This window comes from Streptomyces afghaniensis (assembly GCF_044327915.1).
In the GTDB taxonomy this organism is placed as follows: Bacteria; Actinomycetota; Actinomycetes; order Streptomycetales; family Streptomycetaceae; genus Streptomyces; species Streptomyces afghaniensis.
Genome location: NZ_JBIRGJ010000011.1, coordinates 1 through 54,264, shown reverse-complemented (window position 1 = coordinate 54,264; position 54,264 = coordinate 1). Strand labels below are relative to the sequence as shown.

Genomic DNA, 54,264 nt, shown 5'->3' with positions numbered 1-54,264 from the left:
CGGCGGGTGACAGACTCTGCTGTGTGCCGCTCACCTTCGACGACCTCGTCCGCCGCGCCCGAACCCTGCCCCAGGGCGGCCGGCGCGCGCTCCTCGGTATCGCCGGCAGCCCCGGTGCGGGCAAGTCGACGCTCGCCGAGCGGCTGGTGCGGGAACTGAACGGATCCGGGGACCCGTGGGTGGCGCACGTCCCCATGGACGGTTTCCATCTCGCCGACGCCGAACTGGAGCGGCTCGGCCGCCGCGACCGCAAGGGCGCGCCCGACACGTTCGACGCGGCCGGGTACGCGGCGCTGCTGCGACGGCTGCGGGAGGAGACGCAGGAGATCGTGTACGCGCCCGGCTTCGAACGTGTCCTGGAGCAGCCGGTCGCGGGGGCGATCCCGGTACCGCCGGCGGCCCGGCTCGTGGTGACCGAGGGGAACTACCTGCTGCTGGAGACCGGCGCCTGGGCCCGGGTCCGCCCCGAGCTCGACGAGGTGTGGTTCTGCGAACTCCCCGAGCCGGAGCGGTTGCGGCGACTGGTCGCCCGGCACGAGGAGTTCGGCAAGGGCCACCGGGAGGCCGTGGCCTGGGTTCTGCGCTCGGACCAGCGCAACGCCGAACTGGTCGCCACGACGCGGGAGCGGGCCGACCTGGTGGTGCCGGAGTCGGCACTGCCGCACGTGCGGGCGTGAACACCGCGCACGGCCTCCCCTGGCCGTCCGAGAGGCGGGCAGCGTCCCGGAGTTGCCTGTGCCTGGAAACCGATTCCCGGCCGCGTCGCGATGAGGCATGATCGGTCGCATGATCAGGTCCGCCACTGTGAACGACGTCCCCGAGATCCGGGCCATGATCCGCGAACTCGCCGCCTACGAACGGGCCGCCGAGCAGGCCAGGGCCACCGAGGAGCAGCTGCGGGAGGCGCTGTTCGGTGAGCACCCGGCCGCCCACGCGCTGATCGCCGAGAACGACGGCACGGGTGAGGCCGTGGGCTACGCCCTGTGGTTCCCGCGCTTCTCGACCTGGACGGGCACGCGCGGCATGCACCTGGAAGACCTCTACGTACGGGCGTCGGCGCGCGGCGCGGGACACGGGAAGGCCCTCCTCGCCGCCCTGGCCGCGACCTGCCGGCGCAACGGCTACGACCGCTTCGAGTGGTGGGTCCTGGCCTGGAACACACCGACGATCGACTTCTACAAGTCGCTCGGGGTGGAACTCCTGGAGGAGTGGAAGGTGTGCCGGCTCAGCGGGGAGCCCCTCAGCGAACTGGCGGCTCAGGCACCGGACGTCGCGCACCCCGCCCCCGACGCGTAGGAGGCCCGCCTCGTCCGTCCGGTGACCTTCCGAATGAACCGCTCTCAGGCGTCCGTTCCGCAGGACAGCGTCAGCTCCGGTTCGGCGTTCGCGTCGCCCGCCACCTCGCCGATCACCGCCGTGAACGCCTCGGTGCGGACCACGAGAGCCGTGCCCTCACGCGCGAACGCCGGTGTGAACTCGTCGTCGCCCGGGCCGTAGCGGACCGCGAAGACGTGCAGGTCCTCGGGTGCGCCGGGGGCCGGTCCGGCCTCCAGGGCGGTCGAGTCGACCAGGTGGCGCCAGCCCTCGTCGGGGTTGCCGTAGCCGCGCGGGTCGAGGGCCAGGGCGAAGGCGGCCTGCTCCTGGGTGGTGTCCGTGCGGGCGTCGAAGTGGTGCGGGTCGTCCGGGCCCGGGTGGGTCAGCCGCAGAGTGCCCGCCGACGTCACCCGGGGCTCGGCGGTCCTGCGCACCCGGTCGCCGTCGTCGGCGGCGTACGGCAGGCCGGCGAGCAGGTACGGCACGCCCGGGAGCCGTTCCACCGCGACCGTGGTCCACAGGCTCGTGCCGTCGGTGACGTACAGGGACCGGACGTGCCGCAGGACGTGGTCACGGCCGACGACCGGCTTGGTGACCAGCTTCGCCGCCAGTCCGCCGGCGGTCACGTCCCGGACGCGGACCTCGCCCATCGGGCGGGTCAGCAGGAAGCCGTCGGTCACCGGGCCGAAGCCGTGCTGGCGGTTGACGGCGGCCGGCAGGTAGTAGGTGCCCGCGGCCTCGACCAGTGCGGGCGTCATCCGGTCGTCGAAGGCCACCGACACCGTGCCCGCGCGCAGTTGGTGCCGGGCCGGAGCCGTGGACGGGGTGCGGTGCCAGGGCGTGGTGTCCTGGATCTGCCAGACCAGCATCCACGCGAAGTGGCCGTCGACGCCGCCGTCCGCCTTGACCGCGTGCCGGGCCCAGCGGCTGTCGCCCCGGTAGCGGCCCAGGTCGGAGCCGATGCGGGCGCTGAAGTAGCGCAGGCCCAGCACCGACTCGAAGGCGGAGTGCTGCTCGCTGTAGCGCGGACCGCCGTTGTCGAAGCCGCCGTTCGTCAGCCGGGCGTCGATGTAGCGGGCGAGCGCGTCGCCGTCCTCGGCGAAGACCTCCTCCCTGCTGACCCGGTGGGCCTGGGCGAGGAAGGACAGGGAGATCGGGCCGTAGTTGTTGTCGTAGGCACCGCCGTGCTCGGGCGGCAGGAGCGCGCCGCGGTCACGGACGCGGTGGGCGCGGATCTCGTCCTCGTACAGCCGCAGGGCTTCGCGGCGCACCGGGTCGCCCTGGGCGGGCGGCAGGTGCCGGGCCAGCATCAGGCCGCCGACGACGCAGCCGATCGCCTGGTTGCCGGCCTCCTGCGGGTTGAAGAACGTCGCCTCCGTGAGCCAGCGCCAGTAGCCGTGCGCCACTTCGAGGAGCCGGGCGCGCTGTGCGTCGTCGACGAGGCCCTCCGCCGCGTCCAGGACGTTGACGGCCTGGAGCAGCGCCCACACGGTGCTCGGCCAGTCACCGATGGGGTGGGCTCCCGCCGCCAGGGTGTAACGGGCGTACGGCAGGCCCGAGTCGCGCACCCGGAGGTTGGGGTAGCCCGGGTTGTCCTCGGTGTAGACCCGCTCGTCCAGGTGGAAGGCGAGGCTGCGGCGTACCACGTCGGGCAGCCGCGGGTCCTTGCCCCGCTGCCAGGCGAGGGCCAGCAGCGAGGTGACGCCGAGGGACGTGTCGCCGATGTCGTCGACGCAGTCCGGGTGCTCGAGGTTGCCCTCCGGCGTCATGCGGGCCAGGGCCTGCTCGGTGACGTCGGCGAGGACGGCGTCGTACGCCTCCGGGGTGTCGGGGAGGTCGTGCAACGGGCCGCGCTGGTGAGGGAGGTACACGGGTCGGTCAGTCCTTCAGTCCGGCGTTGATGTCGGCGTTCATGACGTAACGCTGGAACACCAGGAAGACGACGATCAGAGGGATCATGGAGATGACCGATCCGCCGAGCACCACCGACCAGTTGATGTTCTGCGCGCCCACGAGGCTCTGGATGCCGATCTGCACGGTGAACTTGCTGGGGTCGTTGAGCATCAGCAGCGGCCAGATGTAGTCGTTCCACCGCCACTGGAACGACAGGATGGCGAGCGTCAGCATGATGGGCCGGGAGATCGGCACCATGATCCGCAGGAAGATCGACAGCTCACGCGCCCCGTCGATGCGGGCGGCCTCGATGAGCTCGTCGGGGACCGTCAGGAAGAACTGGCGGAACATGAAGCACCCGGTCGCGGTGAGCACGGCCGGGAGGATGATGCCGGCGAGCGAGTTGTAGAGGCCGAGGTCGCGGACCACGAGGAACTGCGGGGCGAGCATGACCTCGGACGGCAGCATCGTGGTGGCCAGGATGCCGACGAAGAAGACCTTGAGCCACTTGTTGTCGTACTTGGCCAGCGCGTAGCCAGTGCAGCAGCTGACTCCCACCGTGAGGATCGTCGCGATCACACACACGATGGTCGTGTTGATGAAGTAACCGGAGAAGTTGGCGCCCTCCCACGCTGCCTCGTAGCCCGACAGGCTGGGGTCGTCCGGGAACAGCGACAGCGAGGAGAACAGGTCTCCCGCCGGTTTGAAGGAGCTGAGGACGAACCACAGCACCGGAAACCCGTAGATGGCCGCCAGGACCCACAGCAGTGTCGTCGCGGGCACCGCGCGCCGAAGCCCACCGCTCGCCGCGCCGCGCACCCGCTTGTTGGGAACCGCCCGTCCGGGCCCGGCGTCGGCCTTGCGTGGCATGTCTGTGGTTGTCATCGGTTCTCCACCCGCCGGTTGACGACCAGCTGGATGATCGCGACGGCCATCAGGATGAGCATGAGCACGAACGACGCGGCGCTCGCGTAGCCGATCTGGCCCGATTTGAAGCCGGTCTGGTAGATGTACTGGACAAGCAGGTTGTTCGACGTCCCGGGTCCGCCGTTGTTGAGGGAGGCGAACAGCGGATATTCCTTCATCGCGTGGATCGTGTTGAGCAGGATGACGATGAAGGACGTGGGCGCGATGCTCGGCAGTGTGATGCTGACGAACTGGCGCCACGGACCGGCGCCGTCGAGCGATGCCGCCTCGTAGTACGACACCGGCACGTTCTTGATCGCCGCGATGAACAGCAGCATCGAGAAGCCCGTCCAGGCCCAGGATGCCGCCACGACCACCACCAGCAGCGACAGGTCCGCGTTCGACTGCCACGGCACGGCACTTCCGCCGAACTTCTCGATGAGGTAGTTGACCAGTCCGAAGTTCTCACCGAACAGCCACCGCCACAGGACACCCACGACGATGGGCGACAGCAGCCACGGGATGAAGAAGAAGACGCGGGCGACCGACACGCCCTTGGCGTGCTTGCTCACCAGCACGTTGGCGATGAGCAGCGAGAACACGAAGTTCAGCGGCACGAAGAGCACGGTGTACAGCAGCGTCCGGGTCAGCGCGTCGAAGAAGGTGGAGTCCCCGAACAGGTTGCTGTAGTTGTCCAGTCCGACGAACTGGAACGCCCCCACGCCGGTGTAGTTCGTGAAGGAGTAGACGAGCCCGATCACCGCCGGCCAGATGAAGAACAGCGCGAAGAGCACGGCGTTGGCCGCGATGAGGACGAGCGGCGCAAGGGTGTACTTACTGCGTCTCCTGGGCGGGCTCGCGGACACGTCCGGGGCGCGTTTGGTCATCTTCCTGACTCCGTGCTGGTGGAATGGGTTCCTGTGGGCTCAGGCCATGAGCCCGGCGTCGCGTGGGGCCCGGGGCCGGGCGGCGGTGTCTCGACCCGCCGCCCGGGCCCGCCGGCCTGCGCTCAGCCGCCGACCTGCTGGTTGTAGCCGGCCACGATGTTGTCCAGCGCCTTGTCGGCCGACTGCTGGCCGTTGATCGCCTTGCCGAGCTCCGTCTTGGTCGGGTCCTCGGTGAGGCTCTTGCCCTTCAGCACCCAGTTCGTCTGCGCGGTGTTGAAGTAGCCGGAGATCGGGGCGTACAGCGGGATCGACTCGTTGTACAGCTTGAACGCCGCCTGCGCCGCCTCGGACTTGAAGGGGTACTTCGGATTCAGACCGGTCTCGACGGGCAGGAACCCGGACGCCTCGCACAGCGCCTGGTAGTGGGCCGGCTCGTACAGCCAGGACATGAACTTCTCCGTGGCGGTGGCCGCGGCTCCGTTGTTGTTGAACCCGACCATCATGCCGCCGCTGTTGACGTCGCTGGCCTGCACCGGCTCGGCGGGAGTCGGGACGCTCGCCCACTCGAACTTCTTGATGCTCTCCGCGAAGGCGGGCACCTGCCACACGCCGGACCAGTAGGCGACCACGTCACCGCTCTGGAACATGGCGGACGGGTCGGCGCCGCTGGTCCACACCGACTTCGGCATGGTCTTGTCGTCGTTCATGGCGACGAAGCGCTTCACGGCCTTCCTGGTCGCGGCGTCCACCGAGAACTTTCCGGAGGAGTCCGCGTGGACGTACTTCCCGCCGAGCTCGTACACCATGGCACGGAGCCGGGACGGCGACTGGTCGAAGGTGAGGGAGTACTTGGCGCCCGTCTTCTCCCGGACCTGGTCCGCCGCCTTGAGGAATTCCGTCCACGTCCAGGTCTTCTCGGGCGAGGTCGGGAAGGAGACGCCTGCCTTCTTGAACAGCGACTTGTTGATGTACAGACCGGACGCGGTGATGTCCGAGGGGATGGACAGCACCTTCCCGGACGAGTCCTTGGCGACGAAGTTCTTGTTGATCTTGTTGTTCTTGTTGTTGGCGATGGGGCCGAGGTCGATCAGCTTGTTCGCCCAGATCGGGTCGAGCTTCGGCACGGCCGCCACGTCGGGCAGGGAGTTCGCCTGCGCGGCGTTGCGCAGCTTCGCGTCGTAGCCGTCGTAGGGGATGTTGACGAGGTTGACCTTGACGCCGGTTTCCTTCTTGTACTGCGTCACCATCTTCTTCCAGCCCGCGTCCTGCCCCGGAACCGTGGAGATCCAGAACGTCAGCGACTTGGAGGTCCCGCCCGAGCCGGATTCTCCCGACCCGCAGGCGGAGAGCAGAAGGGCACCTGCCGTGGCCACGGCAGCGAGGGGAACCACGCGGCGTATGCCGCCGCGGCCGAGTCGGCGGGAGCGCCGCACACCCACACTGGTCATCTTCGATCCCTTTTCGTCGTAGCGGAGGAAGCACGGCGCCAGCCGAGGCGGCACGGGTGCAGTTTTGCGGGAAAAGTTCGCTTTCCGGGGGGCACGGCCTCGCCCGGCCGCGACGCCTCGACGGGTGGGGTCCCCGGCCATGACGGCCGGCGTCGCACAAGCACGCCCTCGTGCGGCTGCCGTACTTCTCGTACGTGCGGGAGGCTCACCCGGAGTCGGCGTCCCGGCCGACTCAGAAAGCGCTTGTCCGGACATTGGCAGACCGATGGCGCAGCCGTCAATGCTTCGCCCGCACAGCTCCGGTCACGGTTTGAATTCCATGGGCGACCGCGAGCCTGCTGGCGCCCGCCACCGTGCCGGTGTCACCCACCACGCTGCTGACCACCTCGGTGGGCCAGCTCAGCCGGGCCAGCTCGGCCCGTACCCCGGGCAGGAGCTGCGGATCCGCTCCGGTACCGCCGCCCAGGACGATCAGCCCGGGGTCCAGTACGGCGGCGACGGCGGCGGCGAGCCGGCCCACGTCGGCGGCGTGCGAGGCGACCACGGCACCGGCCGTGGCATGCCCCTGCCCGGCGAGGGCGAGGAGCCGCTCGGCGGTGCGCGGGCGGGTACCGTCGCCGTCCTGCCAGGCCTCGGCCGCCCTGCGCAGCAGGGTGCGCGAGCCCATGCGCTGCTCCAAGCCCTCGTGGTGCGGGGCGCGGTCGTCGTCCCAGGGGTAGGGCAGCCGGGCCACCTCACCGGCGGCGCCGTTCGCGCCGCGCAGCACCCGGCCGCCGATGACGACGGCGAGACCGATGCCGACGCCGATGCGCAGGTAGCCGAAGGTGTCGCGGCCGACGGCGGCGCCCTCGTGGAGCTCGGCGAGGGCGGCGCAGTTGACGTTGTTCTCCAGGTGGACGGGGACACCCTCGGGCAGGGCGACGGCCATGGCGTCGAAGACGGGGCCGGCCTTGGCGGTCGCGGGGCGCTCCCCGGCGCGGTCCCGTGTGGGGACGTCACCGACGGCGACGACGACGGCCCGCAGCGGGGCCCCGGGGGGCAGGGCGTCGAGGACCTTGCGGACAGTGTCGGCCGCGTCCCGGCGGGAGCCTGTGCCCTCGGCGAGCAGGGTGCCGTCCAGGGCGCAGCCGCGCACCCGAGTCACGGCGGGTCCCAGGTCGACCGCGAGCACGGCGCCGGCAGCCGGGCCGAGACGGTAGATCGCGGCACTGCGGCCGGTGCCGCCGGAGGCCCTGCCGGAGTGGGCGGCGAGCTCGACGGCTTCGAGCTCGGCCACGGCGGAGGAGACGGTCGGCTTGGAAAGGCCCGCACCGGCCGCCAGCTGGGGGCGGGTGGCCGTGCCCGTCCCGGCCAGTACGTCGAACACCACACGGGCACTCTCGCTCAGGTGCATGGTCTCCCCAGGTCGTGCTGCGGCCGTGAAAGGCGGCGGCAGGGGTCGCGCGGCATCGGGATTCCGTGCCTCTTGACGCGCACCCTACTTCGTTAGTTAACTTCCTAACGAACTTCACGGTACTCGCCTGCCGTGTTCCGCAGAAGCCCGTCCCGGGGCTTCCCTACCTCTTCAACTGCCGTGGTCCGACGGGCGGTTCGCCTGCCGTCGTCGTGACCGCGCAACGACGAAAGAGGACCCGTGCAGGACTCCACGCCTTACGCGGTCGGTATCGACGTGGGCGGCACCAAGACACATCTGCGCGCCTTCGCGGGCGACGAGGACGTCGTCGACCATGTCCGCAGCAGTTCGGGATGGCGGCCGCACGACCCCGGCGCCGCCGCCGACTGGCTGGCCGCTCTGGTCGCCGACGCCCTGCCTCCTCACGTACGACCGTCCGCTCTCGCCGTGGGCGGTCACGCCTGCGAGACCCCACGCCAGTGCGCGGGCATCCGCGCCGCCCTTCAGGAGCGGCTGGGGGTGCCCGCGCTCGTCGTGGGCGATGCCGAACTGCTCGTTCCCGCCGCGGGGCTGGACAAGGGCGTCGGACTGGTCGCCGGTACCGGTTCGGTCGCGGTGGGGCGGCTGCCCGACGGCGCCGCGGTCCAGGTCGGCGGCTGGGGCGCGGTGCTCGGGGACGAGGGCGGCGCGGCCGGCCTCGTCCGTGAGGCCGCGCGTGCCGTCTGGGCCGCGCACGACCGGGGCGAGGAGCCCGACGCGCTGGCGACCGGGCTGGTCGCCGCGTTCGGGGTGGCCGAGGTGCCCGCGCTCGGCGCCGCGCTGGAGGCCGCCACGGACGTCTCCGCCGAGTGGGGCCGCCGGTCCCCCGCCGTGTTCGACGCGGCGGAGGCGGGCTCGCCGCTCGCCCGGGCGGTGATCGCCGACGGCGGGCGGGCGCTCGCCGGGCTCGTCGTACGGCTCGCCGCGCGCGGGGTCCCGGTGGACGACGTGGTGGTGGCGGGCGGCACGGTCCTCGCCCAGCCCGCGCTGTACGAGGCGTTCACCTCCGCGCTCGCCGAGTCCCTGCCCGGGGCCCGGCCGCAGCCGCTGCGGGTGCCGCCGGTCGAGGGCGCGGTGGCGCTGGCCCGTTCGCTGCTGTGAGCCGGGCGGGTCCCGTTCACGTGCCGGACACCGGCTGGTGGCCGGACCCTCTCCGAAGGGTCACAGCACGGCAGTAGATCTTCACTCGTGAGTACCAGGTGCCACAGAAGCCGTCACAGGCACCAGAAGTCGCACACGCCGCACCACCTTTCCGGCCGCACACGGCCGAAGCACCGTCGCGCAACGGCACGACACCTTCTTCGCTGAACTCCAGAGAGGCGCACCCATGCCGTCATCAGCCGGGCACCGCTCCCCCGCCACCGTCGACCGGCGGGGCTTCCTCAGGACCTCCCTCGGTGCCTCGGCGGGCCTGCTCGCCGCACCGGCCTTCGCCACGTGGCTCGCCGCCGCCGACGCGAAAGCCGCCACGGGCCCCGCCGCGTTCGTCGACGACTACAAGTCGAACGTCGTCGCGAACCAGACCCCGGAGACCAACGCCGTCGTCCGGATCCTCGGCGGCATGGCAAAGGTGTGGAAGACGGGCGGCGCCTGGGACACCGGCCGCGTCCTGGACCGCGAGGTGCTGCGCGCCAACATGCGCTACTGCGCCCGGATCACGACGTCCCGTACCGCGGCGCAGGCGAAGGAGGCCTTCCTCTACGACCGCCAGCACCAGAGCTACGCCATGATCGGCGGCCTGGGCCCGCTCGCCGGCCTGTACAGGTCGGGTGCCAAGGCGGTCACGTCCATCACCACCGCTCCGGACGGCACGCCCGCGGGGAAGATCAACGACACCCTGCCCGCCGACGCCCCCGCCGGATCAGCGCTCGGCGCGGGCTCCTACGACTCGGACCTCGGCAAGGTGGCCAAGCTGGTCGACACCGTGCGCGGGCCGTTCGCCTCGGGCAACCCGGCCAAGTTCGCCTTCCAGTACCCGCGTCCGTGGCGGATGAACGAGGACAGCGAGGTCGTGGACACCGGGAAGAAGGACGCCCTCGGCTACCCGGTGTACGACTCGGACGTGGTCGTCGCCCCGCAGCTGCTGCGCCAGCGCTCCGAGACCCCGCAGGAGGACGGCGGGTTCCCGAGCGGCCACACCAACGCCTTCCATCTGGCCGGTCTGGCCTACGCGTACGCGGTGCCCGAGCGTTTCCAGGAGCTGGTGACGCGGGCGTTCGAGCTGAGCCACACCCGGATCATGTCGGGCATGCACTCCACCGTCGACGTCATCGGCGGCCGGATCATGGCGACCGCCCTGACCGCGGCGACGCTGGCCGACCCGGCGAACGCGGAGCTCAAGGCGGCGGCACGCGCCCAGGCCCTCGCCTACTTCACCGAGAAGACCGGCACGACGCCGGACACGCTGTACGCATACGCCCACTCGGACGCCGGCGACGCCTACGCCGACCGCGAGGCCAACGCCCGTGCCGTCGGGCACCGGTTGACGTACGTCCTGCCCCGCCGCGGCCGCAAGGACCCGCTCACCGTGCCGAAGGGCGCGGAGGTCCTGCTGGAGACACGGCTGCCGTACCTGAGCGCGGCCCAGCGTCGCGAGGTGCTGCGCACGACCGCGCTGCCCTCCGGGTACGTCCTGCTGGACGGCTTCGAGCAGTGGGGCCGGCTGAACCTGTTCGCGGCGGCGGACGGGTACGGCGCCTTCGACACCGACGTCACGGTGACGCTGGACGCGGCGGCCGGTGGCTTCCACGCGGCGGACAGCTGGCGCAACGACATCGAGGGCGACGGCGGGCTGACCAAGCGCGGCACCGGCACGCTCACGCTGACCGGCCACAACCGGTACCACGGCGGGACCGTCGTCGAGGACGGCACGCTGGTCGCCGCGTCCCCCAACGCCCTGGGGCAGGGCGACGTCCGGGTCACGGGCGGCACACTGCGCGCGGACAAGGTCCTCCGGGTGCGCGGCTCGTACGTCCAGGAGGGTGAGTCGGCGCTGGAGCTGGAACTGCGCGGGAACCACGGCCCGGCGCTCACGGTGAGCCGGCGCGTGCTGCTCGGCCGGGGCAGCGTGCTGGCGCTGCGGCTCGACGCCGAGCGGCCGCCGGTCGCGGGCACCACCGTCCCGGTCCTGTCGGCTGCGGCGCTGCGCGGCCGGTTCGACCGCGTCGAGCTGGACTCGACGACGCTGCGGGCCGTGCCCGTGCACACCGCTGACGGTCTGTCGGTGCGACTCGTGAAGCGGTGACACCCCGAGCGGCGGGGGCTGGTGCAGAGTGGGTCCATGAGGGACCTCTGGACCGCTCCCGCCGTCCCGCGGCCGCTGTCGCTCCTGGCGGCCGGGCTGCTCGCGGCGATGGCCTTCGCGATGGTCACCACCGCCGTGCGGCAGACCCCGACGATCGACGAACCGGTGTACGTGGGCGCGGCCGCCGAGTACACGCACGAGCACCGGCTGCGCCACAACCCGGAGCACCCCCCGCTCGGCAAACTCCTCATCGGCGCCGGGGTGGCCCTCGCGGATCCGCGCGTCGACCCGTCGTTCACCGGGGACCAGGGCGCGGTGGGGCGGCACTTGCTCTACGGGACGGGCAACGACCCGTGGCGGCTGATGCTGTGGGCCCGCCTCCCCCTGATCGCGCTGACGCTGCTGTTCGGGCTGGTCGTCTTCGCCTTCGCCCGTGAACTGGCCGGGAGAGCAGGGGCGTTGGCCGCGCTCGCCCTGTACTGCTTCTCCCCCGACGTCATCGCCCACGGCTCGCTCGCCACGCTCGACGTGCCGGCCGCCGGGTTCGCGCTGACGTCCGCGTGGCTGCTGTGGCGGGCGCGCCGCGGGCCCCAGCTGTACGTGCCGCTCGCCGGTGTGGCGCTGGGGGCGGCCCTGGCCACGAAGATGAGCACGCTCCCGGCCCTGCCGGTGCTCATGGCTCTGGCCGCCGTCTCGGTGTGGCACGCGTCCGGAGCAGGCCGGCGCCTCATGCCCGCGGCCGTCGGGGCGGGTGTGGTGGCTCTGGTGGCGATCGCGGTCGTGTGGGTCACGTACCTGATGGTCGATCCGCGGCTGCGCTGGACTCCGGAGCAGCACGTTCCCGTCGTGCACGGGCTGCGCGGGCTGCTGGTCCGGCTCCTGCCGTTCCCGGAGGCGTACCAGGACGGGATGCGGCTCCAGTTCGGGCTGGAGAACCGGCCGTGGCAGGGGTTTCTGTTCGGCCGGCTGTACTCGGGCTCGCTCTGGTACTACCTGCCGGCCGCGCTGCTGGTGAAGACACCTCTCGGGATGCTCGCGCTGTGGGTCGCCGGGGCGGTCGTCGTGGTCGCGGTGGGCCGCCTGCGTCCGGCCGCGCCCTATGTGCTGGCTCCGTCCCTGGTGCTGCTGGCGGCGGCCATGCAGGGGGCGCGGGACTTCGGCACGCGGTACGCCGTCTTCCTTCCGCTGTTTCTCGCGGTGGCGGCGGGGTGCGTCCTCGTCGTGCGGCGGCGGTGGGTCCCCGTCGGGGCGGGGGTGCTGGTGACGTTCGTCGCGGTCAGTTCGCTGCGGACGTACCCCTACTACCTGCCGTACTCCAACGAGGCGTTCGGCGGGCCGGGCAGGACGCGGGAGTTCCTGCACGACTCCAACGTGGACTGGGGGCAGGACCTGGGGCGCCTCGCGCAGCGGCTGTGCGAGCGGTATCCGGGTGAGCGGGTGTGGCTGGTGTACAAGGGCAGCGGTGTGCCGTCCTTCTACGGCATCCGGGCCGGTGATCCTCGCGAGGTGCCGGCCGGTGACGTGCGGGGGGTGCTGGTGGTGTCGGACTCCGCGGCGGCGAAAGCGACCGGGCGGCTGGCCGAGTTGATCGGCAGCAGCCGCCCGGTCGACGATGTCGGGCACTCGATCACGGTCTATCGCCGTTGAACGCGGCCCAGTGCCGGGTGCGGATCAATGAGTCGCGTGGAAGAAGCCGTCCGTGCTCACGTGCTGCATGACACGACTGGCCACTCGGTAACGGCCGTTGGGCACGTCGGGGCACCTCGCGACGTGTACCGCGAGCGGGCCCGCGAACTCGTAGCCCTTGCGTTCCGCGTGGCGGGACAGGCTGTCGGTGAGGGCCTGGCCCACGCTGGTGCCGTGGCGCGTCAACTGGTCGTGCACCTCGTCGGCGAGTTCCACGTCGTAGGCGTTGGGGACCATGACCCGGCCCGCCCGGCACACCACGGCGTTGTCGTCGCACTCGTGTCGCAGGGCGTCGAGGACCTCGACCGGCTCCTTGTCGAGGACCCGTGCCCACAGGGCCTCCCATCGGTTCTCCAGTGTCTCCTCCAGCGCACTCAGTGCGCCCATGCGGTCTCACCTGCCGGAAGCGTCGTCGGTTCGGTTGCGGTGGCCCGGAGCGTGCTATCGCTCGTCGTAGTCGTCGGGCCGCACCTCGGCCTCCTCCAGGGCCTCGCGCATCGTGCGGCCGGTCGCGCCCGGCGGCCGGGACTGGTTCTCGTCCTGCTGTTCCAGGACCTCGTCCGTGGTCTGCGTCTTCGGCCGGTTCTCCTCGGGGACGGTCATGACGTCGGCTCCTCGTCAAGTCGTGTCGATCTTCTGCCGCGGCGGGTTCCCGCCCGGCGTCCGGGTATCCCCCTGCCGGGCACCTCATGTGCTGTCCGAAGAAGCCCTGGTCACCACGGTGCGTGAGCTATGTTGAACGTCCCTGGGAGACGAAGGAGGCGAACCGGTGCCATCGCCGCAGCAGGCACGCGCACAGGCATCCGCGATCACCTCGGGGAAGGCCGCCCCGGAAGCGGAGGTCTCCCCGTCCGCCCAGCTCAGAGCGCTCTTCGACCGGCCCCGGCTGTCCCCGGGCCAGCGGCGCATCGCCCAGTATCTGATCGAGAACATCACCGAGGCGGCGTTCCTGTCCATCACGGATCTCGCCGACCGGGTCGGCGTGAGCCAGCCCTCGGTGACGCGGTTCGCCTCGGCGGTCGGCTTCAGCGGTTACCCGGCGCTGCGGGAGAAGCTCCAGTCCATCGCGCTCGGCACCCTCGCGGGCGGCGGACCGGCCGAGGAGAACCGGGGCAACGAGCTGCAGGCGGCGGTCGACGCGGAGATCGAGAACCTGGAGAACCTGCGGCGGGACTTCGCCGACCCGAACCTGGTGATCGACATCGGCCGCAAACTGTCGTCCTCGACCCCGCTGACGGTCCTCGGCCTGCGCATCTCCGTCTCACTGGCCGAGTACTTCGCCTACGCCGCCCGCCGGATCCACCCGGACGTACGGCTCGTGACACGGGGCGGCAGCGTCGCCTACGACGCACTGCTCCAGTCGCGCGAGGCGGGCGGCACCTGGGTGCTGGCGTTCTCCATGCCCCGGCATGCCCAGGAGACCCTGACGGCCGTCCGGGTCGCGCGGGGCGCCGGACTCAAGGTCGCCCTCATCACCGACCTGGCGCTCGGGCCGCTCGCGGACGAGGCCGACGTCGCCTTCGCCCTCGGGACCGGGTCGCGCCTGGTCTTCGACTCCTACGCCGCCCCGGGCGTGATGTGCTCGGCGCTGCTCCAGGCCATGACGGACGCGGACCCGGAACGGACGCAGGCCCGGCTCGAGGAGTACGAACAGGTCGCCGACCAGCACCATTTCTTCCTGCGGGACTGAGCGGCAGTCCACAACAAAGCGCGCATGAATGTTTTCATGCGGCTTGAAAACCGGATGGCATATATAAATACTGCACACGGATCGCGACCCGGCCTTCCCGGTTCCGTTCCGCACCCGAGGGGCCGGCTCCTACCCGCTTCGGCGTCCCGGGTGTCCGTGGCGGCCCCGGTCATCCCCTAGGCCGGGGCCGCCCCGACCCGTCGTCCACCCTCACGACGCCGCACACCCGGAAGCGATGATCATGCCCCTGACGTCCACGCGCATCAGCCCGGACTGGCCCTGCCAGGTCAAGACCCCCGGCAGCTACGACTGGGAGCGCTCGGCGGCCAAGTGGCTGCGCGAGCTGGTGCCCGCGCGCTACGCCGGCTACCCCGTGTTCGTCCGTCACCCCGTCCTGCTCGCCCGGCACGCCCAGATCCAGGTCCAGCAGGAGCTCAGGGTGGCCCGCACCGCCCTCCAGACCGCCCGCGCCGACCTGCCGGGACTCGGTCTGCACGAGGGCGTCATCGAGCACACCATCAAGCTGTACGCGGCCGAGGTCATGCAGTTGCAGCACATCGCGCGCAGCGTCCGGGCGGTCACCACGGCGCTGGTGGAGGCCAACCGCCAGCCGTGAGCCCGGCGGCATGACCCGCGTCGTGCGTGGCACACGTGAGGGAATGAGCACCATCGAAGTCCGGCGCGGCGAGCCGGTGACCACGGTTCTGACCTGGCAGGTACGTCCCGGCCGGGAGCAGCAGTTCGAGGAGTGGACGCGCGGCATCACCCGCTGCGCCAGACAGTTCCCGGGCAACGAGGGCGTCTCCTGGCTCACGCCGGAGGACGGCCACCGCTACCACGCGGTGCTGCGCTGGTCCGACCAGCACCGGCTCGCCGCCTGGCTGGAGTCCGAGGAGCGCGCCCACTGGCACCGGCGGATCGAGGACGTCGCCACCGAGGTCAGCAGCGAACGCCAGTCGACCACCGGGATGGAGACGTGGTTCAGCCTGCCCGGCACCACCGTGCAGGCCCCGCCCCGGTGGAAGATGGTCCTCACGACGTTCCTCGGCGCCTATCCCTTCACCCTGCTCATCCAGTGGCTGGTGACGCCGCACACCACCGGGTGGCCGCTGCCGCTGCGGGCGGCCGTGTTCCCGCTGGTACTGCTGCCGGTGCTGACCTATGTGGTGATGCCGAGGCTCAGCCGGCTGTTGCGGCTGTGGCTGTATCCCCGCGACGGCGACTGAGGACCTGGGGGCTGCTGGGACTCGCGTGGCCCCTGGGAAGCGGGAGCTGCCCGTGCGCACAAGGCAGTCTTCGAACGGGCCCGCGTGTGCGATGCTCAACCCGTGACGAGCGAGCCCGTGACACCGGCGGAGCCCGGTGCCGCACCGGACCTGGTCGAACTGGCCAAAATCGTCGCCCGGCAGCGCGCCGAACTGGACCGGCTGCGCGACCAGGCGGCGACGTCGGCTGTCGTCGAACGGGCCAAGGGCGCCGTGATGGCGCTGACCGGGTGTTCCGCGGACGCGGCGGACGAGCGGTTGCTCCAACGGGCCAAGGCGGCGCGTCACACCCTGCTCGAGGAGTGCTGGATCACGCTCGGGTCCCTGGCGCCCCCGGCGCCCGGCCCCGGCGAGGCGACCGAGCCCCTCGATGCCGACACCCCCGGCTCCGGCTCCGCCGCCCTGGTGGAGACATCCGCGCCGGACGACGTCTCCGCCGCCCTGGCCCGCCTCGGGCAGGCCCTCGTCCGGGTGATGACACCGCACGACCTCGCCCGGTGTCTGCTGGAGCATCTCGCGCCCGACATGGCGGCCGACGCGATCATGATGTACGCCCGCAGGCCCGACGGCGGACTCGAACTGATCGGGCACGCCGGCATCGACGACCAGCTGGCCGCCCAGTGGAGCCAGGTGCCGCCGCTGAGCGGGATCGCGGCGCTGGACGCGCTGCGGACGGGCGAACCGTGCTGGCTGGAGGACGTCGCCTCGCACGAGCGGCGGGAACTGCTGATCGGTGACCCGCCCGAGCGGTGGGGGTCGCGCGCCTGGCTGCCCGTGCGAGCGGCGGGCCCGGCCCAGGTCTGCATCGGTGTGCTGCGCACCCGCGCCGGGTCGTTCACGCCCCGCGACCGTGCGCATCTGCGGGGCGTCACCGGGCTGTGCGCCGGCCGGCTGCGCGCCTTCGACGCACCGCCCGAGCGGGCCGGCGACGCCACCACGGACGTGGTGCAGACACTCTTCGACGCGCTGCCGATCGCCGCGATGCTGCTCAGCCCGGTGCGGGCCGCGCCGGGCGAGACCCAGGACTTCCGGGTGGAGGCGGCGACCGCGCGGGCGGGTGACCTGCTGGGCCGCCCCGGTGAGGCACTGGCCGGCCGGCGGCTGCTGGAGTTCCGGCCCGCCCTGACGGAGGAGCCGCTGTGGCAGGGCTGCCTGCACACCCTGACCACCGGGGAGCCGTACGAGAGTGAACCGTTCGCGCACGAGGAGGTCGCGGCCAGCATCGCGGCGCTGTCCACGTACTCGGCGCGGGTGGCGCGGCTGGAGGACGCGCTGGTCGTCAGCTGGATCCGGCACGGCTCCTCCGACCGGCAGGAGCAGCGGCTGGCGGATCTCCAGCGGCTGGGCAATCTCGGCTGGGCCAACTGGAGCCTGGCCACGCAGGAGGCCTCCTGGTCGACGCAGGTGTTCGCGATCTTCGGCCGGGACCCCGCGCTCGGCCCGGTGCGGCTCACCGGGATGCCGGAGCTCGCGCTGCCCGAGGACGCGCCCGCGCTGACCCGGGCCGTGCGCGAACTCGTCCGGCAGGGGCGGGCGTTCGACCTGCCGTTCCGGGTCAGGACGAGCGGCGGCATCCGGCACCTGCGGCTCGTGGCCGAGGCCGTGACCGACATGCACGGCACGCCCGTCGAGGTGCACGGTGTCGTCCAGGACATGACGGCCCGGCGGCGGGCGGAGCTGGCCCTGGTCGAGAGCGAGCAGGCGATCCTCACGCAGCACGACGTGCTCCAGGCCGAGCGGACCCTGGCCTCCCGGCTCCAGCACGCGCTGCTGCCGCTGGCCAACCGGCCCGTCCACCTGGCGGGGCTGCGCGTCGAGGTCGCGTATCTGCCCGCCCAGTCGGGGGTGCACGTCGGCGGCGACTGGTTCAGCGCCGTGGAACTGCCCGACCGGGACGCGCTGCTGGTGGTCGGCGACGTCGCCGGGCACGGCGTCGACGCCGTCGCCACGATGGCCCAGCTCCGTTTCACGGCGAAGGGCATGGTCATCACGGGTTCGTCGTTGACCGGCGCGCTGGCCCGGCTGAACACGCTCCTGCTGCACTCCCGCGATTCCCACGCGACGGCCACCATGGTGCTGGCCCGGTACGACCCCGGGCCGCGCCGTCTGGTCTGGGCCCAGGCGGGGCACCCCCCGCCCCTGCTGCTGCGGAACGGCGAGGCGCGGTATCTGAGCCGCCCCAGAGGCATGCTGCTCGGCGCGACCACGATGCCGGTCTTCGAGGAGGCGGAGTGCCGTCTCGAACCGGGTGACCGGCTCATCCTGTTCACCGACGGTCTGGTCGAGCACCCTCCGGAGAGCATCGACCGGGGCATGGACCGTCTCGCCGAGGCCGTGGCGGCCTCGCAGGCGGACGGGCCCGGGGCACTGGGGCCGTTGCTCGCGCGAATGCTGCCGGACGAGCGGCGGGACGACGTGTGTGTCGTGGACGTCCGGGTTCCGCGGGTTCAGTCGACCGGGTGACCCGGCTCGATGGTGTGGGCGCCGGACAGGCGCAGCAGCGGCCCGTCGTACGCCTCGTCTCCGCCCCACTCGACCGGGTCGAGGACGAAGCCGATGTGGTCACCGCCGCCCGCGCGCGTCACGATCCGGCCGACGAACCAGGCCGGGGCGTCCTCCAGCACGACGGCCCCGCCGTACGCCTCCCGCAGACGCAGGCCCGCGAACTTGTCCGTCCGGTCGCCGGTCCGCCCGCCGAACAGCTCGGCGAGGTCCCGCTGTTCACGGGCGAGCAGGTGCACCGCGAGCACCTCGGCGTCCCGGGCCACCCGGAAGGTGTGGTTCACCTCGGACAGCCACACCACGAACCGCACGGGCTGTATCGAGCACTGCGAGGCGAATCCGACCAGGCACCCCGCGCGTTGACCACCCGCGACGGCCGTGACCACGCACATGTCGGGGTCCAGCCGCCCGATGAACCCGTCCATGCCCGCCATGCTCACACCACTCCCTCACCCTCGCGGCCGCTGTCGCCCCGGCATCCATTCACCTCACCATGCCGGGCGTGCGGCTGCCATCCCGGAGGCCGCCGTCAGTCGGTGCCCGGTGCCGTGCGGGACTCCAGGGCGAGGCGGGTGTCGTTGCCGTAGACGCCGGTTTCGTCGCCGCGGATGCCGTACCAGAGCTGGAAGCGGGCGACCGCCGCGGTCAGTGTGGGGTCGTAGCTGCCACTGGTGGAGCCGTCCCGGTAGACGTCCGGGATGCGCAGGAGGCGTTGCTGGAGCTCGGTCACCTCGGGGCCGGTGGCTCCCTCGCGGAGGGTGCCGGGCCCGTCGGGATCGGCGGCGGGCGGCGTGGGTGTGGGGGTCGGGGCGGGGGCGGAGCTGGAGGTGGAGGTGGACGCGGTGGGGCGGGGAGCGGGCGCGGCGTTGTCGTCGGTCTTCGTGCCGGGGAGCAGGAGGGCGGCGCCGCCGAAGCCGATCACCGCCGCCGCGGCGACGGCCACCGCGACGGCGGCGCGGCGCAGTCCCGGTCCGGGCCCGGCACGGCCGTCGCCGTTCGCGCGGGTGAGGGGCGGGAGTTCCTGTGTCAGGTCCTCGGAGCCGGCCGGCCGCCGGGGCAGTACGACGGACTCGTAGCCGCCGGGCGCGTGACGGCGAGGCTCGTAGCTCCTGGAGCCGTTGCCGCCGGGGTCGTGACCGCCGGGCTCGCCGTCCCGTGCGGAGCCGATCTCCTCTCGGTACTCCCGCATCAGTTCAGCGAGTGCGTCGGTGCGGCGGGGCCGCAGGACGCGGATGGGTTCGAGGGCCGGGCCGTCGTGCGGTTGCCGGGGCTCGGACGGTGTCGACACGCTGCTCTCCTTCCGTCCGGGCTCGGGGGTGCCCGTCTTCGGGGATCGTCCTGCCGCCGCATGTGCGGCTGCCGCTAGATACGCGGCTTGCGCGCCTCGGGTTCAGAGGGAACTCGGTTCCTCCCGCGGAGTGCACTGAGTGCCATGCGTACCCTTCCGGGTGCTACGTTCCCGCTCATGAGCTCCGAGAAAGCCGACGCCGGGACCGGAAAGCCGCCCATGCGGGACGCCCTGGTGGCGGCTGCCTTCCAGCTGTTCCTCGAGCGGGGTTACGAGCAGACCACCATCGACGACATCGTGGCGCTGGCCGGGGTCGGACGGCGCTCGTTCTTCCGTTACTTCCCGTCCAAGGAAGACGTGGTCTTCCCGGACCACGAGCGGTGCCTGGCCGACATGACGGCCTTCCTGGCGGCGGGATCCGGCGACGAGGAACCCGTGCGGCGGGTGTGTGACGCGGCCCGGCTCGTGCTGCGGATGTACGCCGAGAACCCGACGTTCTCCGTGCAGCGCTACCGCCTGACCAGGAAGGTTCCGGGGCTGCGCGCCTACGAGCTGTCGGTGGTGTGGCGCTACGAGCGCGCCCTCGCCGAGTATCTGCGCCGGCGCTTCGCGGCCCGCCGGGACGGGTCCCTCCAGGCCGATGTGATCGCGGCGGCGGTGGTCGCGGCGCACAACAACGCGCTGCGCTCCTGGCTGCGTTCGGACGGGCAGGGCGAGGCGAGCGCCACCGTGGACCACGCGCTGGCGTACGTGCAGTCCGCGTTCGGCGGCACGCCGGTGCCGCCGGCCGGGGAGCAGCCCGAGGACGTGGTGGTCGTCGTGTCCCGGCGTGACGCGCCCTTGTGGCGGGTCGTGCAGGAGATCGAGTCGACGCTGGGGCGCGGCTGAAGGCCCGCACATTGAGGGAACGGAGTGCCTTTACGAGTGGCACTGAGTGCCATACTCTGTGCTGCGTGCGCGGTGGCACGGCGAACCGGGCACGCGTGTGCGCGGGTGACCTCGCACACGGGATTCCGGCCGAGTGCAGGGAGTTGACCAGCGTGTACCACCACTCAGGAACCGTCACTCAGCAGGCAGCCGGCTCCCCGACGGGTCTGCTCGACCCGAGGGGCCCGGACACCGAGGCCATCCTCTTCCAGCGCTGCACCTGGTGCGGCACCGCCATGTACCACCGGGTGCTGTGTCCGGTCTGCCGCGGCAGCGAGCTGCGGACGGAGCGCAGCGAGGGCGTGGGCACCGTCCGCCACTCCACGATGGTGCACCGCAACACCCCGGCGGCCCGCAACGTGTCCCTGGTCGAGATGGCCGAGGGCTTCGTCGTACGCGGCCGGGTCATGGGCCCGCCCATCGGCATCCACAGCGGGGACCGGGTGCGGCTGTCGACCGCCAAGGACCCGGTGCGGGGTGAGCCGGTCTTCCAGCTGATCGACGAGCCGTACCGGGCCTGGACCTGACGGACGGTCCGGTCACCGGAGCCCGGGGAGCAGTTCGGCGGTGCGCACGGGCCGCCCCGTCTCGAAGCTGCGGTTGGCGGCGAGACCGACCGCCAGGGCGAGTGCCCCGTCGCGTTCGGTGGCCGTCGGGTGGGCCGCCGCCCCGGTGTCGGCCGGGCGGGCGGGGTCGGCGGGGCCGAACAGCGCGTCGAGCATGCGCGGGTCGCCGCCTCCGTGGGCCTCGTGGGCGACCGCGAGCGGCACGTCCGCCGGGGGCCGCCACAACGGGCGCAGGGTGAGGCGGGCGCCGCCCGCGTGCTCCGCCGCCGTGTCCCCGTGCAGGGCACCCGCGGCCGAGGTGACCCGCGTCAGGGGCGGCTGCCAGCGGCTCTCCTCGACCTCCAGTTCCAGCCGGCCCGCGCTGCCGTTGAACATCACCCGGTAGCCCTCCCACGGGGAGTAGGCGGTCAGGTGGTACGTCATCGCCGCGCCGCGCGCGTAACGCACGAGGACGGACATGTCGTCCTCGATGGTGATCGGCCCGTCGAAGACGTTCCGGTCGCGCAGGTAGCCGTCGTCGCGTTCGGCGTCCAGGTAGAGGGCGCGCAGGGTGTCGTTGGCCGCGAGGTCCAGGGCGAAGGGGTCGTCGGCGGCCCGGTCGGTGCCGTGGGCGCGGTCGTACTCCCGGCGCAGTCCGTGCCGTTGACCCGCCTCGCGGCCGTAGAAGCCGAGCCGCCCGTAGCCGAAGGCCTCCCGGGGCTCGTCGGCGAGCCACCAGTTCACCAGGTCGAAGTGGTGCGAGGACTTGTGCACCATCAGGCCGCCGCTGTGGTGCTTCTCGCGGTGCCAGCGGCGGAAGTAGTCGGCGCCGTGCCGCACGTCGAGCAGCCATTCGAAGTGGACGGAGAGCACCTCGCCGATCGCGCCGTCGGCGAGCAGGGCGCGGACCTTCTCGTGCACGGGGTTGAAGCGGTAGTTGAAGGCGACGGTCAGGGAGTTGCCGGTCTGGCGGACGGTGTCGAGGATGCGGGCGCAGCGCTCGGCGTCGACGGTCATCGGCTTCTCGGTGACGACCCGGCAACCCGCCTTCAGAGCCGGGACGATGTAGCGGTCGTGCTCGGCGTCGACGGTGGTGACGACGACCTCGTCGATGCCCTCCTCGGCGAGCAGATCGGTGAAGCGGTCGGGCGCCCACTCGGTGGCCGCCGGTGCGCCGGCCTCGGCAAGCAGCCGGTTGTGGAAGGCCATTCGGGTCGGGCTGGGGTCGCACAGCGCGGCCACGAGGTGGCCGGGGCGTTCGGCGAGGCCCCGGGTGAACAGCTGGGCCCGGTGGCCCGTGCCGACGACGGCTGCGCGCAGGACGGGATTTCGGCTCATGCCAGGTGATCTGTCCCGGGGACGGGCCGTCCACTCCCCCGACGTCGAAAGCGCTTGCCGAGGATGAGGTCAGCGCGTGAGGATGAGGTCAGCGCGTGAGGGTGAGGCGAATACCCACGGTGCCGTCCACGCCCCGGCGCAGCCGGCTGCCGAGCAGGGTGAGCCGGCCGACGAGGCCGTACTTGCGGGCGATCAGCTGCCGGTAGCGGGCGGTGGTGGCCGCGTCGCCGATCTCCGCCGTGGCGGGCACCTGCTCGCCGGTGGGGTTGCCGCGCAGGTCGCAGGGGCCGACCAGGACGTCGGGGCGGTTGCGGATCCGCTTCACCTTCCAGGAGTCGGCAGGCGTCCAGGCGCCGAGCGCGTTCCCGTCACGCACCACCCAGACGGGGGTGGCGACCGGCGTACCGTTCCTGCGGTAGCTGGTGATCAGCAGGTACTTGCCCGCGCCCAGGTCGTCCAGCGCACTGTCGTCCATGGCGGGCAGTCTACGAGCGCGTCCCGGGCGGCGCGCCCCCGGGTATCAGTGAAGATCCACCATCTGAAGTTACTGGTCACGAGGCTGGGATGAATCGTTCCGGCCGGCCGAGCAGCTGCACGCCGAAGACGAGCGGGATGCGACGCCGTTCGAGGCCGCGGTGCAGGTCGCGGACCGCGCGGTGCTACTGGTGCCGCAGCGCGAGCGCGGCATGAACGAGGCGTTGCTGCCCGCGGGCCACCAGCGGATCATAGACATGGCGCGCCGGGCCGAGGGCCACCAGCGGATCATGGACGTGGCGCTCCGGGCCGAGGGCCGGTCACCACCAAGCGGGTCCGCGCCGCGCTGGGTGGTGCCCACCGCGCCGGCCCGCTCGCGCCTGCGTGACCTCCGCCGCGGGCCGAGGTGGTGCGGAGCGGCCCAGGGCTCGCCGGGTCCCCCTCCCGTACGGCCAGGACGTCCTCGTCGCGGCAGCCTCACAAAGCGGACAGACCCATGGTCGTTGACGATTCGACGGCCCTGATGTCCCGTCCGTCACCGCCCGTCCCGTCGGACGAGTCGGGGGTCACCAGCCTCTTTACCGGCGCCGGGCTGAACGGCGACGTCCGCCGGAGCGGCTGCGACGGCGGTGACGCCGTGACCTGGATCTCACGAAACGGAACGGGAGGCGTTCAGTCCGCCTGACGGAGCCGATCCTGCGGCGTATTTCACCGGCCACGGAAAATACCACCCAACCGATTATGCAAAGAACCGGCACAAGCCCGCCGGCACCCGGAAGCGGAATCCGGAGAATCCTTTTTCCCTCTGTCCGAAAATCAGGGCTCTGCGCATGGAAGGGGTGACTTACCATCAGGTTATGAGCGGACCAGGGGACAGCGGCAACGGGCGGCAGTTCGTACGTGCGCGTAACCTACCGGGTGTCGGAATGCTGTCGCACACAAGGATGACAGCCGTCGCCGAGCGCGCGTCGAAGATGGGCGTTTTTCTGGTGGATGAACACCCCCTGTTCCGGACCGGATTGCGGATCAGGCTGGAAGAAGCACACGACATGGAGCTGGTCGGCGAGGCGGCGACGGGAGAGGAAGCGTTACGTCAGATCCGGAGAGGTGCCGGCCCCAGCCCCGACGTGGTCCTGGTGGATCTGTCCCCCTCCGACATCTCGGAAACGGAATTCATCCAGGCGATCGACAAAGCTTCACCAGGCCGTCCCACCCGCGTTCTTGTCCTCTCCGCAGCGGAATCGGACGAGGCCGTGATCCGTGCGATGAGCGCCGGCGCGCACGGGTTCATGGGGAAGACCGCGCCCTGGGAGGAATTGATGCCCGCCATCCGTCTCGTGGCGGGCGGAGGGGTGGCCTTCGGCTCTCCCCTCGCAGCACGCATGGAAACTATTTTCTCGGCCGTTCGCCGTATCCCCGGACATTCCGTCTTCCCGCAGCTCACCACCCGGGAAGCGGAAATCCTCGACCTCCTCGCCAGAGGATACGGAAACCGGGCCATCGCCCGAGCGCTGTATGTGGCCGAAAAAACCGTCCGCAACCATGTGACCCACATCTTCGCGAAGCTTCAGGTGCACGACCGGGAGATGGCTGCTGCCCAGGCACGGAAGGCGGGAATGGGTGTCTGAGCCCAGTCACAGCGCGTCACTGAAGACCCGCGGATCCGTCCGGAACGGTCCGCCGACCAACAGGGGACGAGGATGAACGACAGGCAGCGCAGCCGCCGACAGGTGCTCCGGACGGGCCTCGGCGTGACGGGGCTCACCGGTCTGGCCGTACTCGGAGCGGGCCGTGCCTCCGCCCAGGAGAGCGCCTCCGCCCACGCCAGCGCCTCCGGGGAATTCCCGGACGTACCGGGGATGTCCGGTGACCGGCGGGCGAACGAACTCTGGTACCGATTCAACCAGGCCACGCTCTACGACCAGTCAGCCGACGTCAGGGCCGCCTATGCGGAGATCAACGGCCACTTCGGCGGCAACCTTCCGGTGACGCTGCGCGAGGCTTGGACCACCATGTACGCGGAGCCGGGCTACCCCGGCAACTACGCCGCGTTCATGGCCCCCGTGCAGCGTGCGCTGGGCATACTGTCCCGGGTCCAACTCGGCGTATTCGACCAGTACTACCCGAAGCGTCACGGCTTGCTCACGGCCTTCTCCCACTTCGGTCAGGGAACCCTGTTCGACCCCCGGGAACGCCCGGGGCTGCGGGTGCACACCATGGACGCCGCTCCCGGAGAGGCACCGGAGGCGTACCACACCTGGTATCTCTTCATGCGCGCGATGATGGTCCTCGACATCGACACGGATCGCTGGCGCGCCATGGCGTCCCCGCTCGCTTTCACCTGGGCCCTCCAGAACACCGCGCTGCCGGCCATGGACGAGATCAACCCCCCGCTGCCGCACCGGACGGTGCGGGCTCTGGCGGAGACCTGGCTGCCGCGGAGCATCCGCCGACTCGACCGGGACTTTCAGTCGTTCCCTCGCCCGCCCGCCGCGTCGGCCCGCTGAGAGGGAGCCGGAACAGCTCGATCAGGAGGAACGACGCACCGCGTGATGGTACGTCAGCAGGCGTGCGTCGACCTGACGCACGTCGAGGGGCAGCCAGGACTCGGCCACCTGTCGGACAGTGGTCCGTGGCTGCGGCGGATTCACCTTCCGGGTGTCGGGCTTCGCGATCAACTGCAGCCCCCAGGCGAAGCCGTTCACGGGAATCATCGCGGCCCAGAAGCGGCGGTCGGCGCCCAGCAGTACGCTCGCGTACTGGTAGGCGTGCCAGGTGTGATAGGCGAGGGGCGGGTCGCCGTTCATGGTGTGCACCTCCGACTGCACCGGCGCCCTGCGTGGGTCGAACAGCACCCCCTGGGCGAAGTACGACATGGCTGCGAGGATCCCCTTGGGGGACCCGGCGTAGAACCGGTGGAACACGTCCACCTGCGTCCGCGACACCACCTTCAGCGCCTCCCGGACCGGGCGCAGTGATGCCGCGAAGCTCTCCGGATACCCGGGCGCGTCCGCGGTCCTCACCCAGAGGTCGCGCACGCCGGTCAGCGGGTTCCCACCCACGTGCTCGGCCAGCGCCGCGTACGCCTCCTTCAGCTGCGGGGTCTGCTGGAAGTACGTCGCCTCGTCGAACTCGTACCAGAACTCGTTGGCCACGCGGTCCCCGAGCATCCCGGGAACCGGGGGGAGCCGCGGCTCGTCGGGGCGGCCGTTCGCGGCCCGGGCGGACCCGGCCTGAGCGGACAGGCCGAGTCCGGCGGCACCGACGAGCCCGAGGCCGCCGCGCAGCACACGCCTCCTGCCGTACTGACCGTCGTATCTGGGCTGCACAGGGCATCCACCTTCCCCACCTGCGTCGTCACGGACAGAAGCCACCCGGGAGAACCGCCCCTCATGCTGCTGGGCTCGGCACACGGCTGTCCATGTCCCAGGACCAACGCAGGACCTCGTCGGGACGAACCGCTCAGGCGCCCGGGACCCCAGGACATCTACGTTGAACTCGCCGTCCTGGTACGCGTGGCACACCGGGGCGGAACCACCCGCAACCGAGATACGGGAGAAGGTGCAAGGACATGAACGACGAGCAGATCTACGAGCCGCCCGCGCTGGTCGAGGTCGGTGACTTCACGGAGCTCACGCTCAGCCGGGGTACCTGGGGCTGGGACGACTTCAACCAGTGCTGGTTCCTGGGGTGCTGACACCCCGGGTGAAGGCTCCCTCCGGTCGCCGTCGGTGACCGCTGCGGGTGCCCGTGGTGCCGGGCGGTGGAAAGACTGCCCGGCACTTCCGTGACGTCCCCCGTCAGTGCGCGGACCCAGTGGAGGCCCGGTGCGGTTCCTAGTACTTCCCGACCACCCGCTGAGCGCCGCTGTCGTCGGCGGGCTCGTCCGGGGTGCCCCGGAGCAGCGGATCCTCTCGCATGCCTCGGGCCGCCCGTGGATCGTGGGCTCCTGGACGAACGAAGACATCCTGACGGTGTCCCAAGGAAGCCGTCGTCTCGCCCTGCTCGGCTGTATGACGGCGGAGGCCGTGGACCTCGGCCGGCGCCTCGACCACGTCCGGGACGTGACGGGGCTCGATCCGCTGCTCAGATCGGTGCCGGGCAGTTATCACGCGGTCGCCTCCATCGACGGCCGGGTCCGTGTCCAGGGCTCCCTCTCAGGTATCCGCGAGGTGTTCCACACCACGGTCGACGGCATCACATTGGTCGCCGACCGGCCGGACACCCTGGCGGATCTGACCGGCCGGGACATCGACGAACAGTCTCTGCTGTGCCACCTCATGGCGCAGCAGCCCTGGCCGTTGAGCGAGCGCGCGGTATGGCGTGACGTCGCGTGTCCCGGACCCGGGCGGTACGTCCTGCTCCTGCCGGACGGCGGCCACCGCACGGTCCGGTGGTGGGTCCCGCCCGTACCCGAGAACCCGGTCGCCCAGGGCGCCCGGCGGGTGCAGACCGCGCTACGGGACGCCGTGGCCGCCCGCGTCCGGACCGGTACCACGCTCGGCTGTGACCTGTCGGGCGGCATCGACTCGACGAGCCTCGCCTTTCTGTCGGCCCGTGAGGAGCGATGCCACAGGCTCGTGACCGTACGGAGAGAGGCCGAAGATCCCGCGAACGACGATGCCGTGTGGGCGCGGTACGCCGCCGGAGCTCTGCCGACGGCCCACGAGGCCGTCGTCCTGCCCCGATCCGAGGTGCCGTACTCGTTCGCCGACCAGCTCGCTCTCGATGATGATCTCGAGGCACCCTATGCCTGGACCCGGGCGAAAGCCGTGGCCGCCCACGTGTCCCGGCACCTTGCGACACGCGGTGTCCGGACGCACTTGGCCGGTCACGGAGGGGACGAACTCTTCAACCCCGCGCCCTCCTTCTACCACTCCCTCGTGCGCACCAGCCCGCTCCGTTCCCTGGAGCATCTTCGGGCGGCCCGCAGCATGTACCGCTGGCCCCTGCCCACGATGGTCCGCAATCTGCTGCGCGCCCCCACCTACGGCCGTTGGCTCTCCGAGGCCGCCGTCTCCCTGACACAACCCGTCCAAGGACCTCGTCAGCCCCTGAGCGGATGGGGCCATCACCCGAAGCTTCCCGCGTGGGTGACCCCGGCCGCGGCCGACACGGCTCGCGCGCTGCTGCACGACGCCGCCGAGCGGGGAACCGCACCGCATTCGCCGTGTCCCGCACAGCACGAGGTCCTCCAGGCCGTCCGGCAGTGTGGTGTGGGCGTGCGTCTCACGGACCGGCTCACCTCACGGGCCGGGGTGACCTACCACGCCCCGTACCTCGACGACCAGGTGGTGGAGGCGGCGCTCGCGGTACGTCTCCTGGACCGCTCCAGTCCCCGGCACACCAAGCCGGTACTCGCCGCCGCCCTGCGCGGGACCGTCCCCGACCCCATCCTGGACCGTACTACCAAGGGCGAGTTCAGCGCCGAGGTGTACGCGGGAGTCCGGCGGCACAAGCGTGAACTCCTCGAACTCGCCGACGGCATGCTTCTGGCACGCCTGGGGCTCGTGGACGAGGCCGCCGTGCGTGCCGTGATCCTGGCTCCCCACCCCACGTCCCGAACGTTCATCCCGATGGTCTTCACCCTGGCCTGCGAGTCATGGCTGCGCTCGCTCGAGTCGGCCCGCACGCGTCAGCACAGTCCGGAAGGAACCCGATGACCTGGTCCCTCGCCCCCGACGTGTCCGCGACCGAGACCGACGACGGCATGGTCCTGCTGCAGGAGACCACCGGCCGCTACTGGATGCTCAACGACACCGGCGCGACCATGGTACGGCTGCTGCGACAGGGCAAGGACGTACAGGACATCGTCGACGAACTGACCACGCGTTTCCCGCAGGACGCCACACGGATCGCGGCGGACGTCGGCGTGCTCCTGGAACAACTCGCCCAGGCCCGGCTGGTGACCACATGACCTTCCCCGTCGTACCGGAGCAGCGGACCCGCATCACCCTGCGCTCGGCAATTGCGGCCAGGGCAGCGGTGGCCGCCGCCTGGCTCCTGATCAGGCTGTCCCCCGGAAGACTGCGCCGTTTGCTGCGTGCCCTGACCCATGGCGCGCGCCCCGCCACCGAGGCGGAGGCACTGCGAAGTCGCCAGGCCGTGGTGTCCGTCAGCCGGGCCTGCGCCGGCCAGGGGTGCCTGCAGCGTGCAGTGGCCACCGTCCTGCTGTGCCGGCTGAGGGGGGCCTGGCCGGACTGGTGCACCGGGGTGCGGACCCGGCCCTTCCGTGCCCACGCATGGGTCGAGGTGAACCGCCGGCCTGTCGGTGAGGGCGAGGACATCCAACTGTTCCGGACGCTCATCCGCGTACCGGTCCGCGAAGACCGCCGGAGGGACACGTGATGGAACAAGAACCCCTGAGGTTCGGCGTGCTGCTCACCACCGACCGGCACCGGGGCCAGACGGACCACGACGTCCTCACCCGCGCCCTCGCGGTGGCACAGCAGGCGGAGTCCCTGGCACTGGACGACGTGTGGGTGACCGAGCACCACTTCCTCGACTCCGCGGTGAATCCCGCGCCGCTCGCCCTGGCGGCCTTTCTGCTGGGCAGGACGCGCACCATCCGGGTGGGCACGGCGATCACGGTGCTTCCCCTGCACTCACCCGTCCATGTGGCCGAACAGACCGCTCTGCTGGACCACCTCTCCGCGGGCCGGTTCGTTCTCGGAGTGGGCCGCGGTGTGCCCGGGGCCGAGTACGAGGCGCTGGGGGCCGATCCACAAGCGTGGCGGGCGGGACTGGCCGAACCGCTGGACCGTCTGCTCGCCGCCCTCGCTGGCGAGGTGCCGACGGCACCCGACCACCGAACCGGCCCACGCCTGCGCCCCTCGCCCTCCGTACGGACCCGGCCCCGTCCGCCCGTGTACGTGGCGGCCGGGTCCCCGGCGTCCATCGAGATGGCGGCGCGCCGAGGACTGCCCCTGATGCTGTTCTTCGACAAGAACGCCGAGGCGAAGGCGGAGATGGTCGACTGGTACGACCGCACGGCGAGGGAGGCCGGACGACGGGAGCCGGGCCCCGCGCACGCCTTCGCCGTCTTCACCCAGGTGACGGAGTCGGAGGAGCGGACCCGGACCCTGATGCGAGACCGGGCGCGGTTCATCCTCTCTCTGAACAACCAGCCAGGACGGACGACCGGCTCCGCTCTCGCCGCTCCGCCGCCGGTGACCGCCGGGAATTTCTCGGCACTCGCCGACAGGCTCCTCGCCACGCAGCCCGTAGGCTCCGTCGATCTCTGTGTGGAGCGGCTGACCCACCACATCCGCGCCTCGGGTTGTACGCGAGTCATGTGTCAGGTCGAGGCGGCGCCGGGGACCGATGACGCACTGCGCAATCTGGAGCGCCTCGCGCGGGAGGTCTTCCCCGCCGTTCGGGAAAGGGTCGGCGCGGCGCGTGCCGGGGCCGACGTCTGAGGGGACTGGGCTGTATGCGTACACGACCGGCAGGTGATGAGGAGGGCGCGGGCTCCAGCACGCCGCCGGCGCCTCCGGTGTCGCTCCTGCGGTCCGGCAGGGCACTGCTCGAACACATCGGTCCGTACCGGTGGCGCATCGTGCTCGGCGGGCTCCTGGGTCTCGCGGGAGCCGCGGCGGCCGTCGGCCAGCCGCTCGCGGCCAGGGCCTTGATCCAGGACCTCGGACGACATGACGCGGTCGCCGGAGCGCTGACGCTGCTGTCGGGGCTGGTCCTGCTCGGCGCGGTGCTGAAGGCACTGAGCCAGTACGTCCTCGCGCACGCCGCCGAGTCCGTGGTGCTGAACGCCCGCAGCAGACTGACCACCCGGTTGATCCGCCTCAAGGTGCGCGAGCTGGAACGGACCGAGCCCGGCGACCTGCTGTCGCGGGTCACCTCGGACACCACGCTGCTGCGGCAGGTCACCACGCAGTCGGTCGTCTCGGCGGTCACCGGCGTCCTCACCCTCATCGGGGTCGTGGTCATGATGGCTACGCTCGATCCTGTGCTCCTGTGGACGACTCTGGCGGTCGTCGTACTCGTCGGTGCGGTGATCAGCGGGGTCCTGCCGCGCATCTCCCGTGCCACCGCTCATGCCCAGGCGGCGGTGGGCGCCATGGGCGCCCTCCTGGAACGCACCCTGGGGGCCATCCGCACCGTGAAGGCGTCCGGTGCCGAGGAACGGGAGACGGCCAGAGTCCGCCGAGCGGCCGAGGACGCCTGGCACCGGGGCGTCCAGGCCGCCAAATGGCAGGCGGTCATGGGCACCGCGGCCGGACTGTCCGTCCAGTTGTCCTTCCTGTCCGTCCTCGGGGTCGGCGGTGCCCGCGTGGCTTCCGGGGCCATCGAGGTCTCGACCCTCGTCGCCTTCCTTCTTTTCCTCTTCTACCTGATGGAACCGGTCTCCCAGCTCATCCAGGCCGCCACGCAGTTCCACATCGGCGCCGCGGCCGTGGCGCGGCTGAGGGAAGTCGAGCTGCTGGAGACCGACGACGCCCCGCCGCGACCGACGCGGACACGCCGTCGTTCTCCGGCCGGACGCCCGGCCACCGTCGTCTTCGACAAGGTGGTCTTCCGCTACCGTCCGGAGCTCCCCGACGTCCACCGCGGCGTGGACTTCGAGGCTCCCGGCGGCATGACCGCCCTGGTCGGCCCCTCGGGCACGGGGAAGTCGACTGTCTTCGCCCTTCTCGAACGGTTCTATGAGCCGACGTCCGGGAGAGTGCTCGTCGACGGCCGGGACATCCTCACGCTTCCACTGCCCGAACTGCGGGCGTCCATCGGCTACATCGAACAGGACGCCCCCGCCCTGTCCGGCACCCTGCGCGACAACCTCCTCCTTGCCGCCCCGGAGGCCACCGAGGAGGACGTGCACGACGTGCTCGTCCGCACCCGCCTGGACGCGTTCGTACATGCGCTGCCCGCGGGGCTCGACACGCCGGTGGGCCACCGGGGAACACGGCTGTCCGGAGGCGAGCGCCAGCGCGTGGCGATCGCCCGCGCGCTGCTGCGCAAGCCCCGGCTGCTGCTCCTCGACGAGGCGACGTCCCAACTCGACGCCACCAACGAACTCGCTCTGCGTGACGTGGTGGTGGAGGTCGCCCGCGAGACGACCGTGCTGGTCATCGCCCACCGGTTGTCCACCGTCGCCATGGCCGACCGCATCGTCGTCATGGACTCCGGCCGGGTGCGCGCGACCGGCACCCACGAGGAACTGCTCGCCCGGGACGCCCTGTACCGAAAACTCGCGGCCACGCAGTTGCTGCTCCCCACGCCGGAGGGGTTCACGAAGGCCGAGGCGTCCCAGGGGTGAGCCCTGCGGCGGCCATTCTCCGTACCGCCTCCCCGATCACCTCGGGCGAGGTCGCCAGGTTGAAGCGGACGTGTCCGGCACCACCCGTGCCGAAGGGGAGTCCGGAGTTGAGGGCCACCCGGCCGCGGTGCAGGAAGGCGTCCGCCGGGTCGTCGCCGAGGTCGAGGGCGCGGCAGTCGAGCCAGGCGAGGTAGGTGGCGTCGCCCGGGCGGTAGCGGATCTCGGGCAGGTGCTCGGCCAGTAGGTCCGCGAGCAGCCGCCGGTTGGCTTCGAGGCCGGACAGCAGGGCGTCCAGCCAGGTGACACCGTCACGCAGGGCGGCCGTGTGGGCGATGACGCCGACGTGGCTCGGGCCGTGCCCGACCTCCTCGGGCATCCGGGCCAGGTCGGCACCGGCCCCGGGCCCGGCGATCGCGAGGGCGGCCTTGAGCCCGGCCAGGTTCCACGCCTTCGATGCCGACATCAGCGACAGCCCGCGTTCGGCGCCCGGCACGCTGAGGTACGGCACGAAGCCGGTGCCGCCGACCACGAGCGGCGCGTGGATCTCGTCGGCGACGACGCGGACGCCGTGCCGCTCGGCGAGTGCGGCGACGGCGGACAGTTCCTCGGCGGTGTGCACGGTGCCGGTCGGGTTGTGGGGGCTGCACAGCAGGTGGGCGGCCCGTGCTCCGCCCGCCACCGCCCGCCGGAAGGTCTCCTCCAGGACGCCGAGGTCGATGCGCCCGTCCGCCCCGAGCGGGGCCTCCAGCACGCGCCGGTCCATGTGCTCGACGAAGTGGTAGAACGGCGGGTACACCGGCGGGTTCACGACCACCGCGTCGCCGGGTCCGGTGACCAGCTTGAGCATCTCGACGACGCCCAGCATGACGTCGGGCACGATCGCGGTGCGCTCCACGGCGAGCCCGTCCCAGTTCCAGCGCTTCTCGGCGAAGGCGGCCAGCGCCTGCGCGTAATCCGTACCGGCGGGGTAGCCGGTGTCGCCGAGGTGGAGCGCGTCGGTGACGGCGCGCACGACGGGCTCGGCGAGCGGCACGTCCATCTCCGCCACCCAGACCGGCAACACGTCCTCGGGATAGGCGCGCCACTTCATGCTCGTGCGGCGGCGCAGCTGGTCGAGCGTGAGGGCTTGCAGGGGATTCGGTTCACCGGACGTCTCGTGCGGGATCCTGGTCATGGGCACACGATAGGGGGCTGTGCAGTGAGCGGGAATCGTGAGGACGGGGAGCGGGGACGGGCCGAAGACCCGCTCCTGGAGATCGCCTGCGACGAGTCCGGGTCGGACGGCGAGAACCTCACCGGCGGGAACACCGACGTGTTCGCGCACGCCAGCGTGTCGCTGTCGGTGGCGACGGCGGCCGCGGCCGTGCGGGAGATCCGGGACCGGATCCGCTCGCCGGCCGAGGAGTACAAGGCGAACCACCTGCTGCGGGAGAAGCACCGCGCGGTGCTGGAGTGGCTGCTCGCGCCGGACGGGCCGATCCACGGGCGGGCGCGGGTGCATCTCATGGAGAAGTCCTTCTTCGTGGTGGACCGGGCCGCCGGTCTGCTGCTGGGCGACCCGGGCGCGGCCCTCGCCCTGTTCCGCGGGGGCCGCCGGACCTTCGGCGAGGACGGCTGGCGGGCGTTCCTCGAGGCGGCCAACCAGCTGCTGCGGGTGCGCAACAACGGCGAGCCGGGCGCCCCCGTGGAGGTCTTCTACGGCACGGTCGACACCCTGCGGCGGGGCCGTCCGGACACGGACGTCACGGGGGTCATGGAGCGGCTGGCCGCGACCCGGGCCCGCGCGGTGTCCTATCGGGCGGCGTTCCTGGACGGGCCGCCCCTGATCCCGGTGCTCAACCCGCTGCTGCCGGCGATCGTCCGGACGGCCGCGCTGTGGAGCGGCGGCGGGCGGCCGGTCCGTCTGGTGCACGACCGGCAGAACATGCTGACGCCGGACCGCATCGCCTGGATCGAGGAGACGGCCCGGCAGTCGGGGGTCGGCCTGGCCGGGATGCGGCTGGTCGTCGCGCGCGAGGACGCGCGCGTGCAGGTGGCGGACTTCCTCGCCGGGATCGCCCGCAAGATCGCCTCCGACGAGCTGAACGGACGCGGGGAGTCCGCGCTCACCGCTCTGCTGCGGCCCTACGTCGATCCGGGCTCGGTGTGGGGCGACGCGCGCAGCCGGGCCCTGCTCACCGCCCCGGCGGACCTGGATCCGACCGTTCCCGCCGCCGGCCGGCGGTGAAGAGATCACGCGTGCGGTGAACACGGCGCGGCTGCGCCCCGTATGGGAAGAGGGCACTCAACTCAAGGAGTGCCCCGCGGTGTTCACACCGTGATGTTCGGGTTCGGGAGCCATGCATGAGGCACGCACGACGACGGGTCGTCCGGCGAGTGACACGGCTGGCGGCCGTCGGCGGACTCCTTCTCGGAGGAGCGATGGTCACAAACGCCGTGGCGAGCGAGCCCCCCGACCCATCGATCGGCGTCCCGTACTCCGCGCGGCCGGCCACGAGCATGGGAACGGACCTCGTGTCCCGGCTCGGCACCTCCCGTACGGCGGGCAGCTGGGTCGACTCCGCCGGGCGGCCGGTCGTCGCGGTCACGGACGAGAAGGCGGCCGACGAGGTCGAGCGCGCCGGTGCGCGGGCGAAGATGGTGCGCCACAGCATGAGCGACCTCAAGTCCGCCACGGCGACGCTGCGTTCGGCGCCCCGGGTGCCCGGTACCGCCTGGGCACTGGACTACAAGAGCAACGAGGTGGTGGTCCGGGGCGACAGCACCGTCTCCGCCTCCGACTGGTCCCGGCTGACCGACGTCGCGGAGGGCATCGGCGGCTTCGTGCGCATGGAGCGCACCGAGGGCACGTTCACGACGCGGGTCAACGGCGCGCAGCCGATCCTGTCGACCGCCGGGCGCTGTTCGGCGGGCTTCAACGTGACCGACGGGACGACCGACTACATCCTCACGGCCGGGCACTGCGGGCCCGACGGTTCCGTCTGGTTCGCCGACGACCGGGGCCGGGAGCAGGTCGGCTCGTCGCTCAAGGGGAGCTTCCCCGGTGACGACTACTCCCTGGTGAAGTACGACAGCGGCCGCGCGGGCGAGGGTGCGGACGTCGTGGCGGTCGGTGACGGCAAGGGTGTGCGGATCACGGGCGTCGCCGACGCGGAGGTCGGTCAGAAGATCTTCCGCAGCGGCAGCACCAGCGGGCTGCGCGAGGGGGAGGTGACCGCGCTGAACGCGACGGTCAACTACCCCGAGGGCACGGTCACCGGCCTCATCGAGACGAACGTGTGCGCCGAACCCGGCGACAGCGGCGGCCCGATGTTCGCCGACGGCGTCGCGCTCGGTGTGACGTCGGGCGGCAGCGGGGACTGCAGGGCGGGCGGTACGACGTTCTTCCAGCCGGTGACGAAGGCGCTGACCGAACTGGGCGTCAAGCTGATCGTGGCCAAGCAGGCCGGTGCCGGCACCGGCGCCTCCCCCGCGCCGTCGGCCTCGCAGGGCGCCGCCTCGCCCGGCTCGTCGGCGCCGGTGACGGGCGAGGACGTGTCGGGCCTGCTGACCCGCCTGACCGACCCGCGCAACGTGGGCCCCGGCCTGCTGGTCATCGCGGGCAGCCTCGTCGCCCTGGTGGCGACGAGGTGGATCCGCGCGGAGCAGGACCGCAAGGCGTACCGGCAGTACTACTCGGCCACTTGGGGATGACGCCGCCCGGCCCGGGTGAGGACGCCCCATGACCGTACTGCTCGGCGCCACCGAGCTTCAGCGGGTGGTCACCCCGCAGGACGCGCTCCGAGCTCTGCGCCAGGGCTTTGTCGCGGCCCCCGGCATTCGGACGGCCCCGCAGCGTGTGCGCCAGAGCCTGCCGACGTCCGCCGGGAGCATCGCCGTACTCCTTCCGGGGCTACTGCCGGACGTCCCGGCCTACACGGTCAAGGTGAACGCCAAGTTCCCCGGCTCCGATCCGGCGATCTCCGGCGTCGTCTGTCTCCACGACCTGGAGACCGGGGAGTTGCTCGCGCTGCTGGACTCCGCCTTCGTGACCGCGTGGCGGACCGGGCTGTCGGCGGCGCTGGCCACTGACCTGCTCAGCCCGGCCGGAGCTCGCACCGTGGGGATCGTCGGGGCCGGGGCCCAGGCCGACATGACGCTGCGCGGGCTGACCCGGTTGCGCACGGTCGAGCGGCTCGTCATCCACGATGTCGACGACGGACGGGCCCGCCGGATGGCCGGGGTCTGGCAACGGGCCGGACTCGCATGCGAAGTCGTCGGCAGTGCGCGGGAGGTCGCCCGCACCTGTGACAGCGTCGTCACCGCGACCTGGTCCCGCCGCCCGCTGCTGCACCGTCCGGATGTCCGGCCGGGCGCGCACATCACCTCACTGGGAGCGGACGAACCGGGCAAGGTGGAACTGGATGCCGGGCTGTTGCGGCATGCGCGAGTCATCGTGGACGACCTCGACCTGGCCATGACGGCCGGTGCGCTGGGCAGTGCGGGCCTGCGCCGGGAGGATGCCGCGGCCGTCCTGGGCCGGGTCGTCGACGGGACCGTCCCGGCGCGCACCGATGCCGGGCAGGTGACCGTCTACACCCCGGTCGGTCTGCCCTGGCAGGATCTCGCGCTCTCCTGGGCCGCCTATGAGGCGGCGCTGCGGGACGGGGTCGGCGTCGGCTTCCGGTTCCACTCGCGGCCGCAGGGCGAGGGTGGCGCGTGAGCACGCCGGGGCCGGGACGGCTCTGCCTCACCCCAGCGTGAGCAGTACCGTCGCCACCCCCGCTCCCAGCAGCCCCAGCGCCTGGCGCCGGCTGATCCGCTCGTGCAGGAGGGCGAGGCCGAGGACGACGGGCAGGGCGGGGTAGAGGGACGCGAGGACGACGGCGATGGCCAGCAACTGGCGCTGTGCGGCGAGCAGATACAGCACGAGGCCGAGGGCCGCGCCGGCCCCGATGAGGAGGGCCTGGACACAGCGGCCCGGCGGCAGCTTCAGCCGGCGGGCGTGGCGGGCGGCGTCCGGCAGGAGGACGAGCACCGCGGCGACACGGCCCGCGGCGACGGGCCACAACCCGCTCGCGGAGCCGGCCTGGCCCAGGGCGAGGTACTGCACAGCGACGCCCGCGCTGGCGAGCAGTCCGTCCGCCGTCCCCTTGCCCGCGCCGCCTCCGCCGCCGCCGGAGACGAACCACAGCGCGGGGACGGTCACGGCGATGCCCAGCCAGGCCACGGCCCCCGGACGGTCACCGAGGACGAGCACCCCGCACAGCACCGACAGCGCGACACCGGTGACGGCGCTCACGGGCACCACGACGCTCATCGCGCCGCGGCTCAGGCCCCGGTTGAGGAACCGCATGGCGACGCCGCTGCCGACGCCGGACAGCGCGCCCCACAGCAGGTCGGCGGTGTGGACGACGTCGGCGGGGATGAGGAGCGCGGCGGCGCAGGCGAGCAGCAGCCCGCCGAGCTGGCCGAAGAAGGTGACGGCGGCGTGATGGATGTGCCGGGACAGCAGGCCGCCTGCGAAGTCGACGATGCCGTAGACGACGGCCGAGGAAAGTGCGAGTAGGGCACCCATTGGATCAGGGGTGCCCCGGGACGAGGGTCCGATGCGTCAGCGGACCTGGCTGACGCTCAGGCCGCGGGCGCGGACTGCGGGGCCGCGGCGGCCCACTCCAGGACGAGCCGCTGGTACTCCTCGCGCTGCTCGACGCTCAGTGTCCCGCCCGACCGGCGCCACAGGGCCCGGATCTCCTCGTTGACCTCGTCAGCCGTGCGCTGGGAAGAGGATTCAACAGTGGTGGACATGCTGTGAAGCATACGTCGCCGCAGGTGAAGACGATGTGAGTAATCGTGAGTTAAACGGTCATTCCGGACAGTGTTGCTGATCACGTCCATCTCCCAGTAAACGTGAGCCTGTTCACACTTCGGCCGATCCCAGCACCAGCACCTTGATGGCCAGGACGGCCGCGCCCCGCGCCCAGTCGTGAAAATCGGACACCTTCGTCTCCAGCTCGACCGGGGCGGCCAGGGGGTGCCGGTTGTCGCGGACCGTGTCCTCGACCGTCTTGCCGGCCACGTCCATGAGCCCGAACCCCTCCCCCGCGAGCAGGATCTTCTGCGGCATCACGAAGTTGGAGATCTGCGCGACGAGCGTGCCCAGCGCCCGGGCCGCCTCGTCGACGACCCGGGCGGGCATCGGGTCCCCGGCGGCGGCCGCCGCGAGGATCTCCTCGTAGGTCCGGTCGCGGCCGGTGGCGGCCTGGACCTGGTAGCGGATGTTGGGGATGGTCAGCAGCGAGACGGCGCTGCCGCGCCGGCCGTCCGGGGTGAGCGGGCCGTTGGGATCGACGATCCAGTGCCGGCCGAAGCCGCGGTCCTCCTCGGCGTAGGCCACCCGCTTGCCGCCCAGGACGAGTCCGTAGCCGATTCCGGCGCCGATGGTGAGGACGACGAAGCGGTCCAGGCCGCGTCCGGCGCCGAACCAGGTCTCGGACTCGACCAGGGCGGCGACGTCGTTCTCGACGACCACGGGCAGCCCGGTGCGCTCCTCGACAAGATCGGCCAGGGGGACGTCCCGCCACAGCAGGAAGGGGGACTCGCCGACGACGGCGCGGTCCTGGACGAAACCGCCGACTCCGATGCCGATCCCGGCGAGCCGGGGGTGGTCGCGGAGCAGCTCGGCGGTCATCTCCCCGAGCACGTCGGCGACTTCGGCGGGGTCATGGGTGGTGAGCGGACGGTCGTGGCGGGCGACGATGTCACTTCTGAGCGTGGTGACGACACCGTAGACCATGTCCCCGGTGATCTTGAAGCCGAGGAAGGACCAGGAGTCGGCGACGACGTCCAGCGGTGTGGAAGGGCGGCCCTGGCGCGCCTCCGCCGGCACGCCCGCCTCGGCCACCTCGACCAGCAGGCCGGACTCGATCAGCGGTTTGGTGAGCCGGGTGAGGCTGCCGGCCGACAGTCCCAGCCTGCGGGCGAGCTCGGTGCGCGACAGCGGGCCGTGCACGAGCACCTCGATCGCCACCGAGCGCTCGCCCGGGCTCAGCGGCGGCCAGCTGGCGATGCCTGCGGTCATGTCGGTGCGACTCCCCTCGCCCTTTTCTTTCGCACTGAAACCAACATGACCACTCTAAGGCGATGATGGTTCCTGCGAAAAGATGTTTGCACCCCTCTTGACGCGGCAATTGTTTCGCGCCAAAAGTAAGTCCCGCCAGAGGACGAGCCGCCGCAGCGAGGGAGTCTCCCGATGACCATCGCCTCCAGCAGCCCTCCGTCACGTCTGCCCGTGGGCGGCGCGGCGGAGGCCCACAGCAAGCCCAGGCCACGACGGACCGAGACGGGCGAGAACCGGGGTGACGGACGGCTGGCCGCGCTCTTCATCGCGCCTGCGCTGCTCGGCTTCGTGGTCTTCCTGCTCTGGCCGACGCTCCGGGGCATCTACCTGAGCTTCACCCGCTTCAACCTGCTGACGCCGGCCGAGTGGGTGGGCCTGGACAACTACGTCCGCATGGTCAACGACCCCATCTTCTGGGACTCCCTGTGGGTCACCGTCGAGTACGTCGTCATCAACATCGGCGTGCAGACGGTCGCGGCGCTCGCCATCGCCGTCCTCCTCCAGCGGCTGACCCAGTCGGCCATGCTGCGCGGCATCGTGCTCACGCCGTACCTGATGTCGAACGTCGTCGCGGGTCTGGTCTGGCTCTGGATCCTCGACACCCAGCTCGGCATCGGCAACGAGATCATCAGCGCTCTCGGCGCCGACCGCATCCCGTTCCTCGCCGACGAGACCTGGGCGATCCCGACGATCGCGCTCATCAACGTGTGGCGGCACGTCGGGTACACCGCGCTGCTGCTGTTCGCCGGTCTCCAGGCGATCCCGGGCGACATGTACGAGGCGGCCCGGGTGGACGGCGCGAGCGAGTGGCGGATGTTCTGGCGGATCACCATGCCGCTGCTGCGGCCGGTGCTCGCGGTCGTGCTGATCATGACGGTGATCGGGTCGTTCCAGGTGTTCGACACCGTGGCCGTGACCACCGCGGGCGGTCCGGCGAACGCGACCAACGTGCTCCAGTACTACATCTACGGCTCCGCCTTCGGGCGCTTCCAGTTCGGCTACGCCTCGGCCATGTCCGTCGCCCTGCTGGTCGTGCTGAGCGCGATCACCGTCCTCCAGTACCGGCTCACCCGGGCCGGCCGGACCGACCTCGGCTGAGGAAAGGGAGATACCGGTATGGCTGCCGTGACGACAACGACGTCGACGACCCTGCGACCGGTCCGGCGCAGGTTCCCCTTCGGGCGGGCCGCCGCCTGGACCGTGATGGGGCTGATCGTCCTCATCACCCTGCTGCCGTTCTACTGGATCCTGCGCACCGCGCTGTCCACCAACGCGGGTCTCAACGCCGACCCGACCAACCCCCTGCCCGTGGATCTCACCACGAGCGGCTTCGAACGCGCCCTGGGCATGCAGTCGGCCGAGGAGGCCGTCAAACAGGGCGGTGCCGGCGGCGGGCTCGACTTCTGGCGCTACCTGCTCAACTCCGTGCTGGTCTCGACCCTGATCACCGGCTGCCAGCTCTTCTTCTCCGCGATGGCGGCGTACGCCTTCTCACGGCTGCGCTGGCGCGGGAGGGACAAGGTGTTCGGCCTGTTCCTGGCCGGGATGATGGTGCCCACCATCTTCACACTGCTGCCGAACTTCGTGCTCATCAAGCAGCTGCACCTGGTGGACACGCTCCTCGGTATCGCGCTGCCCACCATGTTCATGGCGCCCTTCGCGGTGTTCTTCCTGCGGCAGTTCTTCATGAACATCCCCCGGGAGGTGGAGGAAGCCGCGCTGCTGGACGGCGCCGGGAAGGTCAAGATCTTCTTCCGGGTGGTGCTGCCGATGGCGTCCACGCCGATCGTCACGCTGGGCGTGCTGACGTACATCACCTCCTGGAACGACTACTTCTGGCCGCTGATGGTCTCCTACAGCGACAGCTCGCGGGTGCTGACCGTGGCGCTGGCGATCTTCCGGGCGCAGACCCCGGCGACCGGCGTCGACTGGTCCGGGCTCATGGCGGCGACGCTGATCGCCGCGCTGCCGATGCTGGTGCTGTTCGCCTGCTTCGCGCGCCGCATCGTCAGCTCCATCGGCTTCACCGGGATCAAGTAAGGGGACTGTGATGCGAATTCGTCTGCGTACGCTCGTCGCGGCGTCCGGAGCGCTGGCGCTGTCCCTGGTCAGCGGATGCGCGCAGGGAGGGGCCGCCGGGTCCTCCGCGAACACGGTCACGTACTGGCTGTGGGACGCCAACCAGCTGCCCGCCTACCAGGCCTGCGCCAAGGGGTTCGAGAAGGAGAACCCCGGACTGAACGTCAAGATCACCCAGTTGGGCTGGAGCGACTACTGGACCAAGCTCACCGCCGGATTCATCGCCGGCACCCAGCCGGACGTGTTCACCGACCACATCCAGAACTTCGGCCAGTACGTCGACCTGAAGGTCCTCGAACCGCTCGACGACCTCGGCATCGAGAACTCCGACTACCAGCCCGGCCTCGCCGCCAACTGGATCGGGAAGGACGGCCACCGCTACGGCGCCCCGAAGGACTGGGACACCGTCGCGCTGTTCTACAACTCGAAGATGACGAAGGAAGCAGGGCTCACCGCCGAGCAGCTGAACAACCTCGCCTGGAACCCCGAGGACGGCGGCACCTTCGAGAAGGCGATCGCCCACCTCACGATCGACAGGAACGGCAAGCGGGGCGACGAGCCGGGCTTCGACAAGAACAACGTCAAGGTGTACGGCATGGCCAGCAACGGCGGCGGGTTCGGCGACGGCCAGACCCAGTGGAGCAACTTCGCCGCCTCCGCGGGGTGGAGCTACCTGGACAAGCCCCGCTGGGGCACGAAGTACCAGTACGACAGCAAGACCTTCCAGTCGGTCGTCCAGTGGTACTTCGGTCTGGCGAAGAAGGGCTACATGCCGCCGCTGTCCGACTACAACGTCCAGTCCAACCAGGCGAACACCCAGGTCGCGGCGGGCAAGGCCGCCACAGCCTTCGACGGGGCCTGGATGATCTCCACGTACGCGGGCTTCAAGGGCCGGGACATCAAGACCGCCCTGACGCCGGTCGGCCCGACCGGCAAGCGCGCCACGATGATGAACGGCCTCGCCGACTCCGTCACCAAGGCCTCCAAGAACAAGGCGGGCGCCAAGAAGTGGGTGGCGTATCTGGCCTCGGACAAGTGCCAGAAGGTCGTGGGCGGTTACGGCGTCGTCCTCCCCGCGACGAAGGCCGGGACCGAGGCCGCCGTCGCCGCGTACCGGAAGAAGGGCATCGACGTCTCGTCGTTCACGAGGCCCGTGGCCGACAAGAAGAACTTCCGGACCTTCTCGTACCCGATCGCCAGTTACTCGGCGGACATGACGGCGCTCATGTCGCCGGCGATGGAGGACATCTACGGCAACGGCAAGCCGGTCAGCAGCCTCGACCAGACCAACGAACAGATCAACCTGATCCTCTCGCAGTGATCCCCGACCAGTGAAGGGCACGCCTTACATGACGTTCTCCATCGGCATCGTCGGCGCCGGACAGTTCTCGGGCCAGTTCGCCACGCTGTTCCAGGCCCACCCCGGCGTCAGCGCCGTCCACGTCACCGACCTGCTGCCCGAGAGGGCCGAACAACTCGCCGCCGCGCAGGGCCTCGCCGGCACCTTCCCGTCGTACCAGGCCATGCTGGAATCGGAGGACGTCGACGCCGTCGCGATCTTCACGCAGCGCTGGACGCACGGTCCGCTGGTGCTCCAGGGCCTGAACGCCGGCAAGCACGTGTACTCGGCCGTCCCCATGGCGATCAGCACGGAGGAGATCGCGGCGATCATCGACGCGGTCAAGGCCACCGGGCTGACGTACATGATGGGCGAGACCAGCGAGTACAACCCGGCGACGGTCCACGCCCGCAACCAGATCGCCGAGGGCGCCTTCGGACGGCTCTTCTACGCCGAGGGCGACTACGTCCACGACATGGACCTGGGCTTCTACGAGGCCTACCAGTACAGCGGCGGCGAGAACTGGAAGGCCACCGCCAGCTATCCCCCGCTGCTGTACCCGACGCACGCGGTCGGCGGGGTGCTGGGTGCCTGGCGGACACACGCGGTCAGCGTGTCGGCGATCGGTGTCGTCGACGACCGCGGCGACGGCGTCTTCGACAAGGAGATCAGCCAGTTCGGCAACGACTTCTCCAACGCCACCGCGCTGTTCGAGGTCGCGGGCGGCGGCTCGTTCCGTACCAACGAGTTCCGGCGGGTCGGCTACCCGTCGCACATACGGGAGTCGCGTTTCCGCTTCTTCGGCACCGAGGCGAGCATGGAGCAGCTCGCCACGGTCGCCCTGTGGCAGGACAAGCAGGGGGTGAAGGACATCAGCGAACTGCTGGAGCCCAAGCCCACCATGGCGCCCGACGACCCGTCGCTCCAGCACATCGCGCCCGAGCTGCGGGCCGCGTTCACCTCCGGGTCGGCTCCCGTGCACGACCGTGCGCGGCTGCCGAGGGAGTTCGACAACCTTCACAACGGCCACGAGGGCAGCCACCACTTCCTGGTGGACGACTTCGTGACCGCCGTCAACACGCGCACCCTGCCGTCGGTGAACGCGTGGGTGGCCGCCCGCTACACCCTGCCGGGCATCATCGCGCACGAGTCCGCACGGCAGGGCGGGGTACGGCTGGAGATCCCGGACTTCGGGGACGCGCCGCTGTAAGGGGCGGGTCCGAGCCGGGTGCCTGGATCAGGTGCCCGGCTTGCGGCCGTACACGAAGACGTCGTCGTTCTTCTTCAGCAGCGACCAGTACTTCTTGGCGTCGGCCTTGGTCATGTTGACGCAGCCGTGCGAGCCCGGCGGGTTCCACATGCTGACGCCGACCGAGTGGAAGGCCTGGCCGCCGTCGAAGAACTGGGCGTAGGGCATCGGCACGTCGTAGATGGACGAGACGTGGTCGATGTTGCGCCAGTAGATCTTCTTCAGGCCGGTGCGGGTCTCGTAGCCGTCGCGGCCGGTGCGGACCGGGACGGGCCCGTAGACGAGCTTCTTGCCGTCCTGGATCCAGCTCAGCTGGAGGCTCAGGTTCACACAGGCGATCCGGCCCTTGTTCACCGGGCACTTGCCGTCCTTGTTGGGGTTCTTCCCGACGGCCTTCTGCTTCTGCATCAGGTCCATCACGCCCCAGGTGACGGGCCCGGCGTAGCCGGCGTTCGGGGAGATGCCGTGCTTGGTCTGGAAGGCCTGGATCGCCTTGCAGTCGGCGGCGGACTGCTTGCCGTCGACCGGGCGGCCCAGGAACTTCTCGACCTGCTTCTGGTACGGGCCGGTCTTGGTGGTGCAGCTCGCGGCCGCGGCCGGACTGGCACCGAGTGCGAGTGTGAGCGGTGCCACCAGTGCGGTGATCCCGAGTGCGACGGCGCCCCGTCTGCGTACGTCCCCCATGGTTGGTCATGCCCTTTCGGAAGTGGTCACACGGTCTGCGATCCCTGCCAGCTAGACGGGCATACGGGGGGTTCGGTTGTGCGGTGTTCCAGCCTGCGACGAAACGGTGACATACCTCACCGCTCAGCGGACCCGGCTATGGCCGCAGTGCGTGGTGGAAGCCCATGTTGACTCGTCGCGGCCCTCCCAGGCGGTGGTGCGCACGGTCCCCGGTGCCACGAGGTTGACGCGGACGCCGCGTGCCGCGGCGTGCCCGGCGAGGGTGCGGGTCAGGGAGACGAGGCCGGCCTTCGCGGCGCTGCAGGCGTGGTTGCCGAAGTCCTGGAGGCCGTTGACCGAGCCGATGGAGACGACGGCGCCGCGGCCGGAGGCCGCCAGGTGCGGCAGGGCGGCGTCTCAGCGGTAGCCGGTCGTGTCGGCCGGCTTGCCCGCGTCCTGCACCTCGACGAGGTAGCGCCAGGCGTCCGGGCGGCTGCCGTCGAGGTCGGTGAAGCCGTACTCCTGGGCGAGGCCGCCGCTGGAGAGGGAGCGGCCGTTCCAGCGCGCCACGTCGGGGTCGGCGGCGAGCGCGACCACGGCCCGGCCCACGTAGCGCGGCGTCTCCGAGATGGCGAAGTGGGGGACGCGCTCCAGGGCGTCGCGCCAGTTGTCCTCCCGTACCCCGAAGGCGTCGAGCATCATCTCCGAGCGCAGCCAGCCGGGGGTGAGGGCGACGGCGGTGGCGCCGCGCGGGCCGAGTTCGTGGCCGAGGGCGAAGGCCATGCGCAGGACGGCGGACTTGGCGAGGTCGTAGAAGAAGTTCACCCGGTAGTTCTCACCGTTGTACTCGGCGGTGCCGTCGGTGACCTCGACGACCAGGCCGCCGGGGTTGCGCAGCAGCAGGGGCAGGGCGTGGTGGCTGGTGATCGCGTGTGTCTCGACGGCGAGCCTGAGCAGGCGCAGGCCGTTGTCGAGGTCGTGCTCCCAGAGCGGGCTCTCCCACTCGAAGAGCTTCTCGCCGCCCCAGATGTCGTTGACCAGGACGTCCAGGCGGCCCTGCTCGTCGGCGATCCGGTCCACCAGGGCCCGGACCTGCGTCGGGTCGAGGTGGTCGGCGGGTACGGCGATGCCCTGCCCGCCGGCCTCGGTGACCAGGTCGGCGGTGTCCTCGATGGTCTCGGGCCGGTCGTACTCCGAGCGGCGGGCGCGGGTGGTGCGGCCGGTGACGTAGACGGTCGCGCCTGCCGCGCCGAGCTCCACCGCCATGCCCCGTCCGGCGCCCCGGGTCGCACCGGCGACCAGTGCGACCTTGCCCTTCAGTGGAGCTGACATGTCCGACCTCCCGTGACCGTGGCTGCTCGTCTCCTCCAGGGTGACGGGTAAGCCGGACATCTTCTGTCGCCTTTTGCGGGCGACACGCGGTCAGTGGCCGCGGGTGATCCACTCCTGAAGGTGCGGGGCCTCCGCGCCGATGGTCGTGGAGTCCCCGTGGCCGGTGAGGACCTTCGTCCCGGGCGGCAGCGTGAGGAGGCGGTCGCGGATCGAGTCGATGATCGTCGGGAAGTGCGAGAAGGACCGGCCGGTGGCGCCGGGGCCGCCCTGGAAGAGGGTGTCGCCGGTGAACACGGTGGCGAGCCCGGGGTCGTACAGGCACACGGCTCCGGGCGCGTGCCCCGGGGTGTGCAGGACCCGCAGGTCGGCGCCGCCGGCCTCGATCACCTGGCCGTCGACCAGCCAGGCGTCGGGCTCGCGGTCCGGGTGGGTCTGCTTCCACAGCGGCAGGTCGTCGTGGTGCAGCCAGATGGTGGCTCCGGTGCGCTCGGCGAGGGCGGGGGCGGCGTCGATGTGGTCGTTGTGGGCGTGGGTGCACACGATGGCCGTGAGCCGGCGGTCTCCGACGGCCTCGGCGATGGCGTCGGCGTCGTGGGCGGCGTCGATGACGATCGCCTCGTGGTCGTCGCCGACGATCCAGACGTTGTTGTCGACGTCCCAGGTGCCGCCGTCGAGGCTGAACTGCCCTGAGGTGACGAGGTGTTCGACGCGCGGGGCCATCACAGCACCACCACCGAGCGCAGCACGTCGCCGTGGTGCATCCGCTCGAACGCCTTCTCCACCTCGTCGAGCTGGATGGTCTCGGTGACGAACGCCCCGAGGTCCAGGCGCCCTTGCAGGTGCAGGTCGATCAGCATGGGGAAGTCGCGGGAGGGCAGGCAGTCGCCGTACCACGACGACTTCAGCGCCCCGCCCCGGCCGAACACGTCCAGCAGCGGCAGTTCGAGTTTCATCTCGGGGGTGGGCACGCCGACCAGGACGACCGTGCCGGCGAGGTCGCGGGCGTAGAAGGCCTGCTTGTACGTCTCGGGTCGGCCGACGGCCTCGATGACGACGTCGGCGCCGAAGCCGCTGGTGAGTTCGCGGATCGCCTCGACCGGGTCGGTCTCGCGCGAGTTGACGGTGTGGGTGGCACCCATGGTCCGTGCGGTGGCGAGTTTGCGGTCGTCGATGTCGACGGCGATGATCTTCGCCGCTCCGGCGAGGCGTGAGCCGGCGATGGCGGCGTCGCCGACGCCTCCGCAGCCGATGACGGCGACCGTGTCGCCACGGCCGACGTTTCCGGTGTTGATCGCGGCGCCGATGCCGGCCATGACGCCGCAGCCGAGCAGCCCGGCCACCTGCGGGGCGACGGCCGGATCGACCTTGGTGCACTGCCCGGCAGCGACGAGGGTCTTCTCGGCGAAGGCACCGATGCCGAGGGCCGGGGACAGCTCGGTACCGTCGGTGAGGGTCATCTTCTGCCCGGCGTTGTGGGTGTCGAAGCAGTACCAGGGCCGCCCGCGCAGACAGGCCCGGCACTTCCCGCACACGGCACGCCAGTTGAGGATCACGAAGTCACCGGGCTCGACGTCGGTGACGCCGTCGCCGACCGCCTCGACCACGCCCGCGGCCTCGTGGCCGAGCAGGAAGGGGAAGTCGTCGCTGATGCCGCCCTGCTTGTAGTGCAGATCGGTGTGGCACACCCCGCAGGCCTGGACGCGCACGACCGCCTCCCCCGGGCCGGGATCGGGCACGACGATGGTCTCGATCCGTACCGGCTCGTCCTTGCCGGGTGCGATCACACCGCGTACTTCCTGCGCCATTGCTGACTCCTTCGTCGGCCCGGATGCCTTCCTTCCCGACCCTACGCGCGACTGATCAGTAAGGGATGAGGATCGGCCACCCGCCGTGCCGTATCACCAGCTCACACGCTGCCCGAAAACGCCGGGCACCGCACCCGGCGGCCCCCGTAATCTGACAGCTCCGCCCGACGCCCAAGGAGCGACGTGAGCATCGCAGAGACCGACATCGGCACGCCTGCCTGGCGGCTGCTCCTCGACTACGTACGGCCGCACCGCCGGTCCCTGTTCGCCGGGGCCGTGCTCTCGCTGGTCACCGGGGCGACCGGGCTGATGCTGCCGCTGGTGGCGCGGGGCCTGATCGACGATCTGGCGCACGACCGGGCGATCACCGGCGCGCTGCTGGCGATGTCGGCCCTGGTCGTGACCAACGCGGCGGTCGGCGCGCTGGGTTCGTACGTGTTGCAGCGCACCGCCGAGTCGGTGGTGCTCGGCGCGCGGCGCGCCCTGTCGTCGTATCTGCTGAGGCTGCGGATCACGGCCGTGGACCGCAGCGAACCGGGCGACCTGATGGCCCGCATCACCTCGGACACCACCCTGCTGCGCGCGGTCACCACCGACTCGCTGGTCGGGCTGGGCACGGGCGGACTCACGCTCGTCGCGACGGTAGTGATGATGGGCCTCGTGGAACCCGTGCTGCTGGGCGTCACCCTGGCCGTGATCGTGGGCGCGGGTGTGATCCTCGGCGTGATCGTGCCGCGTATCAACAAGGCGAGCCGGCAGGCGCAGGACGCGGTGGGGGTCATGGGTGCCTCGCTGGAGCGGATCCTCGGCGCCCTGCGCACCGTGAAGGCGTCCGGTGCCGAGCACCGGGAGGAACGCACGCTGCACGAGGCGGCGCAGGAGTCGTGGCGGCAGAGCGTGCGGGCCGCCAAGTGGTCGGCGGCCGCGGGCAACACGGCGGGGCTCGCCATGCAGATCGCCTTCATCACGGTGCTCGCGGTGGGCGGCGCGCGCGTGGCGACCGGTGCGATCGACGTGGGCACGCTGGTCGCGTTCCTGCTGTTCGTCTTCTACCTGATGTCGCCGATACAGCAGGTCGTCGGCGCCGTCACGCAGTACCAGACGGGCGCCGCGGCCCTCACCCGCATCCAGGAGGCGCTGCGACTGCCCGCCGAGCCGACGGCCGCGGCCGCCCCGCTCCCCTCCCCCGGCGCACGGCCCGCCGCCCTCGCCTTCGACGACGTCCGCTTCCGCTACGCCGACGATCTGCCGTACGTCCACCACGGCGTGACCTTCGCCGTGCCCGCGCAGGGCATGACGGCGTTCGTGGGCCCGTCCGGCGCCGGCAAGACCACCGTCTTCTCGCTGATCGAGCGCTTCTACGAGCCGGACTCCGGGGTGATCACGCTCGACGGACGCGACCTCGCCGACTGGGAGCTGACCCAACTGCGCGCCGCGATCGGCTACGTGGAGCAGGACGCGCCGGTCCTGTCGGGCTCTCTGCGGGACAACCTGCTGCTGGGCAATCCGGAGGCGGACGACGACGCCCTCGCGCGAGTGCTGAAGACGACCCGTCTCGACGGTCTGGTCTCCCGGCTGCCCGCCGGCCTCGACACGCTCGTCGGGCATCGTGGCACCAAGCTGTCGGGCGGCGAGCGCCAGCGTGTCGCCATCGCCCGGGCGCTGCTGCGCCACCCCCGGCTGCTCCTGCTCGACGAGGCGACCTCGCAGCTGGACGCGGTCAACGAGGCGGCGCTGCGCGACACCGTCGCGGACGTGGCCCGTACGACCACGGTCCTGGTGGTGGCACACCGGCTGTCCACGGTGACGATGGCCGACCGGATCGTGGTGATGGACGCGGGCCGGGTCCGGGCGGTCGGCACGCACCGTGAGCTCGTGACCGCCGACCCGCTCTACGCCGAGCTGGCCGCGACGCAGTTCCTGGCGTCGGAGGACTGAGACGGCGGGCGATGGACACGGGCGGACGGTTCCGCTCACCCCTCGCAGCCCAGTGGTCCGGCTCCGTTTGCCGAGCCCGCCGGACGGGAGGAGCCTCGACAGGAGAGGCCCCTCGCGGCCCGCTTCCGACGGGTCGCGGCCCTTCGAAGGAGGTCATCATGGGAACCGCGGCAGAGCCGGCCTTCGACAGAGAGACACTGCGCCAGGGTGTGGAACAGAGCCCGGACCTGCTGCTCTCGCTCTACGCGGACGACGCGGAGTTCCGCATCGTCGACCACACGACCCAGCCCAGCCATCCCAAGGTCCTGCACGGCCGGGACGAGATCAGCCGGATGCTGGAGGACGTCTACAGCCGCGACATGACGCACAAGCTGGAGCGGTGCGTCATCCAGGGCGACGAGGCCGCCTACAGCGAGAGTTGCGAGTACGCGGACGGTGTGCGTGTCCTGTCCGAGTCCATGCTGTCGCTGCGGGACGGCAAGATCACCGAGCAGACCCTGGTCCAGGCCTGGGACGAGTAAGAGCAGGAGGAGATCGACGTAACCTCTTCCTGTGCCAGCCTCCCGCCTGCATCGCGTCGCCGTCCTCGTGCTCGAGGGTGCGAAACCGCTCGATGTCGGAATTCCCGCGCAGGTCTTCACGACCCGCGCGAGCATGCCGTACGAGGTGCGGGTGTGCGGGGCGACACCCGGCCTCGTGACCGGCGGCGACGGCCTCGCGTACTACGTCGCCCACGGCCTCGACGCGCTGGCGTGGGCCGACATCGTCTTCGTCCCCGGCTACCGGTTCCCGGACCGCGACGACCCGCCGCGGGCCGTCACCGAGGCACTGATCGCCGCCCACGACCGGGGCGCGCGGCTCGCCGCCATCTCGACGGGTGCCTTCGCGCTCGCCGCCACGGGCCTGCTCGACGGCAGGCGTGCCACGACGCACTGGCACTACACGCGGGCCCTCATGGCCAGGCATCCGCTCGTCAAGGTCGACGAGAACGTGCTCTTCGTCGACGAGGGCAGCGTGCTCACCTCGGCCGGCGCCGCCTCCGGCATCGACCTGTGCCTGCACATCCTGCGCGGCGACCTCGGAGTGGCCGCGTCCAACCACGCGGCCCGGCGTCTGGTCGCGGCCCCCTACCGCAGCGGCGGCCAGGCCCAGTACGTGCCGCGCAGCGTCCCCGAGCCGCTCGGCGAGCGGTTCGCCGCCACCCGCGAGTGGGCGCTGCACCGGCTCGGCGAGCCCCTCACCCTCGACATACTGGCGCAGCAGGCGGGGGTCTCGCCGCGCACGTTCTCCCGGCGCTTCGTCGAGGAGACCGGCTACACGCCGATGCAGTGGGTGATGCGCGCCCGCATCGACCTGGCCCGCGAACTGCTGGAGCGTTCGCAGCGCGGCGTCGAACAGATCGCCACCGACGTCGGGCTCGGCACCGGCGCGAACCTGCGCCTGCACTTCCAGCGCATCCTCGGCACCACACCGAGCGAGTACCGGCGCACCTTCACCCGGGGCGAGTGACCCGCCCGGCACCGGGTGGCGGGCGTGGCGGGATCCCTGTGTGGCGCGATCCTTTTGAACCGTGGCGATCCCGCCACTGTCCTGTGCTCCGGCCGCGGGCGAGCCTGGTCTCGAAGGGAAGGGACATCACTCATGACTCGCATCGCCATCAATGGATTCGGCCGCATCGGACGCAATGTGCTGCGCGCACTGCTGGAGCGCGACAGCGCCCTCGAGGTCGTTGCCGTCAACGATCTGACGGAGCCCGCAACTCTCGCCCGGCTGCTCGCCTACGACAGCACGGCCGGCCGGCTCGGGCGCCCGGTGACCGCCGACGGGGGCACCCTCGTCGTCGACGGCCGCCGGATCACGGTGCTGGCCGAGCGCGAACCGGCGCAGCTGCCGTGGGCCGAACTCGGCGTCGACATCGTCCTGGAGGCCACCGGCCGCTTCACCTCGGCCAAGGCCGCGCGGGCCCACCTCGACGCGGGCGCGAAGAAGGTCCTCGTCAGCGCGCCGTCGGACGGTGCCGACGTCACGCTCGCGTTCGGGGTCAACACCGACGCCTACGACCCTGACCTGCACACGATCGTCTCGAACGCCTCCTGCACCACCAACGCGCTCGCGCCGCTGGCCGCGGTCCTCGATGAACTCGCCGGTATCGAGCACGGGTTCATGACGACGGTGCACGCCTACACGCAGGAGCAGAACCTGCAGGACGGTCCGCACCGCGACGCCCGTCGCGCCCGGGCCGCCGGCGTCAACATCGTGCCGACGACGACCGGCGCCGCCAAGGCGATCGGCCTGGTGCTGCCGAACCTCGAAGGCAAGCTGTCGGGCGACTCGATCCGCGTGCCGGTGCCGGTGGGCTCGATCGTCGAACTCAACACGACCGTCGCCCGCGACGTGACGCGCGACGACGTGCTGGCGGCGTACCGCACCGCGGCGCAGGGGCCGCTCGCCGGCATCCTCGAGTACTCGGAGGACCCGCTCGTGTCGTCCGACATCACGGGCAATCCCGCCTCGTCGATCTTCGACTCGGCCCTCACCCGCGTCGACGGCCGCCACGTCAAGGTGGTCGCCTGGTACGACAACGAGTGGGGCTTCTCGAACCGCGTGATCGACACGCTCGAGTTCCTCGCCACCCGCTAGGACGATGACCGTCGCCGCGCTGCTGTGCGGGCGTGATCAGCGCATCCAGGCGCTGTACGACATGACGTCGCCCTTCTTGACGCCGTACTCGGGTTCGGCGATGGAGAAGGTGGTCTCCAGGCCGAGGACGGCGCCGGTGACCGGGTCCATGATCAGCATGTGGTGGGCGCCGGGGCCGTCGTACACGTACGCCTGACCGCGTCGCCCGAGGCGGTCGGTCACCTGACCGACGGGCCGCAGCCCCTCGGTGCCGGCAAGGAGACGGGCGAGGGCCGCGGTCTCCCGGGCACCGAGGGTCCAGTGGTCGAGCAGCACCGCGACGGCGTCCAGCAGTTGGGGCGTGGTCAGCGGAGTGTCCGTGTACTGAGCCTCCGTCAGATAGGCGCGCAACCGGGCTGGGTCGTGCGGCGGCGGGGACTGGGGCGGGGCGTCGCTCCAGCTCGGCGGATAGGTCTGGTCGCTGAGGACGTGCCCGTCGTCGACGAGGTGCGGCTCGCCGCCCGCGCCGGAGAGGACGGGGCGACCCGGGTGTCGCGGATCGGTCGCGACGACGAGCTCCGTGTGACTGCCGTCGGACTTCCAGCGCACGATGCGCTCCTCGGGCACGGTGATCGGGGGCTTGTCGTCCGACATGCCCATGCTCCAGGACTGCACGTGCGTGCCCTTGCGCAGACGGGGCGAGCCGTCGGCGGCGGCCTGTTCGGCGCGCTCGGCCAGCCGGTCCAGGGGCAGGGGTGCGGATCCGGTCTGCACGACCAGCGGTCGGGGTGCGGCGGCCGCCGGTGTGGAGTTCGGGCCGCTCAGTACGAGGGTCAGCGCCAGGGCGGCGACAACGGCCGTGGCGACGAGCCCCCAGGCCAGCCGGGGCCGGCCGGAGCCGGGCAGCAGCCGGTCCCGCAGACGCCGGGAGGGCCGCTCACGCAGCAGCCGCTCCAGCCGGCGCTCGGCGCCGTGGTCCAGGGGGCCGTCGCCGAAGTGGGGGCCGTCGGACGGCACCGGGTTGGCACCGCGCAGCAGTTCGAGTTCGTCAGCCATGGCCGTGTTCCTTAGAGGCGTTCACGTGGGCGGCGGGCAGAGGGCGCGTGTCCGATGCGTTGGCGAGGCGTGCCGGCGGTGGGTCGTCTTCCGCTGCGACGCGGGGCGTGGAGAGGACGTCGGTCATCGTCGTTCCCCCTCGCCCAGTGAGCGTCCCGTCCCCGCCATGCCCGCCCCGTCCGTGGGACGCATCCCGTCGATCTCGGCTCTGAGGCGGCGGCGGGCCCGGTGCAGCCGCATCGCGGCGGCCCGCCTGCCGCAGCCGAGGGCGATCGCGACCTCGTCGATGCCGAGTTCCTCCCAGGCCGTCAGGCGCAGCACCTCCTGGTCGGCCGCGGAGAGCCGGGCCAGTGCCTCGTGCACCCAGGCGCCGGGCGTGTCGGCCTCGGGGCCTGCCGCGACGTGCCGTCCGTGCGCGGTGTCGTCGTTGCCGAGCCGGTCGACGAGCCGACGGCGGCGTCCGTGGCCGCGCACCGCGTTGGCCAGGCAGTTGCGTGCCACGCCGTACAGCCAGGGCAGCGGGGAGGAGGGCAGATCGGCCCGGCGCCGCCAGGCGACCGTGAACACCTCCGCCACCACTTCCTCCACCTCGCCGGCCCGCCCGTCCAGTCGCCGCGCGACATAGCGGCTGACCGCCCAGTAGTGCTCGCGATAGGCAGCGGCGAAGATCTCGTCGTTGCTCATGTCCCGTTCGTGTCCGGCACCTTCCCGATCGTCACACCCGATTCTCGTGATGCTCGTCGCGTCCATGAAGTGTGACGTCCGGGCGGGGGTCGGACACAGGCGGGGCATGAGGCACCTGAAGTGGCTGACCACCACGGATCACAAGACGATCGGCACGCTGTACCTGGCCACGTCGTTCGCGTTCTTCGTCATCGGCGGCGTGATGGCGCTGTTCATGCGCGCCGAGCTCGCCCGGCCCGGTCTGCAGATCATGTCGAACGAGCAGTTCAACCAGGCGTTCACGATGCACGG

At 71.3% G+C, this 54,264-nt stretch carries 53 protein-coding genes and 1 pseudogene; 31 read left to right on the top strand and 23 right to left on the bottom strand.

Annotated features, from left to right (window positions below; genetic code table 11):
• Positions 1–23: 23 nt before the first annotated feature.
• Together ACH4G3_RS36755 and ACH4G3_RS36750 are read left to right on the top strand one after the other, a co-directional pair.
• Positions 24–677, top strand: a complete 654-nt coding sequence (locus ACH4G3_RS36755; protein WP_397628535.1) for a nucleoside/nucleotide kinase family protein — start codon at positions 24–26, stop codon at positions 675–677.
• Positions 678–786: 109 nt separating this feature from the next.
• Positions 787–1,296, top strand: coding sequence for a GNAT family N-acetyltransferase (locus tag ACH4G3_RS36750; RefSeq protein ID WP_397628534.1), 510 nt, complete (start codon positions 787–789; stop codon positions 1,294–1,296).
• A 44-nt stretch (positions 1,297–1,340) separates the two neighbouring features.
• On the opposite strand, the gene ACH4G3_RS36745 is transcribed toward ACH4G3_RS36750, so the two are convergent.
• From ACH4G3_RS36745 to ACH4G3_RS36725, 5 genes are all read right to left on the bottom strand, one after another.
• Positions 1,341–3,185, bottom strand: coding sequence for a hypothetical protein (locus ACH4G3_RS36745; protein WP_397628533.1), 1,845 nt, complete (start codon positions 3,183–3,185; stop codon positions 1,341–1,343).
• A 7-nt stretch (positions 3,186–3,192) separates the two neighbouring features.
• Positions 3,193–4,092 (bottom strand): carbohydrate ABC transporter permease, encoded by a 900-nt coding sequence (locus tag ACH4G3_RS36740; protein WP_397628532.1) that lies wholly within the window; start codon positions 4,090–4,092, stop codon positions 3,193–3,195.
• Positions 4,089–5,000: a carbohydrate ABC transporter permease gene (locus ACH4G3_RS36735; protein WP_397628531.1), complete on the bottom strand. Its 912-nt coding sequence runs from the start codon at positions 4,998–5,000 to the stop codon at positions 4,089–4,091. The genes ACH4G3_RS36740 and ACH4G3_RS36735 overlap by 4 nt, the downstream gene beginning before the upstream one ends.
• 122 nt (positions 5,001–5,122) lie before the next feature.
• Positions 5,123–6,448, bottom strand: a complete 1,326-nt coding sequence (locus tag ACH4G3_RS36730; protein ID WP_397628530.1) for an extracellular solute-binding protein — start codon at positions 6,446–6,448, stop codon at positions 5,123–5,125.
• Positions 6,449–6,725: 277 nt separating this feature from the next.
• On the bottom strand, positions 6,726–7,841 hold the full coding sequence (locus ACH4G3_RS36725) for an ROK family protein (protein ID WP_397628529.1): 1,116 nt from the start codon (positions 7,839–7,841) through the stop codon (positions 6,726–6,728).
• A 240-nt stretch (positions 7,842–8,081) separates the two neighbouring features.
• On the opposite strand from ACH4G3_RS36725, the gene ACH4G3_RS36720 reads away from it, so the two are divergent.
• The 3 genes from ACH4G3_RS36720 to ACH4G3_RS36710 all read left to right on the top strand — a co-directional run bounded on the left by ACH4G3_RS36720 (position 8,082) and on the right by ACH4G3_RS36710 (position 12,771).
• Complete coding sequence (locus ACH4G3_RS36720) at positions 8,082–8,981, top strand: N-acetylglucosamine kinase (RefSeq protein WP_397628528.1); 900 nt, start codon at positions 8,082–8,084, stop codon at positions 8,979–8,981.
• 226 nt (positions 8,982–9,207) lie between these two features.
• The gene (locus ACH4G3_RS36715) at positions 9,208–11,124 is read left to right on the top strand and encodes a phosphatase PAP2 family protein (protein WP_397628527.1); all 1,917 of its coding nucleotides are present in this window, start codon (positions 9,208–9,210) and stop codon (positions 11,122–11,124) included.
• Between the two features lie 36 nt (positions 11,125–11,160).
• On the top strand, positions 11,161–12,771 hold the full coding sequence (locus ACH4G3_RS36710) for a phospholipid carrier-dependent glycosyltransferase (protein ID WP_397628526.1): 1,611 nt from the start codon (positions 11,161–11,163) through the stop codon (positions 12,769–12,771).
• Between the two features lie 24 nt (positions 12,772–12,795).
• On the opposite strand, the gene ACH4G3_RS36705 is transcribed toward ACH4G3_RS36710, so the two are convergent.
• Together ACH4G3_RS36705 and ACH4G3_RS36700 are read right to left on the bottom strand one after the other, a co-directional pair.
• Positions 12,796–13,197, bottom strand: coding sequence for a DUF3662 domain-containing protein (locus ACH4G3_RS36705; protein WP_354742698.1), 402 nt, complete (start codon positions 13,195–13,197; stop codon positions 12,796–12,798).
• Positions 13,198–13,251: 54 nt separating this feature from the next.
• Entirely contained in the window at positions 13,252–13,413 is a 162-nt protein-coding gene (locus tag ACH4G3_RS36700) for a hypothetical protein (RefSeq protein ID WP_397628525.1), read from the bottom strand.
• Between the two features lie 166 nt (positions 13,414–13,579).
• On the opposite strand from ACH4G3_RS36700, the gene ACH4G3_RS36695 reads away from it, so the two are divergent.
• The 4 genes from ACH4G3_RS36695 (at position 13,580) to ACH4G3_RS36680 (ending at position 18,228) form a co-directional block, all read left to right on the top strand.
• The gene (locus ACH4G3_RS36695; protein ID WP_020269647.1) at positions 13,580–14,500 is read left to right on the top strand and encodes a MurR/RpiR family transcriptional regulator; all 921 of its coding nucleotides are present in this window, start codon (positions 13,580–13,582) and stop codon (positions 14,498–14,500) included.
• 241 nt (positions 14,501–14,741) lie between these two features.
• Positions 14,742–15,116, top strand: coding sequence for a hypothetical protein (locus ACH4G3_RS36690; RefSeq protein ID WP_037666791.1), 375 nt, complete (start codon positions 14,742–14,744; stop codon positions 15,114–15,116).
• A gap of 43 nt (positions 15,117–15,159) precedes the next feature.
• A complete protein-coding gene (locus tag ACH4G3_RS36685; RefSeq protein ID WP_397628524.1) occupies positions 15,160–15,726 on the top strand; it encodes an antibiotic biosynthesis monooxygenase in 567 nt (188 codons plus the stop codon).
• A gap of 102 nt (positions 15,727–15,828) precedes the next feature.
• Positions 15,829–18,228, top strand: a complete 2,400-nt coding sequence (locus ACH4G3_RS36680; protein WP_397628523.1) for a SpoIIE family protein phosphatase — start codon at positions 15,829–15,831, stop codon at positions 18,226–18,228.
• Here the strand turns inward: ACH4G3_RS36680 and ACH4G3_RS36675 are convergent.
• Together ACH4G3_RS36675 and ACH4G3_RS36670 are read right to left on the bottom strand one after the other, a co-directional pair.
• The gene (locus ACH4G3_RS36675) at positions 18,213–18,701 is read right to left on the bottom strand and encodes a flavin reductase family protein (RefSeq protein WP_397628522.1); all 489 of its coding nucleotides are present in this window, start codon (positions 18,699–18,701) and stop codon (positions 18,213–18,215) included. The two genes, ACH4G3_RS36680 and ACH4G3_RS36675, sit on opposite strands and share 16 nt — an antisense overlap.
• A gap of 95 nt (positions 18,702–18,796) precedes the next feature.
• The gene (locus tag ACH4G3_RS36670) at positions 18,797–19,555 is read right to left on the bottom strand and encodes a peptidoglycan-binding domain-containing protein (RefSeq protein ID WP_397628521.1); all 759 of its coding nucleotides are present in this window, start codon (positions 19,553–19,555) and stop codon (positions 18,797–18,799) included.
• 177 nt (positions 19,556–19,732) lie between these two features.
• Here ACH4G3_RS36670 and ACH4G3_RS36665 point away from each other — a divergent pair, with 177 nt between their 5' ends.
• Both ACH4G3_RS36665 and ACH4G3_RS36660 read left to right on the top strand, forming a co-directional pair.
• Complete coding sequence (locus ACH4G3_RS36665; RefSeq protein ID WP_397628520.1) at positions 19,733–20,443, top strand: TetR family transcriptional regulator; 711 nt, start codon at positions 19,733–19,735, stop codon at positions 20,441–20,443.
• A gap of 152 nt (positions 20,444–20,595) precedes the next feature.
• On the top strand, positions 20,596–21,009 hold the full coding sequence (locus ACH4G3_RS36660; protein WP_397628813.1) for a Zn-ribbon domain-containing OB-fold protein: 414 nt from the start codon (positions 20,596–20,598) through the stop codon (positions 21,007–21,009).
• A gap of 12 nt (positions 21,010–21,021) precedes the next feature.
• Here ACH4G3_RS36660 and ACH4G3_RS36655 read toward each other — a convergent pair whose 3' ends face one another.
• Entirely contained in the window at positions 21,022–22,365 is a 1,344-nt protein-coding gene (locus ACH4G3_RS36655) for a Gfo/Idh/MocA family protein (protein WP_397628519.1), read from the bottom strand.
• Positions 22,366–22,453: 88 nt separating this feature from the next.
• A complete protein-coding gene (locus ACH4G3_RS36650; RefSeq protein ID WP_397628518.1) occupies positions 22,454–22,840 on the bottom strand; it encodes a PPOX class F420-dependent oxidoreductase in 387 nt (128 codons plus the stop codon).
• Between the two features lie 943 nt (positions 22,841–23,783).
• On the opposite strand from ACH4G3_RS36650, the gene ACH4G3_RS36645 reads away from it, so the two are divergent.
• Together ACH4G3_RS36645 and ACH4G3_RS36640 are read left to right on the top strand one after the other, a co-directional pair.
• Complete coding sequence (locus tag ACH4G3_RS36645; protein WP_397628517.1) at positions 23,784–24,467, top strand: LuxR C-terminal-related transcriptional regulator; 684 nt, start codon at positions 23,784–23,786, stop codon at positions 24,465–24,467.
• 72 nt (positions 24,468–24,539) lie between these two features.
• Entirely contained in the window at positions 24,540–25,346 is an 807-nt protein-coding gene (locus ACH4G3_RS36640) for a hypothetical protein (protein ID WP_397628516.1), read from the top strand.
• 21 nt (positions 25,347–25,367) lie between these two features.
• Here ACH4G3_RS36640 and ACH4G3_RS36635 read toward each other — a convergent pair whose 3' ends face one another.
• The gene (locus ACH4G3_RS36635; RefSeq protein WP_397628515.1) at positions 25,368–26,168 is read right to left on the bottom strand and encodes a hypothetical protein; all 801 of its coding nucleotides are present in this window, start codon (positions 26,166–26,168) and stop codon (positions 25,368–25,370) included.
• 242 nt (positions 26,169–26,410) lie between these two features.
• Between ACH4G3_RS36635 and ACH4G3_RS36630 the strand changes: the two genes are divergently transcribed.
• From ACH4G3_RS36630 to ACH4G3_RS36605, 6 genes are all read left to right on the top strand, one after another.
• A complete protein-coding gene (locus tag ACH4G3_RS36630; protein WP_355842266.1) occupies positions 26,411–26,536 on the top strand; it encodes a lasso RiPP family leader peptide-containing protein in 126 nt (41 codons plus the stop codon).
• Between the two features lie 130 nt (positions 26,537–26,666).
• The gene (locus ACH4G3_RS36625) at positions 26,667–28,502 is read left to right on the top strand and encodes an asparagine synthase-related protein (RefSeq protein ID WP_397628514.1); all 1,836 of its coding nucleotides are present in this window, start codon (positions 26,667–26,669) and stop codon (positions 28,500–28,502) included.
• Entirely contained in the window at positions 28,499–28,756 is a 258-nt protein-coding gene (locus ACH4G3_RS36620; protein WP_397628513.1) for a lasso peptide biosynthesis PqqD family chaperone, read from the top strand. Before ACH4G3_RS36625 ends, ACH4G3_RS36620 begins: the two co-directional genes overlap by 4 nt.
• Positions 28,753–29,187, top strand: coding sequence for a lasso peptide biosynthesis B2 protein (locus ACH4G3_RS36615; protein WP_397628512.1), 435 nt, complete (start codon positions 28,753–28,755; stop codon positions 29,185–29,187). The genes ACH4G3_RS36620 and ACH4G3_RS36615 overlap by 4 nt, the downstream gene beginning before the upstream one ends.
• A complete protein-coding gene (locus tag ACH4G3_RS36610) occupies positions 29,187–30,257 on the top strand; it encodes an LLM class flavin-dependent oxidoreductase (protein ID WP_397628511.1) in 1,071 nt (356 codons plus the stop codon). Before ACH4G3_RS36615 ends, ACH4G3_RS36610 begins: the two co-directional genes overlap by 1 nt.
• A gap of 14 nt (positions 30,258–30,271) precedes the next feature.
• Positions 30,272–32,110, top strand: a complete 1,839-nt coding sequence (locus tag ACH4G3_RS36605; RefSeq protein ID WP_397628510.1) for an ABC transporter ATP-binding protein — start codon at positions 30,272–30,274, stop codon at positions 32,108–32,110.
• Here ACH4G3_RS36605 and ACH4G3_RS36600 read toward each other — a convergent pair.
• On the bottom strand, positions 32,082–33,284 hold the full coding sequence (locus ACH4G3_RS36600; protein ID WP_397628509.1) for a MalY/PatB family protein: 1,203 nt from the start codon (positions 33,282–33,284) through the stop codon (positions 32,082–32,084). The two genes, ACH4G3_RS36605 and ACH4G3_RS36600, sit on opposite strands and share 29 nt — an antisense overlap.
• A gap of 24 nt (positions 33,285–33,308) precedes the next feature.
• On the opposite strand from ACH4G3_RS36600, the gene ACH4G3_RS36595 reads away from it, so the two are divergent.
• From ACH4G3_RS36595 to ACH4G3_RS36585, 3 genes are all read left to right on the top strand, one after another.
• Positions 33,309–34,337, top strand: a complete 1,029-nt coding sequence (locus ACH4G3_RS36595) for a hypothetical protein (RefSeq protein ID WP_397628508.1) — start codon at positions 33,309–33,311, stop codon at positions 34,335–34,337.
• Between the two features lie 116 nt (positions 34,338–34,453).
• Complete coding sequence (locus ACH4G3_RS36590) at positions 34,454–35,803, top strand: S1 family peptidase (protein WP_397628507.1); 1,350 nt, start codon at positions 34,454–34,456, stop codon at positions 35,801–35,803.
• 28 nt (positions 35,804–35,831) lie between these two features.
• Entirely contained in the window at positions 35,832–36,812 is a 981-nt protein-coding gene (locus tag ACH4G3_RS36585) for an ornithine cyclodeaminase family protein (protein WP_397628506.1), read from the top strand.
• Positions 36,813–36,839: 27 nt separating this feature from the next.
• Here the strand turns inward: ACH4G3_RS36585 and ACH4G3_RS36580 are convergent, their stop codons facing one another.
• The 3 genes from ACH4G3_RS36580 to ACH4G3_RS36570 all read right to left on the bottom strand — a co-directional run bounded on the left by ACH4G3_RS36580 (position 36,840) and on the right by ACH4G3_RS36570 (position 39,170).
• Complete coding sequence (locus ACH4G3_RS36580; RefSeq protein ID WP_397628505.1) at positions 36,840–37,667, bottom strand: EamA family transporter; 828 nt, start codon at positions 37,665–37,667, stop codon at positions 36,840–36,842.
• Between the two features lie 56 nt (positions 37,668–37,723).
• Positions 37,724–37,909 (bottom strand): hypothetical protein, encoded by a 186-nt coding sequence (locus ACH4G3_RS36575; RefSeq protein WP_037667954.1) that lies wholly within the window; start codon positions 37,907–37,909, stop codon positions 37,724–37,726.
• A 100-nt stretch (positions 37,910–38,009) separates the two neighbouring features.
• Positions 38,010–39,170 carry an ROK family protein gene (locus ACH4G3_RS36570; RefSeq protein ID WP_397628504.1) on the bottom strand — a complete coding sequence of 387 codons (1,161 nt, stop codon included), beginning with the start codon at positions 39,168–39,170 and terminating at the stop codon, positions 38,010–38,012.
• Between the two features lie 171 nt (positions 39,171–39,341).
• Between ACH4G3_RS36570 and ACH4G3_RS36565 the strand changes: the two genes are divergently transcribed.
• From ACH4G3_RS36565 to ACH4G3_RS36550, 4 genes are read left to right on the top strand one after another with little or no spacing between them, the layout of a single operon-like run.
• Positions 39,342–40,307 carry a carbohydrate ABC transporter permease gene (locus ACH4G3_RS36565; protein WP_397628503.1) on the top strand — a complete coding sequence of 322 codons (966 nt, stop codon included), beginning with the start codon at positions 39,342–39,344 and terminating at the stop codon, positions 40,305–40,307.
• 18 nt (positions 40,308–40,325) lie between these two features.
• On the top strand, positions 40,326–41,249 hold the full coding sequence (locus ACH4G3_RS36560) for a carbohydrate ABC transporter permease (RefSeq protein ID WP_397628502.1): 924 nt from the start codon (positions 40,326–40,328) through the stop codon (positions 41,247–41,249).
• Positions 41,250–41,259: 10 nt separating this feature from the next.
• Positions 41,260–42,609, top strand: a complete 1,350-nt coding sequence (locus ACH4G3_RS36555) for an ABC transporter substrate-binding protein (RefSeq protein WP_397628501.1) — start codon at positions 41,260–41,262, stop codon at positions 42,607–42,609.
• A 28-nt stretch (positions 42,610–42,637) separates the two neighbouring features.
• Complete coding sequence (locus ACH4G3_RS36550; protein WP_397628500.1) at positions 42,638–43,837, top strand: Gfo/Idh/MocA family protein; 1,200 nt, start codon at positions 42,638–42,640, stop codon at positions 43,835–43,837.
• Between the two features lie 27 nt (positions 43,838–43,864).
• Here ACH4G3_RS36550 and ACH4G3_RS36545 read toward each other — a convergent pair whose 3' ends face one another.
• From ACH4G3_RS36545 to ACH4G3_RS36525, 5 genes and pseudogenes are all read right to left on the bottom strand, one after another.
• Entirely contained in the window at positions 43,865–44,560 is a 696-nt protein-coding gene (locus ACH4G3_RS36545) for a L,D-transpeptidase family protein (RefSeq protein ID WP_397628499.1), read from the bottom strand.
• A gap of 171 nt (positions 44,561–44,731) precedes the next feature.
• Positions 44,732–44,953: pseudogene (locus ACH4G3_RS36540) on the bottom strand (SDR family NAD(P)-dependent oxidoreductase); the annotation flags it as partial.
• 3 nt (positions 44,954–44,956) lie between these two features.
• Positions 44,957–45,871: an SDR family oxidoreductase gene (locus tag ACH4G3_RS36535; protein WP_397628498.1), complete on the bottom strand. Its 915-nt coding sequence runs from the start codon at positions 45,869–45,871 to the stop codon at positions 44,957–44,959.
• Between the two features lie 90 nt (positions 45,872–45,961).
• On the bottom strand, positions 45,962–46,591 hold the full coding sequence (locus ACH4G3_RS36530) for an MBL fold metallo-hydrolase (RefSeq protein ID WP_397628497.1): 630 nt from the start codon (positions 46,589–46,591) through the stop codon (positions 45,962–45,964).
• Entirely contained in the window at positions 46,591–47,676 is a 1,086-nt protein-coding gene (locus ACH4G3_RS36525) for an S-(hydroxymethyl)mycothiol dehydrogenase (protein WP_397628496.1), read from the bottom strand. Before ACH4G3_RS36525 ends, ACH4G3_RS36530 begins: the two co-directional genes overlap by 1 nt.
• Before the next feature lie 183 nt (positions 47,677–47,859).
• Here ACH4G3_RS36525 and ACH4G3_RS36520 point away from each other — a divergent pair, with 183 nt between their 5' ends.
• From ACH4G3_RS36520 to gap, 4 genes are all read left to right on the top strand, one after another.
• Positions 47,860–49,614: an ABC transporter ATP-binding protein gene (locus tag ACH4G3_RS36520; protein WP_397628495.1), complete on the top strand. Its 1,755-nt coding sequence runs from the start codon at positions 47,860–47,862 to the stop codon at positions 49,612–49,614.
• 158 nt (positions 49,615–49,772) lie between these two features.
• Positions 49,773–50,135: a nuclear transport factor 2 family protein gene (locus tag ACH4G3_RS36515; RefSeq protein ID WP_397628494.1), complete on the top strand. Its 363-nt coding sequence runs from the start codon at positions 49,773–49,775 to the stop codon at positions 50,133–50,135.
• 31 nt (positions 50,136–50,166) lie between these two features.
• Entirely contained in the window at positions 50,167–51,123 is a 957-nt protein-coding gene (locus tag ACH4G3_RS36510; RefSeq protein WP_397628493.1) for a GlxA family transcriptional regulator, read from the top strand.
• Between the two features lie 132 nt (positions 51,124–51,255).
• Complete coding sequence (gene gap / locus ACH4G3_RS36505; RefSeq protein WP_397628492.1) at positions 51,256–52,254, top strand: type I glyceraldehyde-3-phosphate dehydrogenase; 999 nt, start codon at positions 51,256–51,258, stop codon at positions 52,252–52,254.
• Positions 52,255–52,290: 36 nt separating this feature from the next.
• On the opposite strand, the gene ACH4G3_RS36500 is transcribed toward gap, so the two are convergent.
• Complete coding sequence (locus tag ACH4G3_RS36500) at positions 52,291–53,289, bottom strand: CU044_5270 family protein (protein ID WP_397628491.1); 999 nt, start codon at positions 53,287–53,289, stop codon at positions 52,291–52,293.
• A gap of 123 nt (positions 53,290–53,412) precedes the next feature.
• Positions 53,413–53,973 (bottom strand): RNA polymerase sigma factor, encoded by a 561-nt coding sequence (locus ACH4G3_RS36495; protein WP_397628490.1) that lies wholly within the window; start codon positions 53,971–53,973, stop codon positions 53,413–53,415.
• Positions 53,974–54,037: 64 nt separating this feature from the next.
• Between ACH4G3_RS36495 and ACH4G3_RS36490 the strand changes: the two genes are divergently transcribed.
• The coding region (locus ACH4G3_RS36490) for a cbb3-type cytochrome c oxidase subunit I (RefSeq protein ID WP_397628489.1) at positions 54,038–54,264 on the top strand (227 nt) is incomplete at its 3' end.

What these genes read in the sequence shown, in the direction of transcription:
- ACH4G3_RS36750 (WP_397628534.1), top strand. Translation starts at nt 787, where the DNA reads ATGATCAGGTCCGCCACTGTGAACGACGTCCCCGAGATCCGGGCCATG.
- ACH4G3_RS36740 (WP_397628532.1), bottom strand. Translation starts at nt 4,092, where the DNA reads ATGACAACCACAGACATGCCACGCAAGGCCGACGCCGGGCCCGGACGG.
- ACH4G3_RS36735 (WP_397628531.1), bottom strand. Translation starts at nt 5,000, where the DNA reads ATGACCAAACGCGCCCCGGACGTGTCCGCGAGCCCGCCCAGGAGACGC.
- ACH4G3_RS36730 (WP_397628530.1), bottom strand. Translation starts at nt 6,448, where the DNA reads ATGACCAGTGTGGGTGTGCGGCGCTCCCGCCGACTCGGCCGCGGCGGC.
- ACH4G3_RS36725 (WP_397628529.1), bottom strand. Translation starts at nt 7,841, where the DNA reads ATGCACCTGAGCGAGAGTGCCCGTGTGGTGTTCGACGTACTGGCCGGG.
- ACH4G3_RS36715 (WP_397628527.1), top strand. Translation starts at nt 9,208, where the DNA reads ATGCCGTCATCAGCCGGGCACCGCTCCCCCGCCACCGTCGACCGGCGG.
- ACH4G3_RS36710 (WP_397628526.1), top strand. Translation starts at nt 11,161, where the DNA reads ATGAGGGACCTCTGGACCGCTCCCGCCGTCCCGCGGCCGCTGTCGCTC.
- ACH4G3_RS36705 (WP_354742698.1), bottom strand. Translation starts at nt 13,197, where the DNA reads ATGGGCGCACTGAGTGCGCTGGAGGAGACACTGGAGAACCGATGGGAG.
- ACH4G3_RS36700 (WP_397628525.1), bottom strand. Translation starts at nt 13,413, where the DNA reads ATGACCGTCCCCGAGGAGAACCGGCCGAAGACGCAGACCACGGACGAG.
- ACH4G3_RS36690 (WP_037666791.1), top strand. Translation starts at nt 14,742, where the DNA reads ATGCCCCTGACGTCCACGCGCATCAGCCCGGACTGGCCCTGCCAGGTC.
- ACH4G3_RS36685 (WP_397628524.1), top strand. Translation starts at nt 15,160, where the DNA reads ATGAGCACCATCGAAGTCCGGCGCGGCGAGCCGGTGACCACGGTTCTG.
- ACH4G3_RS36675 (WP_397628522.1), bottom strand. Translation starts at nt 18,701, where the DNA reads ATGGCGGGCATGGACGGGTTCATCGGGCGGCTGGACCCCGACATGTGC.
- ACH4G3_RS36665 (WP_397628520.1), top strand. Translation starts at nt 19,733, where the DNA reads ATGAGCTCCGAGAAAGCCGACGCCGGGACCGGAAAGCCGCCCATGCGG.
- ACH4G3_RS36655 (WP_397628519.1), bottom strand. Translation starts at nt 22,365, where the DNA reads ATGAGCCGAAATCCCGTCCTGCGCGCAGCCGTCGTCGGCACGGGCCAC.
- ACH4G3_RS36650 (WP_397628518.1), bottom strand. Translation starts at nt 22,840, where the DNA reads ATGGACGACAGTGCGCTGGACGACCTGGGCGCGGGCAAGTACCTGCTG.
- ACH4G3_RS36645 (WP_397628517.1), top strand. Translation starts at nt 23,784, where the DNA reads ATGACAGCCGTCGCCGAGCGCGCGTCGAAGATGGGCGTTTTTCTGGTG.
- ACH4G3_RS36640 (WP_397628516.1), top strand. Translation starts at nt 24,540, where the DNA reads ATGAACGACAGGCAGCGCAGCCGCCGACAGGTGCTCCGGACGGGCCTC.
- ACH4G3_RS36630 (WP_355842266.1), top strand. Translation starts at nt 26,411, where the DNA reads ATGAACGACGAGCAGATCTACGAGCCGCCCGCGCTGGTCGAGGTCGGT.
- ACH4G3_RS36620 (WP_397628513.1), top strand. Translation starts at nt 28,499, where the DNA reads ATGACCTGGTCCCTCGCCCCCGACGTGTCCGCGACCGAGACCGACGAC.
- ACH4G3_RS36615 (WP_397628512.1), top strand. Translation starts at nt 28,753, where the DNA reads ATGACCTTCCCCGTCGTACCGGAGCAGCGGACCCGCATCACCCTGCGC.
- ACH4G3_RS36610 (WP_397628511.1), top strand. Translation starts at nt 29,187, where the DNA reads ATGGAACAAGAACCCCTGAGGTTCGGCGTGCTGCTCACCACCGACCGG.
- ACH4G3_RS36605 (WP_397628510.1), top strand. Translation starts at nt 30,272, where the DNA reads ATGCGTACACGACCGGCAGGTGATGAGGAGGGCGCGGGCTCCAGCACG.
- ACH4G3_RS36600 (WP_397628509.1), bottom strand. Translation starts at nt 33,284, where the DNA reads ATGACCAGGATCCCGCACGAGACGTCCGGTGAACCGAATCCCCTGCAA.
- ACH4G3_RS36590 (WP_397628507.1), top strand. Translation starts at nt 34,454, where the DNA reads ATGAGGCACGCACGACGACGGGTCGTCCGGCGAGTGACACGGCTGGCG.
- ACH4G3_RS36585 (WP_397628506.1), top strand. Translation starts at nt 35,832, where the DNA reads ATGACCGTACTGCTCGGCGCCACCGAGCTTCAGCGGGTGGTCACCCCG.
- ACH4G3_RS36580 (WP_397628505.1), bottom strand. Translation starts at nt 37,667, where the DNA reads ATGGGTGCCCTACTCGCACTTTCCTCGGCCGTCGTCTACGGCATCGTC.
- ACH4G3_RS36575 (WP_037667954.1), bottom strand. Translation starts at nt 37,909, where the DNA reads ATGCTTCACAGCATGTCCACCACTGTTGAATCCTCTTCCCAGCGCACG.
- ACH4G3_RS36570 (WP_397628504.1), bottom strand. Translation starts at nt 39,170, where the DNA reads ATGACCGCAGGCATCGCCAGCTGGCCGCCGCTGAGCCCGGGCGAGCGC.
- ACH4G3_RS36565 (WP_397628503.1), top strand. Translation starts at nt 39,342, where the DNA reads ATGACCATCGCCTCCAGCAGCCCTCCGTCACGTCTGCCCGTGGGCGGC.
- ACH4G3_RS36560 (WP_397628502.1), top strand. Translation starts at nt 40,326, where the DNA reads ATGGCTGCCGTGACGACAACGACGTCGACGACCCTGCGACCGGTCCGG.
- ACH4G3_RS36555 (WP_397628501.1), top strand. Translation starts at nt 41,260, where the DNA reads ATGCGAATTCGTCTGCGTACGCTCGTCGCGGCGTCCGGAGCGCTGGCG.
- ACH4G3_RS36550 (WP_397628500.1), top strand. Translation starts at nt 42,638, where the DNA reads ATGACGTTCTCCATCGGCATCGTCGGCGCCGGACAGTTCTCGGGCCAG.
- ACH4G3_RS36545 (WP_397628499.1), bottom strand. Translation starts at nt 44,560, where the DNA reads ATGGGGGACGTACGCAGACGGGGCGCCGTCGCACTCGGGATCACCGCA.
- ACH4G3_RS36535 (WP_397628498.1), bottom strand. Translation starts at nt 45,871, where the DNA reads ATGTCAGCTCCACTGAAGGGCAAGGTCGCACTGGTCGCCGGTGCGACC.
- ACH4G3_RS36530 (WP_397628497.1), bottom strand. Translation starts at nt 46,591, where the DNA reads ATGGCCCCGCGCGTCGAACACCTCGTCACCTCAGGGCAGTTCAGCCTC.
- ACH4G3_RS36525 (WP_397628496.1), bottom strand. Translation starts at nt 47,676, where the DNA reads ATGGCGCAGGAAGTACGCGGTGTGATCGCACCCGGCAAGGACGAGCCG.
- ACH4G3_RS36515 (WP_397628494.1), top strand. Translation starts at nt 49,773, where the DNA reads ATGGGAACCGCGGCAGAGCCGGCCTTCGACAGAGAGACACTGCGCCAG.
- gap (WP_397628492.1), top strand. Translation starts at nt 51,256, where the DNA reads ATGACTCGCATCGCCATCAATGGATTCGGCCGCATCGGACGCAATGTG.
- ACH4G3_RS36500 (WP_397628491.1), bottom strand. Translation starts at nt 53,289, where the DNA reads ATGGCTGACGAACTCGAACTGCTGCGCGGTGCCAACCCGGTGCCGTCC.
- ACH4G3_RS36495 (WP_397628490.1), bottom strand. Translation starts at nt 53,973, where the DNA reads ATGAGCAACGACGAGATCTTCGCCGCTGCCTATCGCGAGCACTACTGG.